Here is a 56797-nt window from a genome sequence, read left to right as displayed (position 1 = left end):
ACTGGACGACCGCTTTGGACCCTGGCCGTCTACGGCAATCCAATCGACCCCAAGCTGGAAGCCGACGTGCAGTGGGTGTTTTTCGAATCGATGGCGTTCGATCCCGACGGGCGTCTGCGCATCACCAATGAAGCGGGCCGGACTTACCTAGTCGATGTCGAAGCTCGTACCTCGATCCCCGCCCCCTAACGCGGCCCCGTGGCCTTCTCCACGGCCAAGCACCCGGCCGCGCCGGCCAGCGCCTGCTCCAGGTCGGCGATGAGCTCGGCCGGGTCTTCGAGGCCGATGGAGAGTCGGATCATCGCATCGCTGATGCCGCGCCGCTGCCGCTCTGCCGGCGAGAGACCATGGTGGGTCGTGGTGCAGGGCTGGGTCACCAGGCTCTCGACGCCGCCCAGGCTCGGCGCGAGCGTGAATAGCCGCAGCCGGTCCACCACCGCGGCCGCCGCCGCCGCGGGCTCGGCGTCGCCGGCGGTGATCTCCAGGGTCAGCATGCCGCCGAAGCCCGTCATCTGCCGCGCCGCGAGCGCATGACCGGGACAGGACGGCAGCCCCGGATGCAGCACCCGCGCGACCCTTGGGTGCGTCGCCATGGCCCGGGCGATGGCCAGCGCCGAGGCGTTTTGTGCCTGCACCCGCACCGGCAGCGTGCGCAGGCTGCGCGCGAGCAGCGCGGCGGTCTCGGGCGCGAGCACTGATCCCAAGTTCTTGCGCCAGTTCGCCACGACCGCGATCAGCTCCGCCGGCCCCATCAGCGCGCCGGCGGTGAGGTCGCTGTGGCCGCCCAGGTACTTGGTGGCGCTGTGCACGACCAGGTCGGCGCCGAGCGCGAGCGGCTGCTGATTCACCGGCGAGGCAAAGGTGTTGTCCACCGCCAGCAGGGCGCCGTGCGCGTGGGCGCGTGTGGCGATGGCGGCGATGTCGAAGACCTCCAGCGCCGGGTTGGTCGGCGTCTCCAGGAACACGAGCCCGAAGCCGTCCGCGAGCAGGCCGTCGAGCTGCTCCAGCTCGCTGCCGAGCAAGAGCCGGGTGCGGATGCCGAGCAGCGGCAGTTGGTCCGCGAGCAGCTCCAGCGTGCCGCCGTAGGCGTCGCCGATGCAGACGATGCCGCTGCGCCCGTGCGCGAGGAACAGCGCCGCCTCGGCGGCCATGCCGGAGGCGAAGGCGAGCGCTGCCTCGGCGCCCTCGATGGCGGCGAGCTTGGCCTCTAGCGCCTGGATGCTCGGGTTCAGGCCATAGCGAGTGTAGAGGCTGCCGGCGGCGCGCCCCTCCACCACGTCCAGGATCGCGGCGGTGGACGGGAAGGCGAAGGTGCTGGTGGCGTAGACCGGCGTGTGCGGGCTGCCGTGGGCGTCGGCGGCCTCGCCGGCGTGGACGCAGCGGGTGGCGAGGCTGCGCTCGGGGGTGTCGGGCATGGCGGGGCTCCTCGGTGGTGCTCGTTGCTTGCTTGGTCGGTGGCTGGCGCGGAAGTCGCCAGACGGTTTGACGGCGCCGAATGCTTTTCGCGATGGGCCAAGGGAGCCCTCCTCGTCTCGGGTCGTCGCGGGCGGGTCCACTCGCGACACCGCTGCTGCGGTGTCGCGCCTCGAAGGGCGCTCTGGGCCGCGGGGCCGAGCCTGAGCCAGAGCCGGGCCGGGCCGGGCCGGGCCGGAGAGCCGACCTCCCGGTCGGCTTCGAACACGCGACATCAGTGCATCCCGCTCTGTCGTCGTGTTGACCTGGAGGTCAACACTCCAGTCAACGCCCGTCAACACCGCCCACGTTCGATAACGACCACGTTCGATAACGACCACGTTCGATAACGATCACGACGACGACAACGATGCAACCACGGTCTCGGGATCTCGGCAGCGAAGCACCAGCCTGGCACCGTGGGCGGGTCGCGCCAGCCGGCGCTCCCTGCCTGGAATTGACCGCCCTACGGCTCCAGCATCATCCTGTCGGAGCAGATCCTGCCGACGATCGGCCCGGCATCCCGGCCATCGACGCGTGACATCATCCGCCACGTGACAACACAACCATCAGAGGAGATCAACCATGCGCAATCCCCAAGTCCGAGCCCGGCCGTCGTTCCTGCCGCTGCTGCTACTGCTGCTGCTCCTTCCCGGCCTCGTCAGCGCCGAGAAGCCCGCGGACACCTCGGCCCTGGCCGGCGTGGACTCCGGCAAGATCGCGTGGGACATCAACATGGCCGATGCCAAGAAGATGCTGCTCTACCTCAAGGTCATGGACGAGACCTACGAGGACCTCAAGCGCCAGGGCGTGGAGCCGGACATGGTGCTGACGTTCCGCGGCCCGTCCGTGACGCTCATCACCAGTGACCGCACCGACGTACCGCTCGACGAGGAGCCGCACCTCGACGGCGTCGCCGAGCAGCTCCAGGCGATGCTGAAAAAGCCCAACGTCCGCGCCGAGGCCTGCTCAGTGGCCACGCGCCTAACCGGCGTGGACGCCGAGACCCTGCTGCCGGGTGTCGAGCACGTGGGCAACACCTTCGTCTCGCAGATCGGCTATCAGGCCAAGGGCTACGCGATCATCCCGATCATGTGACGGCCCGCCCGCGCCGCCGCGGCCCGCGGGCTCAGCGGCGCCGCGGCGCCAGCGCCAAGCGCGCGAGCTTGGCCAGCAGCAGCAGCCAAGGCACGCCGTGCAGGAGCAAATCGAAGATGTCGATGGGCCGCACCAGCTCACCCGCGGCCAGCATCTTCAGCTTCTCCCAGACGTGGGGCTCCGGCACGAACGGGGCGAGCCCCAGCGTGAGCGCGATGATCAGCAGCAGGCCAAAGGGCAGACGGTCGAGCCAGGCAAACATGGCGAGGGTTCCTGTCGATGGGTTGTTCGGGATGGTTCCGCCGGCGCCCGCAGCAGCGCGCGGCGCGTGCACTGTACGCGCCGACCAGGGCAATGGGACAATCGGCGCGGCCCGCGGCGCGGCCCCAAACCCACGTCGTTGCGCGCGCCTACGGCGAAGGGCGGGTGTTGTATGGCGACGCCTGAGTCTGCTATCAGCGCCAGCGGCGGGAAGCCGCCCACCTGCGCGAAGGCTTCGCGGGTCACGACAACGCCCTGATCGCCGGTGGCGATGCCAGTCCGCCGCGAGCGGAAGGTTGGCCGCTCTACGCGCCCGACCTGGTCTGCCCGAGATCCTCCGATGCGGTGTCGATTCCGGCCAGCCCGGCCTCGTCGAGCCGACGAATGAGCGCGGGCTTGCGACTATGCGCTGCTCGTAGCTGGCGGATGCGAGCCGAAAAGTCATCGAGCGCACCGTCGGCCACCGCGAGATCGCACAGGTCGCGCAGCCGGTCCACCGCTTCTTTGTAGGTTGACGCCTGGCGATTGCCGATCAGGTCATCGACCTTGCGCCACAGCGCCTCCTCGCGACCGCGCAGCCCGGCAAGATAGCGGCGACGCGCCGCAGCGGCCTCCGCTTGCGCGCGAGCCTGCTCGGCAGCGCGCGCCGCAGCCTCGCGGGCCTGACGCTCGCGGGTCATGCTGTTGGCGCGCGCAATCAGCTCGCCCAGGGTCCTGCGCGCGTGCGAGCCGCCTGCGGGGTCGACCGGATTCAGCTCGCGCTCGATCTCTCGTTGCAGCACCGCAAGGCGGTGCGGCTGGCCGCCGAGGATGAGCTCGGTCAGGAGGGCGTCTTTCTCGGCACTGGAACGAGCGGCCACCCAGCGCGCAATGTCCGCCATGCCGACCCCGGACGCTTGCAGCGGGGCACTCGATTCCGCCGCGACGGCGACCAGATCGTCTGGGATGCGCAGGAATTGCGCAAAGGCGCGATGCGTGGCATCCAGCTCGCCGAGGCCGGGCGGCACGGGCGGCTCTGCGGCGGTTTCGTCCGCGTCTCCGGCCCAGTACCCGACCCAGGCCCCCGCCAGCCAGCCGAGATAGAGGCTGCGGCGGTCGCAACGCAGCAGGCTGGGCCGCACGCCGAGCAGCGATGAGAGCCAGCCACCGCCCTCCTCCCAATCCGGCTCTTCTGTGTCGGAACGGAACGAGAGCAGCAGGTGCTCGTCGGTCTGCCACGCCTGCAGTCCGTCTCCGAGCAAATAGTCGTCGACATCGCGCAGACTCATCAGCTCCACCGGCAGCCGCAGCATCAGCCAGTGCGTGCCCCAATTGGCGACGTGCAGGAAGGCATCGAAGTAGCGCTCCATCCAACGCTGCGGATTGCCTTTGAAATCGCCCCACCGGTACTCGTTGCAAAACCGCGTGGGGGTGATGTCGGCACGCGACGACCAGCGTCGCAGCTCGGCCATCTCGTCGGTAGTCAACGGGCGATCGATGGCCTGGAATTCGAAGTATTGATACTCGCTCATGGGGCTCCTGTCGGAAGGGAAGCGCGATCGTCGCAGGGTATCGGCCAGGCTCCAGCAGCAAGCTGCGCTCCCGCGCGCCCATCCAGGCGCCGCGCGGGCTCTGGTACCAGGCATGGTAGCGGGCGGGATCGCCGCTCATGGGTCGGCGCTTGGGTCTTCGCTGTCGGACCCGTCTGCATCCGCGGCCTGCTCCGCGCCGCCGCCGAGTTGCCGGGGCAGGCTTGGCGCGCCGTAGCCGAGCACCTGGCCCAGCGCGGCCTGCGCCCGCTCGGCGATGAAGGCCTTGGACAGGCGCCGGTCGGCGAACAACAGGGTCCGGTGCGCCGCGCGGTCCAGGTACAGCAGGTCATCCGCGGCAGGCTGGAAGGGGCGGCGGCTGATGCGCGCGATGCGCCCGAGATTCACCCCGCGCCCGTCATCGAGCAGCACCAGGTGCGGGGCCAGCCCGCGGGCCGGGTCGGGGCGCGGGAAGTCGATGACGCCGAGCAGCTCATAGGGCCGGTCGGTAATCTGCGCGCCGAGCTGGGTCTCGGTGTCGCGCAGCTCGGCGATGTATATGCGCTCGCCGACGGCGGCGCGCAGCCGCGCCACTTGGGCGTGGTAGTCGGCGGACGGCCAGAGGCCCGCATGCAGGCCGGCGGGGTGTTCTTCGTCCGACTTTGGGCCTGCCGTCATCGCTTGACCTCGTGCCGCAGCAAAGCACTTGTCGGCGCGCCGTCAGAACACGACCACGCGCTCGGCCGCCAGCGTGCGCTCGGCGAGCTCGTCCATGGTGCTGCGCCGGGCGCCCTCCACTAGCTCGTCGTCACCGATGCCGCGGGCGTCCATGCAGGTGCCGCACAGCAGCATCTCGCCCTTGCGCGCGACGCCCTTCACCATCAGCTCCAGATTGTAGTAGCCCTGCGGTACCTTCTGCCCGGCCTTGGCGCAGGCAACGGCATCCGCCATCAGAAAAACGACTACGCGCTCGCCCTTGTTTTGCAGGGCCTTGGCCAAGCGCAGGCCGTTGAAGCTGCGCTCGGTGCCGTAGGGGGGATCGTTGAGGATGAACAAGGTCGTCATGCGGTCACTCCGGTGTGCAGCGCGGGATTGTCGGTGCCCGGATGCTGGCAGATACGCCGCTTACATTCAACCCAATCGTTGAACGATGATGCGCGTCCGTTGCTGCACGAACCAAACAGGAGACCCCATGCTCGACCCGAAGCTTCTTTCCCGACTGATGATGCCGGCGCTCATGCTGTTCACCGGGCTGGCGTCGGCAGCGGACCAAGACGCCGGCCTGCGCCTGCAGCAGATCAGCGAGCGCATCTACGCCATCGTCGGGCCGTTCGGCAACCGGAGCCCCGAGAACCTGGGCAACAACGCGACCTTCGGCGTCGTCGTCACCGACGCGGGCGTCGTGCTGATTGACTCCGGCGGCAGCGAACGAGGGGCGGCGGCGATCGACGCGCTCATTGATCAGGTGACGGATCAGCCGGTCAAGATCGTCATCAACACCGGCGGTCAGGACCACCGCTGGCTGGGCAACGGCTACTTCAAGGCGCGCGGCGCACGCATCATCGCCAGCCAAGCGGCGGTCGAAGACCAGCGTGCGCGCCTCGACGAGCAACTGCTCAGGCTGCGAAACCTGGTCGGCGCCGAGGGACTCGCCGGCACCGAGCCGGTGCATGCGGACGAGACCTTCGAGGCAGGCATGGCCCTCAACCTGGGCGAGACCCGCTTCGAGCTGCGCCTGGTCGGGCCCGCGCACACCCCGGGCGACAGCCTGGTCTGGCTGCCGGCGGAGCGCGTCGTCTTCAGCGGCGATGTGGTCTACGTCGGGCGCATGCTCAGCGTGCGGCCCTATTCCAACAGCGCGCACTGGATCGACGCCTTCGAGACCATGGCCTCACTCGAACCGGCGACCGTCGTGCCGGGGCATGGCCCGGCCACGGACCTTGCCCGGGCGCGCGCCGATACGCTCGACTATCTGGTCTTCCTGCGCGAGACAGTCGGCGCCTTCATGGAGGCCGGCGGCGATATGACGCAGATCGGCGCCCTGGATCAGTCCCGGTTCGCCTCCCTCGAAGACTACGCGTCCCTCAAGGGCCGCAACGCCCAGCAGGTGTTCCAGGAGCTGGAGTGGGAATGACCGATGCCAGGCCCGACGCCATCGACACAGCAGGCCTCGCCAACGGCTTCGATTCGACAGGGTCGGGGCCATTGCCGGTATTGAGCCTATGCCCAATGACCAGAACGATCAGCCACCGTCGGCTGGTGGCCCCGGGGAGGTCTTTCGCGCCTTCCTGAAGCTCGGGCTGACCTCCTTCGGCGGCCCGATTGCCCATCTCGGTTACTTTCGCGACGAGCTGGTGCTGCGCCGGCGCTGGCTGAGCGAGGCGGCCTATGCGGACCTGATCGCGCTGTGTCAGTTCCTGCCCGGGCCGGCGAGCAGTCAGGTCGGCTTCGCGCTGGGCTACTTGCGCGCCGGCCTGGCTGGCGCCTTGCTCGCCTGGGCGGCGTTCACGCTGCCGTCGGCCGCGCTACTGCTGGCGTTCGCGTTCGGCGCCGACGCCTTCGGCGGGCCGATCGGGCAGGGCCTCATCCATGGTCTGAAGCTGGTGGCGGTGGCGATCGTCGCCCAAGCGGTTTGGGGGATGGCGCGCGCCCTGGCACCCGATCGGGAGCGGGCGACGATCGCGCTCGCCGCCGTGCTGACCCTGGTCTTCGTGCCCAGCGCGTTCGGACAGATCGCCGCGATCGGCGCCGGCGCCGTCGCCGGTCTCCTCTGGTGTCGTCAGGTCCATCAGCCTGCCGCCGGCCTTCTGCCCGTTGCGATCTCACGGCGCGCCGGGCTGCTGCCGCTCGGCCTGTTCTTGGTGCTGCTGCTCGGACTGCCGCTGATCTCCGCGTGGTGGCCCCTGCCGAAGCTCGCGCTGTTTGAGGTCTTCTACCGCGCCGGCGCCCTGGTATTCGGCGGCGGGCACGTGGTGCTGCCGCTGCTGGAGACACGCCTGGTCGAGCCGGGCTGGGTGAGCGCCGATGCCTTTCTTGCCGGCTATGGCGCCGCGCAGGCGGTGCCCGGTCCGCTGTTCACCTTTGCCGCCTACCTCGGTGCGATCGTGGAACCGGGGCCCGGCGGGCTCCTTGGTGCGGCCATCGCACTGCTTGGCATCTTTCTGCCGGGCATGCTGTTGCTGCTGGGCGTGCTGCCGTTCTGGGACAGGCTGCGCCGACATGCCGGTGCCCGCGCCGCCATGGCCGGCACCAACGCCGCGGTGGTAGGTATCCTGGGCGCGGCCCTGTATCACCCCGTGTGGACGAGCGCGGTGGCGTCGCCCGCGGATTTTGCCGTCGCGTTGGCCGCCTTCATCCTGCTCACGGCCTGGAAGGCGCCGCCCTGGCTGGTGGTCGCCGGGACGGTGCTCGCCTCGGCAGCGCTCGGCCTCGCAACCTGATACCCGATCGCAACGTGTCGCCTTAGGGGCCCGCGTACAATGGTCGGCCTGTTCCGGGCGCCTTTGACCTTGCAAGGAAGGCGTGAACCTCGTCCGTCCATCGCCATGTCCGACACCGCGGCCCCGAAGCAACAGCTATTCGAGCACCTGGCGCTGATCGCTCGGGCACTGGGGCACGCGGGTCGCCTGGAGCTGCTCGACTACCTGGCCCAGGGCGAGCGCAGCGTCGAGGCGCTGGTGGGCCTGTCCGGGCTGTCGGTGGCTAATACGTCCAAGCACTTGCAGCAGCTCAAGGCCGCGGGCTTGGTGGCTGCCCGCCGCGACGGCAAGTACGTGCGCTATCGCCTGGCCGATGACCGGGTGCTCGACGCCGTTGCCGCGCTGCGCGGCATCGCCGAGGCCAGGAGCGGCGCGGTCGGCGCGCTGCTGGAGCACTACCTGACGCGGCGTGATGCGCTGGAGCCGCTGCCGGCCGCGGAGCTGCTGGCCCGCGCGCGCGACGGCCTCGTCACCGTGCTGGACGTGCGCCCGGCCGAGGAGTTTGCGCAAGGTCATGTGCCGGGCGCCATCAACATGCCGCTGGAGCGGCTCGAGGCCAGGCTTGCCGAGCTGCCCGCCGATCGGCAGGTCGTCGCCTACTGCCGCGGCCCCTGGTGCGTGCTGTCGTTCGAGGCGGTGGCAAGATTGCGGGCGGCGGGCTTCGACGCGCGCCGCCTGGAAGACGGCCTGCCGGAATGGCGGCGGGCGGGTCTGCCGCTGGCGTAGGCGCAGGGTCGACCGGCGGAGTTAGCGTCGGCGCCGCCCGGCAGCCATTGTGCCGTGGCCATGGAGGCCCGATAGGGACTGCGGAAAGGTGTTGGCCGCCTAAAGCGACTGCAACTCGGCAAAATGCGTGCCGATAAGTCAACCCACCGCGCGCCGGGGCCGAGGGCCGAGGGCCGAGGGCCGAGGGCGAAGGGAGCCGCCCTTGGCCCTTGGCTCCAGCGATAAGGCGCTTCCTGGCCTGGTCGGTCTGAGACCTCGCCTCCCTGGTAACTTGTGCCCATGGCGATTCAAGCAACCGACCTCTTTGCCGCGCTCTCTCACGACACCCGGCTGCGTACGCTGATGCTGCTCGCGGAGCAGGGCGAGCTCTGCGTCTGCGAGCTCACCCATGCCATCGGCGTGAGCCAGCCGCACCTGTCGCGTCACCTGGCGCAGTTGCGGGAGCTGGGGCTGGTGGCGGACCGGCGCGCCGGTCTCTGGGTGTATTACCGCATTCACCCCGAGCTGCCGGCCTGGGCGCAGGCCGTGCTCAGGGAGACGCATGCCGGGCTGCGCCACGCCAAGCCGTTTGTATCGGACCTGGCCCTGCTGAGCGCGATGCCGAATCGCCCGGATGCGCCCCGCTGCGCTTGAGGAAGCTCGTGGTGCCGCCGGCGCGAGCGCCGGCAGGCCGACCACAGTTGCAGGGCAGCGAGCCCGCGGGCCGAGGCCTGCACTGTCATGAAGTATTCACTTTCTACATACGCTTTGTCGGATATAGTTCGGGACGCACATTCACTAGGCGGCGTTCCGGAGAACCCTCACTATGCGCGACCTGGCCGACACCACTAGATGGGCAGCAATCGCTTCAATCGCCTGGGCATTGGCCCTTGGCGGCTGCGATGGACCGAGCGAGACGGCAACGGCAACGGCGGGCGCAGAGTCCGCAACCATGGCCGTATCCGGCGCCGGGTCGTCCTTTGCGGCGCCGATGTTCAACCACTGGTTCAAGACCTACGCCGCCGCCCACCCGGACCTGTCGCTCAGTTACGACTCGGTCGGCAGCGGTGCCGGCATCGATCGGTTTCTTGACGGCAGCGTGGACATCGGCGCCACCGATGCCCCGATCGGCGCCGACGAGGCCGAGCAGGTCGGCGGCGACTTTGCGCAACTGCCCATCACCGGCGGCATGATCGCCATCACCTACAACCTGCCGGAGCTCGACGGGCCGCTGAATCTGCCGCGGGATGTTTATCCGGCCATCTTCCTCGGCGACATCTACCGCTGGGACGACCCGCGCATCGCCGCCGCCAACCCGGGCATCAACCTGCCCAGCAAGCTCATCCAGGTCGTCGGTCGGCGCGACTCCAGCGGCACCACCTTCGCCTTCACCAATCATCTGGCCGCCGTCAGCGAGGCCTGGGCGGCGGCGCCCGGGGTCGGCAAGAAGATCGACTGGCCCGGCGGTGCGATGGAAGCGAACGGCAACGAGGGCGTGGCCCAGCGCCTAAAGATCACCCCGAACGCCATCGGCTATGTCGAGGCGGGCTTCGCCCAGCGCCTGGGGCTGCCGCTGGCCTGGCTGGAGAACCGCACCGGCGGGTTCGTGCAGCCGAACGTCGACACCGGCCGGCGCGGGCTCGCCGACGGCGCGGACACGCCGCCGGACGATCTCACGCGCACCATCCCGGACCCGCAGGGGTCGCGCTCCTATCCCATCGTCACCTACGTCTGGGCGCTGGTGCGCGCCGACTACGGCACGCCCGAGAAGACGCAGACCGTGAATGACCTGCTGCGCTGGATCCTCACGGACGGCCAGACGGACGCCGAGTCGCTGTTCTACGTGCCGCTGCCCGCCAACCTGGCGCAGGCGGCGCTGGCAGAGCTCGACGCCCTTAAGCCCTGAGTCGCTGTCGGCCCGGAGCACGCCATGACCCGGTTCGTCATCATCGGCGGCAGCGACGCCGGCATCAGCGCCGCGCTACGCGCCCGGGAGCTTGATGCCGGCTGCGACATCAGCCTCATCGTCGCGGACCGCTTTCCGAACTTCAGCATCTGCGGCATCCCGTACTTTCTGAGCGGCGAGGTGGCGCGGGCCGATGACCTGGCCCACCGCAAGGCCGCGGACATCGAGGCGCAGGGCATTCGGCTGCTGTTGGAGCATCGGGCGACGCGCATCGAACCGGACGCGCGGCTGGTGGAGGTGCAGGGGCCGGACGGGGGCCTGGCGCAGTTGCCCTACGACAAGCTGCTGCTCGGCACCGGCGCGGTGTCCATCCGCCCGAGGCTGCCCGGTGCCGACCTGCCGGGCGTGTTTGCACTGCGCTGGATTGGCGACACACTCAAGCTCGCCGCCTATCTGGAGGAGCGCCGGCCGCGGCAGGCGCTGATCATCGGCGGCGGCTACATCGGCATGGAGATGGCGGAGGCGCTGATCCACCGTGGCCTCGCCGTCACCGTCGTCGAGGCCATGCCGAGCGTCATGACCACGCTGGACCGGGACCTCGGCGAGCGTGTCGGCGCGGAGCTGACCCGCCATGGTGTCGAGGTGCTCGCCGGCACCCGCATCGAGGCCATCGAGCCGGACGGCAATGCGCTAGCGGTGCACGGCAGCGGCGGACTACAGCGGCGGGTGGACCTGGTGCTGACGGTCATCGGCGCGCGCGCGGAGACGGCGCTGGGCGCCGCTGCCGGGGTCCACACGGGCCTCGCCGACGCCTTCAAGGTGAGCCGGCGCATGGAGACCAACCGACCGGACATCTACGCGGCCGGCGACTGCGTGGAGACCTGGCACCGGGTCACCGGCACGCATGCGTACCTGCCGCTCGGCACCACGTCCCATAAGCAGGGTCGCATCGCCGGCGAGAACGCCGTCGGCGGCCATCGCGAATTCCAGGGCAGCGTCGGCACCCAATCGGTGCGGCTGTTCGATCTGGTGGCGGCACGCACCGGCCTGCACGATGCCGATGCCCGCGCCGCCGAGCTCACGCCGCTGTCGGTGGACAGCGAGCACTGGGACCACAAGGTCTATTACCCGGGCGCCAAGCGCATGCTGATCCGCGTCACCGGCGAGGCCGACACGGGGCGCCTGCTCGGCGCACAGATCATCGGCGCCTACGGCACGGAGGTGTCGAAGCGCGTGGATATCTTCGCCGCCGCGCTGCATCAGGGCATGCAGGTCGAGGACCTGAACGACCTCGACCTCAGCTACACGCCGCCGCTCAGCAGCCCCTGGGACCCGGTGCAGATGGCCGCACAGGCCTGGGTGCAGCGCTGGCGGTGCCAACGAAGCGCCCCTTCGGCCTTCGGCCCTTGACCCTCGGCCTTCGGCCCTGGACCCCTTCCCCCTCGGCCCTGGGCCATTCGTTCAACGCGCCATCGAGCGGACTGCGCGAAACGTCGGTCTCAGGCTCCGCTCGCCAGCTATAGAAGATCCAAACATGACATCCCACCCCTACGACGCACTCCCCCTGACGGACGGCGGCAAGCTGCTCCTGACGCCCTGCCCCGGCACGCAAGGGGTGGACCTCGCCGACGCGCTCGAGCAATTGCGCGAGGCCGGCGCCGATGCCGTGGTCACGATGACGCCGAGCGACGAGCTGGAGAAGCTCGGCGCAGCCGCCCTGCCGGAAGCCGTGGCCAATGGCGGGATGCGCTGGTTCCAGTTTCCCATCGAGGACGACGCGGCCCCCGGCCCGGCATTCGAACAGGCCTGGGCCGCTGAGCGCGATGCGTTGCTTGCCATGGTCTCGCGGCACAGCGGCATCGCCATCCACTGCCGCGGGGGCTCCGGGCGCACCGGCTTCATGGCGGCGCTGCTCCTGCGCGAGCTCGGCCTGGACGCCGAGCAAGCCGACGCCCTGGTGCGGCGGCTGCGCCCGAATGCCTTGAAGCTGCCCGTCCATATCGACTACCTGGCCGCTCGCGACGGCCGGCGCACACAACAGGAGCACCCACAATGACAGTCCGCATCGGCATCAACGGCTTCGGCCGCATGGGTAGGCTCGCGCTGCGGGCGGCACGCGATCGCGACGACGGGCAGGATCTGGCCTTCGTGCACGTCAACGAGATCGCCTGCGACGCGGCGGGCTCGGCGCACCTGTTGGAGTTCGACTCCGTGCATGGGCGCTTCGGGCACGCCTGCACCGCCGACGGCGACGCGCTCGTTGTCGGCGGCCAGCGCATCGGCTACAGCAGCGACAAGGCCATCGCCGACACGGACTGGTCCGGCTGCGACATCGTCATCGAGGCCACCGGCAAACACCACAAGCAGCCGGAGCTGCTGCAGGGCTACTTCGACCAGGGCGTCAAGAAGGTGCTCGTCGCCGCACCCACCAAGGGCGCGCTCGATATCGTCTACGGCGTCAACCATAGCCGCTACGACCCGGCCCTGCATCACCTGGTCACGGCCGCGTCCTGCACCACCAACTGCCTGGCACCGGTGGTGAAGGTCATGCACGAGCAGATTGGCATCGTGCATGGCTGCATGACGACCATCCACGACATCACGAATACCCAGCGGATCGTCGACCTGGGCCACAAGGACCTGCGCCGGGCGCGCGCTTGCGGGCGATCGCTGATCCCGACCACCACGGGCTCCGCGAAGGCCATCACCAAGATCTTCCCGGAGCTGACCGGCAAGCTGAACGGCCACGCGGTGCGGGTGCCGCTGCTCAATGCCTCGCTCACGGACTTCGTCTTCGAGGCGAAGCGTCCGGTAACGGCCGAGGAGATCAATGCGTTGTTTAAGGCCGCCGCCGAGGGCGAGCTGGCCGGCATCTTGGGCTATGAGGAGCGTCCGCTGGTATCGGTGGACTATCTGAATGATCCGCGCTCCTCCATCGTCGACGCGCTTTCCACCATGGTCATCGATGATACTCAGGTGAAGATCTATGCCTGGTATGACAACGAGTGGGGGTATGTGAATCGCATGGTTGACATTGCCCGCCTTCTTGAAGAAAGTTTGAAGTTTGAAGTTTGAAGTTTGAAGTTTGAAAAGAAGAGGACGGTCGCTTGGAAAGTTTGAAGTTTGAAGTTTGAAGTTTGAAGTTTGAAGTTTGAAGTTTGAAAAGAAAAGGACGGTCGCTTGGAAAGTTTGAAGGGTGAAGGGTGAAGGGTGAAGGGTGAAGGGTGAAGGGTGAAGTTTGAAGAAGGGAGAATCTAGGCGATGAAGTCGGATATTCCGGACCGCACATTTGAATTTGCTCGGCGGGTTGTGATGTTGTGTCGCGCGTTGGACGCCGAGCCCGGCGTACCCAGGATCTTGGCCAACCAATTGATCCGCTCCGGTACGTCGATCGGTGCGAATGTAGAAGAGGCACAAGCGTCGCAGAGCGTGGCTGACTTTGTCAGCAAGTACAGCATCGCTTGCAAGGAGGCCCGGGAAACCCGCTATTGGCTTCGACTCTTGGCGGCATCTGCGATCGTGCCGGAAGGACGACTGACCGATATGCAGCAAGAATGCAATGAGCTGATCGCGATCTTGACGTCAATCATAAAGAAGCTCAAGAGCCGAAAGCAGTAGTCCATTCTTCTTCGAACTTTCGAACTTCACGCTTCAAACTTCAAACTTCTCTCTCTTTTTCCCTTTCAAACTTCACCCTTCACCCTTCAAACTTCTCTCTCTTTCCCTTTCAAACTTCACCCTTCACCCTTCAAACTTCTCTCTCTTTTCCCTTTCAAACTTCACCCTTCACCCTTCAAACTTCTCTCTCTTTCCCTTTCAAACTTCACCCTTCAAACTTCAAACTTCTCTCTCTTTTTCCCTTTCAAACTTCACCCTTCAAACTTCAAACTTCTCTCTCTCACCCTTCAAACTTCAAACTTAAAAATGGCTTTCCTTTCAAACTTCAAACTTCAAACTTCAAACTTCCGTTACCTAACAGTAACGGCAGGCTATTGGGCGTTTACGATCACGGACGGCGCCATCCGCATGTTGGTGGTGCTGTACTTCCACCAGCTCGGCTATTCGCCGTTCGAGGTGGCGATGCTGTTCCTCTTCTACGAGGTCTTCGGCATCATTACCAATCTGGTGGGCGGCTGGCTCGGGGCGCGCATCGGGTTGAATCTCACCATGCACATCGGCATGGCGTTGCAGGTGGTGGCGCTGTCGATGCTGACGGTGCCGGACCCCTGGCTATCGGTGGTCTACGTGATGGCGGCGCAGGCGCTGTCCGGTATCGCGAAGGATCTGAACAAGATGTCCGCGAAGGCCACGGTCAAGACCCTGACGGGGGAGGGCGCAGGGGCCGAGTCGCGGCTGTTCAAGTACGTCGCGGTGCTGACGGGCTCGAAGAACGCGCTGAAGGGCGCGGGCTTTTTCGCCGGTGCCGCGCTGCTGCAAGCGTTCGGCTTTCGCAACGCGCTCTTCATCCTCGCCGGCAGCCTGTTTCTGGTGATGGTCATCACGGTCATTCTGCTGCCGTCCGGCGTCGGCAAGATGAAAGAGAAGGCACCCTTTAGCCAGGTCTTTTCCAATACCCCCGCGATCAATTGGCTGTCCGCCGCCCGCTTCTTTCTGTTCGGCGCCCGCGATGTCTGGTTCGTGGTGGCGCTGCCCGTGTACCTCTACTCGGTGCTGAACTGGGAATACACCGCGGTGGGCGCCTTCCTCGCGCTCTGGGTCATCGGCTACGGCATCGTGCAGGCCGGCGCGCCGGCGCTGATCCGCCCGAATCGGCATGGCCAAGGTCCTAGCGGGCGGACGGCTTTCCTCGGCGCGCTGGTGCTGGCGCTGGTGCCGGCGGGCATTGCCTGGGCCTTGATGCAAGGACCGTCGCTCGACTGGGAACCGGCGCCGATCCTGATCATCGGGCTCATCGCCTTCGGCATCGTCTTCGCCATCAATTCGGCGGTGCATTCCTACCTGATCCTTGCCTACGCGGATGCGGACAAGGTCGCGCTCAACGTCGGCTTCTATTACATGGCCAACGCCGGCGGCCGGCTCGCCGGCACCGTGCTGTCCGGCCTGATCTTTCAGCTCCAGGGCCTGGAAGGCTGCCTGTGGTGGTCCACCGGCTTCGTGCTTGCCGCCGCGCTGCTCTCGCTCTGGCTCCCGCGTACGCCGCGGGTGGTCGCCGCCGATGCGACGGCGCAACCCAGGCTCATCGACGCCGACGGCGTGGTGGAGGCGACACGGCTGGCTGAGCTGTATGCGCCCTTTGCCGGTCGGATCGAGGGCTGTGCGGTGCGCGAGGGCGATGCGGTGACCGCCGGGCAGGTCCTGCTGCGCATCGTGCCGAGCGTCGGCGACGGCGCCGAGCTGTCCATCGCGGCGCCCTGGGATGGCCAGGTGTTGCGCTCCCACGTGCGCGTGGAAGGGCGCGAGGTGCCGGCACAGGCGCTGCTGCTGGAGCTGTTCGACCCGGACAGCGTCGTGCTGCGCTTCTCGGTGGACGGGATGCAGGCGCTCGGCCTGGCGCCGGGTCAGTCGGTGCAGGCGCAGTTCGCGGGTGCCCCGAGCAGCCCCGTCGAGCTGACCATCACGCGCGCTTGGCCGGCGCTTGAGCCGGACACCGGCCGGCGCGTGCTCGAGGCGCGGATTCCCGCGCAGGCCGGCGTCGCCATCGGGCTGCCGGCACAGGTCCGCGTCGAGCCCCCTGTCGCCGTGCAACTGCCCGCGACGCTGCGGCGGGCCCTCCCGACCGGGGCCTGACGCCAACAGCCGCGGGCTTGTCCGGCGGGCGGAACCGGACGATGCCAGTGCCGTTGCGCTGGATCTTTCTTTTCATGCGCGAAGTCATATATACGGATATCCGTATGCGTGACAATCCTCGCCGTGACGCTGCGCCGGCAGGGCCCTCGGGGCACTGTGCGCAGGCGTACTGAACGCCCCCGCTCGACCCGCGTGGCCTGTCCCCCTTGCGGCAAGGACGCCACGGACCGAGAAGACGGAGCAAACAGGCCGCCCTCCGGCGTCGTCGGTCGGAGGCAGGCCTTAACCGCAGACCACAGCGGCCGCGCCGACCTCTCGGGCGGTCGCGCCATTGCCGAGGTACCCGGATGCCCGATCCCTTCGCCTGGCTTGGCGATGTCGTCGCCTTTTCGCTGCTCGGACTGAGCCCGGAGTCCGCCGCCGGCGCGGCGCTGCAGTTCTTCGTCATGGACGTGGCGAAGATCTTTGCGCTCTTGGTGATCGTCATCTATCTCATGGGCCTGCTGCGCGCGCTGGTGTCGCCGGAGCGGGTGCGGGAATTCGTGCGCGGCCGGCCGGACTGGCAGGCGCGGGGCCTGGCCGTCGGTCTTGGTGCCATGACGCCCTTCTGCTCCTGCTCCTCGGTGCCGCTCTTCATCGGCTTCGTCGAGGCCGGCATCCCGCTCGGGGTGACCTTTTCCTTCCTGATCGCCTCGCCGATGATCAACGAGGTCGCGGCGGTGCTCTTGGTCGGCATCCTCGGCTGGAAGCTCGCGCTGCTCTATATCGGCGCCGGGCTGCTGGTGGCCTGGTTCGGCGGCATCATCATGCAGCGCTTCAAGCCCGAGCGCTGGGTCGAGGACTACGTCTGGAAGATCCGCATGGGCGAGGCGGCGGCGTTGCGCCCGGACACCAGCCTGCTCGGACGCCACCGCTTCGCCGTGGCCGAGGTCAAAGAGATCCTGCGCCGGATCTGGGTCTGGGTCTTGATCGGCATCGGGGTCGGGGCGCTGTTCCACGGCTTCGTGCCGACCGAGTGGGTAGTGGAGCACCTGGGCGACGGCCAATGGCTGGCCGTGCCCGGCGCCGTGCTGGTCGGCATTCCGCTCTACTCCAACGCCACCGGCGTTATCCCGGTTGCCGAAGCGATGCTCGGCAAGGGCGTCGCGGTCGGCACGGTATTGGCGTTGATGATGAGCATCGCGGCGCTGTCGGTGCCGGAGATGCTGATCCTGCGCAAGGTCATCCGCTGGCCGGCGCTGGCGCTGTTCGCCGGCGTGTTGGCGGTGGCATTCATTCTGGTCGGCTGGGGCTTCAATCTGGTCACATGAATCAAAAGTTTGAAGTTTGAAGTTTGAAGTTTGAAGTTTGAAACAGGTTTCGCACTTCGCACTCCGCACTTCGCACTCCGCACTTCGCACTTCGCACTCCGCACTCCGCACTCCGCACTCCGCACTCCGCACTCCGTACTCCGTACTCCGTACTCCGTACTCCGTACTCCGTACTTTTTACTATGAAACAAATCAAAGTCCTCGGCTCCGGCTGCCGCAACTGCGAGATCACCGCCAATGCGATCGCCAAAGCGGCCGAACAGGCCGGCGTCGAGATCGAGCTGGAAAAGGTCACCGACATCGCTGCCATCATGGGCTACGGTGTCATGTCGACACCTGGCGTTGTCATCGACGGCACGGTTGTGCACGCCGGCGGCGTGCCCGGGCCGGATCAGATCCGCGGCTGGATGAAGGCGGCGCCGCAGGAGAGCGCGTCCTGATGAGCAGCCAATGCGAAGTGACCGGCAAGCAGGCCGCCGGTGCCGACATGGGCCTGTTCGAGAGGTGGCTGACGCTGTGGGTGTTTCTGTGCATCGTCGCCGGCATCGCGCTGGGGCAGTTCTTTCCAGGCGCGTTCCAGACCATCGGCGAGCTCGAGGTGGCCCAGATCAACCTACCCGTGGCGGTATTGATCTGGCTCATGATTATTCCGATGCTGCTCAAGGTGGACCTCACCGCCTTGTCGGGCGTGACCGAGCATTGGCGGGGCTCGGTGGTGACGCTGGTGGTCAACTGGGCCATCAAACCCTTCACGATGGCGCTGCTGGCCTGGCTGTTCATCGGCTGGTGGTTTGCCCCGTACCTGCCGGCGGGGCAGATCGACAGCTACATCGCCGGCATGATCATCCTCGGGGCCGCGCCCTGCACGGCGATGGTGTTCGTCTGGAGCAATCTCTCGCGCGGCGAGCCGCACTTCACCCTCGCCCAAGTCGCCTTGAATGACCTGATCATGGTCTTCGCGTTCGGCCCCATCGTCGCGCTGCTGCTGGGGCTGACGGCCATCGTCGTGCCCTGGGAAACCCTGCTGCTGTCGGTGCTGATCTACATCGTGGTGCCGCTGATCATCGCGACCCTCTGGCGGCGTCTGTTGCTGCGCGCCGATCCGCAGGGCGGCGCGCTTGCGCGGGTGCTGGACCGGCTGCACCCGGTTTCGCTGCTCGCGCTGCTGGCGACGCTGGTGCTGCTGTTCGGCTTCCAAGGCGAGCAGATCACGCAACAGCCGCTCATCATCGCCCTGCTGGCCGTGCCGTTGCTGATCCAATCGGCGCTCATCTTCGTCATCGCCTATGTCGCGAACCGCTGGGTGCGCTCGCCGCATTGCATCGCCGGCCCCTCATCCATGATCGGCACCAGCAACTTCTTCGAGCTGGCCGTTGCCACCGCCATTGCGCTGTTCGGTTTCGAGTCCGGCGCCGCGCTGGCGACCGTGGTGGGGGTGCTGATCGAGGTGCCGGTGATGCTGCTGTTGGTGCGCGTAGTGCTGCGCACGCGCGCCTGGTATGAGCGCGGGCGGGGTGTGCCGTCGAGTATCGACTTGGTTCCCTTCGCCGCCGCGGGGTCGCGCGGGGCCGGCGATGCCTGACGCTGCGCCCCACATCGAGGTGCTCGGCTTCGACTGCGGCGCCTGCCGCAAAACCCATCGTTTGCTGGTCGCCGCCGCCGAGCGGCTCGGCGTGCCGGCGCGGATCGACAAGGTCTCGGACCCCGCGCGCATCGCGGCCCTGGGCGCGCTCCGAGTCCCGGGTGTTGCCGTCAACGGTCGCCTGGTGTCTCAGGGCGGCGTCCCCGATGCCCGGAGCATCGCCGCCTGGCTCGCCACGTCGCCTAACGCGGGCGCCGGATCGTGACGAGCAGGCAACCCATCTCGGAACGGGTTGCGTATCTCGCGGCCTTACCATCAGCCGCAGGAGCGCAAGTACTTCCGCGCGCAGCCGCGAGACTTCCGTGTCCGGACTAACGGAACTATAAGATTGCGTCGCTGTGCGCAGGCACGACGCGAGCTCACGCGCCCAACCCGCTGTCTGGCAAGCGTTCCGTTGATGAGCCCGGTGACCGGAATTGACTTGAACAGTCGCGCCGGTAGGCTACTGCGGGAGGTGGTAAAGGTTGTCCGGACGGTCGTACGTGCCCTCATCGTTTGCCGATCGCGGTCTGCGGTTCCATACTGCGTCGCTTTCATCCCGGAAGATGCCGGATGGCTCGGGCAACGGGCTTGCGCACACAGTTGTCTAGTCACCCAGTACGATCGCCTCGTCTGCAATCGAAGGCGGTTTTCGCCCGCGCCAAGGCCGTTCGAGCGAACCCCCTTCACCGGGTAACGTCGGAGGCGAGAAATCCGGCTTGCGTGGCACCAGACGGGCCAGCGGTGCGGGACGATATGTGAGAGACCATGAGTGTGCGAGGATCTGACATCGACACGGGAGGGCCGCCTCGCCGACCCGGTCGGCGCCGCGCGACATCTAGCGTGTCGTACTCGTCAAAAATCATCAAGGCCGGAGCCTTGATCGCGGACACGAGGACACTCCTTGCGCACTGGGAGCCGACGGCTTCCGTGGAAGCGAACCTCGACCGCGTGCGGCGGGAGAGCATCTTCGGCAAGGCATCGCGTTCACGCGTGGAAGATATTCTGGCGATATTCCGGCAGCGTTATCTCATGGAAGACTCAGTCACCAAGGCCCTTGTGACGCTGGTTCTCTTGTGTCGTCTGCGCGACATGGCACCATCTGATGGACATTGTGCGGAGGCCGCTCCCCCAGTAGGCCCGGTAGTCCCTGCTGGCGGCCTTGATCATCGTTCCGGCCGCCATGACCCGAGGTCCTGCTCGTGACACCGCTCCTGCGGTGTCACGCGCTCTTCGGCGCTCTGCGCCCCGCGGGGTGTGACGGGGCGACGAGGTGGGCAGCGGCCTTGGGACAGCGAGCGCGGCGGGTGAGCGCTGAGCGCCGGGAGGCGGTGACACCGCAGGAGCGGTGTCACCAGAGAGAAAGAGCGTTGCTCGATGTTCCCAGTGCGATGCTCTTCTCCTTCTCTCCTTCTCTCCTTCTCTCCTTCTCTCCTGCTCTCCTTCTTCTCTGCGCCTTTGCGTCTCTGCGCGAGGCCTCGATCATCGCGTCAGCCACCACCGAATCGAACCACTAAAGCGCGTGACACCATGCGGCTGAAAACAGCCCGAGCTTTTTACGATGTCCGCTGGCGAATCGCGGTTCTGCTCACCGCCATCCTGGCGGGATTCGCGCCCATCGGGCTGGCCGATGAGACATGGCCGGCGATCCGGTCCTATCTCGCCGCGGGGCCGATCGAGAACTTTCTGCTGCAGCCGGAGGCTCTGCCCGACGACCCGAGCGACGAGTTCTACTTGGTCTTCGATGTCCGCAGCGCCAGCGAGCTTGTCGCGAGCGGGGAAACGCTGCCAAGCGCCGAGCATACTCCCTATACCGACATCATGCCGCTGTTGGCGGCGCTTGGAGACGACCGCAGCCAGCCGGCGTTGATCTATTGTCAAACCATGCTGCGCAGCACCCAAGTGGTCATGGCGCTGCGCCTGCTTGGCTATGAAAACACTTGGTATCTTGCAGGCGGTATCGACCGTTGGCGATCTGCGGGAAAGCCGCTGAAGCCAGTTGACCACGCGGATGAAAGCGCCATAGCGACTGATTAAGACAGCTTCCTGCAACGGCGGAAGGCTAGCGATGTCGTGCGGCACAAGGGTTTCGCAGTTCGACGCAGCTTGAGGCAAATGCGGGTAGGGTAGACGTTCGATTTCGATTTCGATCCCGATGCTGGCGAACGGCTGGCGGACCCTGAGTGTTGGGGATGAGTGGGTATCGCCCTCGCTGCGTCGACGATCCTGATTTTTGCGACTCTCGACCACGGCAAGGCGGTGTTCCAAGCGCTGATATGCGAGAATTCAGCGCAGGGCGAGCATCAGGCCCCCAAGATCTTTACATTCACTCATGATCGATGCGAGAGGTCAGAATCGATGCGGTCCCAAGACGAGCATAAGCATATCGTAAGCGCCTACGACCTCGAGCTGGCCCACCTCCGCAGCCTGGTCGTTGAGATGGCTGCTTTGGTGGTGCAACAGACGCGTACAGCCGTCGAGGCACTCACGCAGAGCAATCAAGCCGACGCACGTGCAGTGGTCGAGCGCGACCCGAAGATCGATGCCCAAAGCGTCGCCGCCGATGAAGAGGTGTTTCGGGTCATCGCCAAGCGCCAGCCGACGGCAATCGATCTGCGCCTGGTGCTCGCAACCGCGCGCATCGTCGGCGACCTAGAGCGCGCGGGCGACAAGGCCAAGCGCATCGCCAAGCATACCCTGAAGCTGCTGGAGGCAGACTCGGCACCACTGGTGCCCGAGCAGGCGCTCGCGTCCATGCATCGGCTGATGGAGATTGACTGTGAGCTATTGCAGGGCGCCGTTGCGGGCCTCGTCGAGGCCGATCTCGACAAGGCAATCGCCGTCTTCGAGGCCGATTCGCGACTCAACGCGGCCAGTGAAGAGCTGCGCACCGCCCTCTTCGATCCCGCAGCCGGGCTCAGTGGCGACCACTTTGCCGGATTGCTGACGGTGGCCCATGCACTGGAGCGGACCGGCAATCACGCCAACAATATCGCCGAGCAGGTGGTCTACGTGATCACGGCCGAGGATGTTCGCTTCCGCAACCGGGAGCTGCTGATCGACAGCCTAAGCAACTGGCGCCGAAGCTGATTAACCCGGCGCCCGCCGCTCTTGTCCAATGCTGACAGCCTTGGCTCCGGCCGCGCCCCCTCAGCCGAAGCGCCCGGTGATATAGGCCTCGGTCAGCTTGTGCTGGGGCCGGTTGAAGATGTCGTCGGTAGTGCCGACCTCGACCAGGTCGCCTAGGTGGAAATAGGCGGTGCGCTGGGAGACACGCGCCGCTTGCTGCATCGAGTGGGTGACGATGGCGATGGTGTACTGCTCGCGAAGCTCGTCGATCAATTCCTCGATGACCGCCGTGGCAATGGGGTCGAGCGCCGAGGCGGGCTCGTCCATGAGGATCACCTCGGGCGAGACCGAGATCGCCCGCGCGATGCACAGGCGCTGCTGCTGACCGCCGGAGAGCCCGGTGCCGGCAGCATCGAGCCGATCCTTGACCTCGTTCCAAAGACCCGCGCGCTGCAGACTGGTCTCGACCAGCTCGTCGAGCTCGGCGCGGTTGTTGGTCAGCCCGTGGATGCGCGGCCCATAGGCGATGTTCTCGTAGATCGATTTCGGGAACGGGTTCGGCTTCTGGAACACCATGCCGACGCGCGCGCGCAGCGGCACCACGTCGATACCGCGGTCCTGGATCTCCTCCCCCTCGAGCTTGATCGAGCCCGTGACGCGCGCCACCGGGATGGTGTCGTTCATCCGATTCAGGCAGCGCAGAAAGGTCGATTTACCGCAGCCCGACGGGCCGATCATCGAGATGACTTCGTTGCGGCCGATGTCCAGACTGACGTTCTTGATCGCATGATTGTCGGCGTACCAGACGTTGACATCGCGGCACACCATGCAAGGATTCGGTGAGGTGATCTCACCGACGGTGGTGCTGGTGGACTGATCCTGGGACAGGCTGTCGGCGGTTAAATGGCGTCGTTTCTCGGCGATTGCTTCTGCGGTGGTATTCATAGGGGGCTCGGAAGCTGGCTGATGGGGCGCGATCGCCGCCATCGTCGCGACGGCGTTCAGGGCCTCATGCGGGTAATTCGTGCCTTGCTTAGTCTGCACGTGGGCGGTCCTGGGGCGGTTTTACAGCAACTTGGCCACTAGCCGCACTGATGATTACCAAGGCCGCATGACCCCACTCCTTAGGGAGACACCGATTGATTGGGCCTCCTGCCCAACAATCGGACGGAGCCGGAGGGCGCGGTCTCGCGGCTCCTTCATGTTCAGTGCGTTAACGTCACTGACAATGGCTGGGCATCCTACCCGGCGGGAAACGCCGAAGACTGCGGCTTTTCCCTCATCACCAACGCCGCTCGAAGCGTCGGCGCAGGAGCACGGCGGTCAGGTTCATCAGGATCAGGAAGGCCAGGAGCACCATGATCGCCGCCGAGGTTCGCTCGACGAACGCGCGCTCGGGGCTGTCAGCCCAGAGGAAGATCTGCACCGGCAGTACCGTGGCCGCGTCGGTGAAGCCCTGCGGCACGTCGACGATGAAGGCGATCATCCCGATCATCAGCAAGGGCGCGCTCTCGCCAAGCGCCTGGGCCATGCCGATGATGGTGCCGGTCATGATGCCCGGCAGGGCTAGCGGCAGCACATGATGCATGCGCGTCTGCAGCGGCGAGGCACCGACGCCGAGCGCGGCCTCGCGGATCGAGGGCGGCACCGATTTCAGCGCCGCACGGCTGGCGATGATGATGGTCGGCAGCGTCATCAGGGTCAGCACCATCGCCGCCACCAGCGGTGTCGAGCGCGGCACGCCGAAGAAATTGATGAACACCGCCAGACCGAGCAAACCGAACACGATCGAGGGCACCGCCGCGAGGTTGTTGATATTGACCTCGATGAAATCGGTAATGCGATTCTTCGGCGCGAACTCCTCCAGATACAGCGCCGCGCCGACCGCGATCGGGAACGAGAACAGCAGGGTCAACACCAGGGTGTAGAACGAGCCCATCACCGCGCCACCGATACCCGCCAGCTCGGGCTCGCGTGAGGTGCCATAGGTGAAGAACGGCATGTTGAAGCGTTTGCTGATCAGACCCTGGTGCTCCAGCTTCAAAACCCAGGCGATCTGCTGATCCCCCAGTCGCCGCGCGTCCTGCGGGGTGGTCAACTCGATGGTCTGCCAGGTGCCTGGCTCGGCCGGGTCCGCTGAGGCCGGCGGCACCAGCACCTCGCCGCGCGCGCGGTCCGCCTCCAGGGCCACCAACTTGATCAGGCCGTCGTTGACGCGCAGCAGGAAGCTCGGCGCGTCGGCGCTCAGGATCAGCTCGTCACTGCTCGCTGCCTCATCGCGCAGGTCCTGGATCTTCGTCTCCAGCCGGTCGATCTCGCGTCCTTTGCGATCGATCTCACGCTCGATTTCGGCCGCTTGCTCTTTAGGCAGATCCGTTTGCGCGAGCTGTTGATCCTGAAGGTCGCGATCGCTTTGCACCAGCCCTTGCTGGCGCGCAAGCTTGTCGGCGGCGTCGGTGATCCGCTCACGGGCCTGCGCGAGCAGCGGCCCCAGGCCCTCGTCGGAGACGCGCACGACGACCTCCTCGCCGATCGCGTCGAGCTCGCCCTCGAGCGTGGCGACCCCATCGCCATCGGCGCGCACGACCGGGGTCATGCGCCCCTTCATGAACACGTCGATATCGTCATTCGCGAGCAGACGCACGGAGCGCTCGCTGCCGATCACCGTCGGATCTCGCGTCACGCGCTCGCGCAGTTGCAGTGGCGCGCCCGGGCTGAGCAGTTCGTCCAGGTCGCGCAGGGGCGTACGCCCGGTGACCTCTGGAAACTCGGCGCGCAAGGCGTCGCGAGCGAGCTTGAGAAAGTTCACCGAGCGCAGTTGACTGGCGACCTCGGCCTCATCCAGATCGCCATCGCGCAAGGCGCCGGTCGGATCAATCGCCTCGGCCTCGAACGCTACGGGCAGTTCCAGATAGCTCTGAAAGAAGGCGCTATAGCCATTGCTGACGATGTTGATAAACAGGATCGCAACGAAACTGAGCCCAAGCACAACGGCGCTGGCCCCGAGCAGCCGGAACCGACGCTCGGTGGCATAACGCCGTTTCAGGCTGGCCTCGACGATCTCACGCGGACTGCGGCTCGCGCCGCTGGCGGTGGCGGTCTTAGTCATACTGTTCCCGATACTTGCGCACGATGTGCAGCGCGATGACGTTAAGGACCAGGGTCACGACGAAGAGCGTGAGTCCCAGCGCGAAGGCGGCCAGGGTCTTGGCGCTGTCGAACTCCTGGTCACCGGTGAGCAGGGTAACGATCTGCACCGTCACCGTGGTGACGCTCGCGAGGGGGTTCGCGGTCAGATTTGCCGCCAGGCCCGCGGCCATCACCACGATCATGGTCTCGCCGATGGCGCGCGACACCGCGAGCAGCACGCCGCCGACGATGCCCGGCAGCGCTGCGGGGAAGATGATGCGGCGGATGGTTTCGGACTGGGTTGCGCCGAGTGCATAGGAACCGTCGCGCAGCGACTGCGGCACGGCGTTGATCACATCCTCGGAGAGCGAGGAGACGAACGGGACGATCATGATGCCCATCACGAGACCCGCCGCGAGCGCGCTCTCGGAGGCGACATCCAGCCCAACGCTCTGGCCCAGATCACGAAAAAAGGGCGCCACGGTCAACGCGGCGAAGAAGCCATAGACCACGGTCGGGATGCCGGCCAGGATCTCGAGCACCGGCTTGGCCCAGGCACGCACCTTGCGCGGCGCGTACTCCGCCAGATAGACCGCCGAGAGCAGCCCGACCGGCACCGCCAGCAGCATGGCGATGAACGAGATCAGCAAGGTTCCGGTAAACAGCGGAATGGCGCCAAAGGCCCCCGAGGCACCCACCTGCTCGGCACGCAAGGCGATCTGCGGACTCCATCGGGTGCCGAATAGGAACTCGGTCCAGGGCACCATCTGGAAGAAGCGGATCGACTCGAACAGCACCGACAGCACAATGCCGAGCGTGGTCAGGATCGCGATTAAGGAGAACAGGATCATCACCAACATCAGGATCGATTCGACCCGATTGCGGGCGCGAAAGCTGGGCTTGGTATGCTGCCAGGCCCAAGCCATGCCGGCGAGGACAACGGCGCCAGTCAGCGCCCAGAGGCTGAGCGTGGCAATCTGCTGGAGCTGTTGGAAGCGAGCCGCGGCCGCCTCGACCGCGGGGCTCGGGTCACGCCCCATGAGGTTACCGCTGGCCAGGTTGCGGATGTCGCTGGTGAGCAGGCTCAACTGCCCCTCGGAGAGGTCGGCGGTCACCTCTGGCGGTAGCTCTGCGAGCGTCAGCGCGGTGAGAATCTGCCCCTGCAGGCCGACCCAGAGCAGCAGTAGCAACATTGCCGGGAGGCCGACCAAGAGCGCCGCGTAGTAGCCGTAGTATGACGGCAGCGAGTGCAGGCGATTGATCTGAGAGACGCCGCCGACGACGCCGATCGCGCGTTGGCGTCCGATGTAATAGGCCAGCGCCATGGCGGCCAGAACAATGAAAAACAGCAGCGTGGAGCTCATAACAGCGCGCGGTCTTGGCGAAAAGCGACGAAAGACGATCGAGCAATGCAAGACGCCGACGGCCCTTGAGAGCCGCCGGCGTTGATCAGCAGGGATGCGGATGCCGCGTCAAAGCGGCATCACGCATCGAGCCGGGCCTTATTCGGGGCTCGACATCGGCTCCAGGCCTTGTGCCGACTTGGCAACCTTCTTGCGCATGTCCTCGGGCAGCGGAACCAGGCCCTTAGGCGGCAGGTAGCCATCCGGACCCCAAGCATTGTCGCTGGTAAACTCGTTCACGTACTCCTGGATGCCCGGTATGGTGCCGACATGGGCATTCTTGACATAGAAGTACAGCGAGCGCGAGACCGGATAGTCGCCGCTGGCGATGTTATCGAAGGTCGGCTCGACACCATTGACGATGGTGCCCTGCAGCTTGTCGGTATTCTGGTCCAGGAAGCTGAAGCCGAAGACGCCGAGCGCGTCCGCGTTCGAGTCGAGCTTCTGCACGATCAGGTTGTCGTTCTCGCCGGCCTCGACATAGGCTCCATCCTCGCGAATGGTGTGGCAGATCGACTTGTACTTCGACTTGTCCTCGGCTTTGGTTGCCGCGATCCAGTCGAAGGTCTTGCAGCCACCTTCCAGCGCGATCTCGGCGAAGGCGTCACGGGTGCCGGAGGTCGGCGGCGGGCCGAGCACCTCGATGGCGACATCGGGCAGATCCGAGTTCACGTCCTTCCAGGTCTTGTAGGGGTTCGCGACGAGCTCCTCGCCACCCTCTGGGTTCGGCACATCCTTGGCCAGCGCCAGCCACACGTCACGCAGCGAAATCTCGAACTGCTCGGCCTTCTTCGAGTTGGCGATGGCGATGCCGTCGTAACCGATCTTGACCTCGGTGATCTTATCGACGCCATTCTTTTGGCAGTTCTCGAACTCGGAGACCTTCATCCGGCGCGACGCATTGGTGACGTCGGGCTGATCGACACCGACGCCGGCGCAGAACAGCTTCATACCGCCGCCCGAGCCCGTGGACTCGATCTTCGGGGTGTTGAACTCGGTGGTGTTACCGAAGCGCTCGGCGACCGTGGTCGCGAATGGGAACACGGTCGAGGAGCCGACGATGTTGATGGTATCGCGGGCCATGGCCTGCGAGGAGAGAGCGAGCGTGCCAAGTACAGCGACGGCAATCGGAGATTTCTTCATGGGGGCAATTCCATCAGCGGGTTAGTCGAGCCGAGAAGTATGCCCCACGATCTATGCGGAGTTGTGACGAAAGAATGACGATTTTATGACCGCGCCTCAGGTCCCGGGTCACCGGCGGCAGGCAAAAGGGCCGAGGGCCGAGGGCCGAGGGCGGACTCCTCGGCCCTTGGTTCACCCGCGAGCAACGCTCCGGGAGCGGGGCTGCGCTCGGCGGCTACCGGCGCAACGGGTGCAGCGCGGAGTGCGTATTCCCGTAGACACTCCGGGGTCAGAGCGCAAAGTCGCCGCCCAGCGGCTCTTCGCCTTCCACCACGGGCAAGGTTAGCTCGTTGCCCCAGTGGGACCAGCCGCCGTTGTAGAGACGTACATCCTCGTAGCCCAGGTGCTTGAGCTGGAGGTAGGCAAGGCCCATCCGGAAGCCGTCGTGGCAGTAGGCATAGATGCGCTTGTGCTTCGGCAGCTCTGCGTAGAGCGCTGCTAGGGCGGCATCGTCACGCCACTTGCCGCTCTGGCCGTCGGTGCCGTCGAGGCTCACAATGTTGATTGCGCCGGGGATATGGCCGCCCATGATGGAGTGGCGAATGACCTCGCCGGTGTACATGTCCCGCGGGCGGGCATCGAGTAGAACCACGTCGGGATCACGTCGCGAGACGACATCGGCATAGACGTCGTCCCATTCGACAAACAGCTCCGGATTCGCCTCGCCGAGGGTCACGGTACCGGCCGCGCGGGGCGCTGTCGGCTCCTTGGTCAACTCATTGAACGCGGTCCAGTCGATGGTGCCGCCGTTTAAGATCTTCACCTGATCCATGTTGAAGCCGTAGAGATCGAGCAGGTAATACAGGCGCGACACAAGCGCCGTACTGGAGTCGTCGTACAGCACCAGCGTCGAGTCGTCGTCGACCCCCCAGGCCCGCAGCGTCTGCTGAAAGGTCTCGCGCGACGGAAAGCGCATGATCGGGCTCGCCGCATTGTCGCCCAGATCCTTGAACCGCTGGACCTGGGTCGCGCCCGGAATGTGGCCGACGGTGAAGTAGCGGTGCGGGTGATAACGCACCTCCAGCACGATCAGATTCTCCTCGTCCAGGCGCTCGGCAAGCCAGTCGGCATCGACCAGGAAGTCCGGCTCCGCAAAGGCACTGGTTGTCCATAGCAGGCCGGCGAGCAGGACGAGGGCATTCAGCCCGCGGATTGGCTTGAATGAAGACGGCATGGGCCGGTGGGGCATGTTGCGCTCCGTTGGTGATGGACGCCGGTATCGACGCCGATTGAGGCAGAAGGCGATGGATCGGGCATCCTGAACAGAGATCGGATGGCACCCGCCCCGTCCACGCCGGACAGCAAGGTAAGGGTGGTCATTCGAACTCGAAATCTACCCGCAACCGCATTTGGCTCAAGCGGCGTCGAAGTGCGAAACCCTTGCGTGGTGCGATGTCGCCCACCAACGATAGCGATAGCGATAGCGATAGCGATAGCGTTCGCCCGACCTTGGTTCCGCTGCGACGAGTGTACCGCTTATTTGTCAATCCTCGTTTGTTGGGTCGAGACAGGTATGCGACAAGGCGCCCGGGCGGCTGCCGACTGGATCTGCGCGCCGTTGCGCGCGCCCATCCGCGGCACGATGAGCTGCCAGCCGCCCCAGGGGGGGGGCGCTGCGGCTCCGGCGCGACGGCGCTGTCCGCAGCCGGCGCGCGCAGAGCCTCGCCGACTTGCTACGAACCGGGAGAGAATGCGCGCGGCGAGCATCGCTGGCTCCCGCACGGCTTGTGCCTGCGGGGCGAACCTCAGCCGAGCAACGCTAGCTCGCCCTCGGGTGGCCAAACAGGCTGTGGAACGCGCGCCGTGGCTGCTCTTTAATGTCGACTGCCGCGGGGCGCCAGCGGCAGCGCAGACGCCTCGCGGGTTGTTCGGGACTCGCGGCGTCGCGACCTGAGTGCGACGATGCAGCCGCTCGCTGCTGCGGTGGCGCCGCGGCGCGAGGCCGCGGTCGGCCGCGGTCGCTCGTTGACTTCAACCAGATTTGCTCCTTATGGCACTGATCACGCATCGTCGGCTTTGGCTCCTCATCGCCGTCGGCAGCGCGGCGCTCGCGCTGGCGAGCATCCTGTTGACGGAATGGCTGGCCCTCGCGCCCTGCCACCTGTGTATCTTCCAGCGACTGCTATATATGCTGATCGCACCGCTGGCGCTGCTCGCGGCCTTCACGACCGGCCTCGCGCGGCGCATCAGCGGCGCGCTGGTCGCCTTGGCGGCGGCCGGCGGTGCGGCGACCGCGGGCTTTCAGACCTGGCTGCAGGCGCAGCCCGAGGGCAGCGTCTCCTGCCTCGGCCCGGACATGGGTCCCATCGAGCGCTTCGTGGAATGGCTTGGCATGCAGCAGCCGACGCTGTTCATGGCCACGGGGTTTTGCGAAGACAAAGCGCTCGTCATCTTCGGCGTTGCCTTGGCCGGCTGGGCGCTGCTTTGCTTCATCGCGATCCTCGCGCTGGCGCTATGGCTGCTGCTGCGGCGTCCGCCCGACGCCGAGGGAGCCTGAGGGCGATTTCGATCCCGATCCCGATCCCGATTTCGATTTCGATGAAGATGGCAAGGAGCCCTAACCAAGCGATGATTCTTCCGGAGACCCAAACGATGCCGATGACCCGTCGAGAATTTCATGCCGGCCTGGTCGCCTTGCTCACGGCGGCTGTGATTCCGGGTGCCCGTGCCGAGGACGGCCTCGTCGAGGGGCGCGACTGGCGCCCGCTCGCGCCGCCGCAGCCCGGCACCGACAACGCGACGATCGAGGTGCTGGAATTCTTCTCCTACGGCTGCCCGCATTGCGGGTCGCTGAATCCGCTGATCAAGGCCTGGGCCGAGCAACTGCCTGACGATGTGACCTTCCAGCGCGTGCCGGTCACCTTCGGCCGCGCGGCCTGGGCGAATCTGGCGCGCTTGTACTACGCGCTCGAGCTCGGGGGCTCTCTGGCAGAGCTGGATCAGGCCGTGTTCGATGCCGTGATCCAAGACCGGGTGAACCTCTACACGGAAAAGAACATTCTCAAGTGGGTCGAGCAGCAGGGGCGCGACGCGGAGGCATTCGGCAAGACGCTGAACAGCTTCGAGGTGGATCTCGCGCTGCGGCGTGCGCAGGATCTGGAGTCGCGCATGCGGGTCGACGCCGTGCCGCAGATCGTCGTGGACGGGCGGTACGTTGTCGTCGGCGAGGGCGTGCGCGGCTACGAAGGCCTGCTCCGCATTGCCGACGCCCTGGTGGAGCGGGCGCGAGGCGAGCGCGGCTGAGTCCCGCACCGGCCCGCGTTCAAGGTCACGAGAAGGTCACCCTCGGCACCTATACTCCCCCGCACACGCCCACTGTGTCGGGGACGACAATGCAAACGCCTTATCTTCCGCTCGCGGGCCTGCGCGGCCTGATTCTTGGTGTGGCCAACGAGCACAGCATCGCCTGGGGCTGTGCCCGGGAGGCCCATCGGCAGGGCGCCCGCCTGGCCCTCTCTTATCTCAACGACAAGGCCCGGAGCTATGTTGCGCCGCTGGCCGAGCAAATCGACGCGCCGATCTTCCCGTGCGACGTGACCGTGCCGGGCTCGCTGGAGAGCTTCGTCGAGCAGGGTGTCGCGAGCTTAGGCGGGCTCGACTTCGCCGTGCACGCCATCGCCTGGGCGCCCGCCGCCGACCTGCATGGGCGGGTCACGGACAGCAGCCGCGAGGGCTTCGGCCAGGCCATGGCCATCTCCGGCCACACCTTCGCCGAGCTCGGTCGGCTGTGCGAGCCGCACATGGGCCACGGCGGGGCGCTGATCACCATGACCTATCACGGTGCCAATGTGGCGATACCGCACTACGGCTTGATGGGACCGGTGAAGGCCGCGCTTGAGGGCATGGTGCGCTACATGGCGCTGGAGCTCGGCCCCAAGGGCATCCGTGTCCATGCGGTGTCGCCGGGGCCGATCATGACCCGCGCGGCCTCGGGCATCGCCCACTTCGACGAGCTGCTCGCCACGGCCCAGCAACGCGCGCCCCTGCAACGCTTGGTGACGCAGGAAGAGGTCGGCGCCCTGACCGCCTTCCTGGTGGGTCCCGGCGGCTCCGGCATGACCGGGCAGACGCTGTTCGTGGACGGCGGCATGCACGCCGTCGGCTGATCCGACCGATCCCCAGGTGGCGCCGCCACCGGGCGCCCCTGCACGCCCCTTCCCTGATCCGGAGGACGCTTTCATGCGCATGACAGATAAGGTAGCCATCGTCACGGGTGCGGCCAGCGGCATCGGCCGCGGCATCGCGCTGGCCTTTGCCCGCGAGGGCGCCAAGGTCGCCATCGCCGACCTCAACCTGGAAGGGGCCGAGGCGGTGGCCGGGGAGATCCGCGATGCCGGCGGCCAAGCCATCGGCGTCGCCATGAACGTCACCAGCGAGGCGGAGGTGGAGGCCGGTGTGGAGCGCGTCGTGCGCGAGCTCGGCGGCGTCCACGTCCTGGTCAGCAATGCCGGCGTGCAGATGATCGGCGCGGTGCACGAGATGCCGTTCGAGACCTGGAAGAAGATGCTCGCGATCCACCTCGACGGCGCCTTCCTGACCACCCGCGCCTGCCTCAAGCCGATGTACGCGCAGGAGCAGGGCGGCTCGATCATCTACATGGGCTCGGTGCATTCCAAGATCGCGAGCCTGCTCAAGGCCCCCTACGTGACCGCCAAGCACGGCCTGCTCGGGCTCTGCCGGGTGGTGGCGAAGGAGGGCGCCGCCCACGGGGTGCGCGCCAACGTCGTCTGCCCCGGCTTCGTGCGCACGCCGCTGGTGGACAAGCAGATCCCGGAGCAGGCCCGGGAGCTTGGCATCAGCGAAGCCGAGGTGGTCAAGAACGTGATGCTCAAAGACACGGTCGATGGCGAGTTCACCACCGTCGAGGACGTGGCCGAGGCGACCGTCTTCCTCGCCGCCCACCCAAGCAACGCTTATACGGGCCAGTCGCTGGTCGTCAGCCACGGCTGGTGCATGGAGTAAGGAGCAACGCCATGAAAAACAAAATCGTTTCTGCCGACGAGGCCGTGCGCCTGGTGCACGACGGCGACACCCTGGTGTTCTCCGGCTTCGGTGTTGTCGGCGTGCCCGACGAGCTGGGCGTCGCGCTGGAACGGCGCTTTCTCGACACCGGCGCGCCGCGCGACCTGACCCTGTTCTTCGGCGGCGGACCCGGCGACGGCAAGGACCAGGGCGCCAACCGCCTTGCCCACGAGGGACTCATCAAGCGCGCCATCGGCGGTCACTGGGGCCTGGTGCCCAAGATCGGCGAGCTGGCGCTGGCCAACAAGATCGAGGCCTACAACCTGCCGCTCGGCGTCATCTCGCACCTGTATCGCGAGATCGCCGCCGGCAAGCCGGGCAATGTGTCGCCGGTCGGGCTCGGCACCTTCGTCGACCCACGCCTGGAGGGCGGCAAGGTGAACGACTGCTGCACCGAGGATCTGGTGGAGGTCATCACCCTCGGCGGGCGCGAGATGCTGTTCTACAAGGCGCCGACGCCGAACGTGGCCTTCATCCGCGCGACCATGGCGGACGCCGACGGCAACCTGGCGCTGAACCGCGAGGCGCTGACCCAGGACACCCTCGCCATCGCGATGGCCACCAAGAACGCCGGCGGCCTGGTCATCGCCCAGGTCGAGCACGTCACCGAGACCGGCGCCATGCTGCCACGGCAGGTCAAGGTGCCGGGCATCCTGGTGGATTGCGTGGTGGTGGCAGCGCCCGAGCACCACTGGCAGACCTACGGCACCCAGTATCAGCCGGCGCTGTCCGGCGAGATGCGCGTGCCGCTCGACGCCTTGCCGGCGATGCCGCTGGATGAGCGCAAGGTCATCGCGCGCCGCGCCGCCTTCGAGCTGATGCCCAACGCCGTCGTCAACCTCGGCATCGGCATGCCGGAGGGCGTGGCCAACATCGCCGCCGAGGAGCACCTGCTGCCCTACATGACCCTCACCGCCGAGCCCGGGATCATCGGCGGCGTGCCCGGCAGCGGGCTCAACTTCGGCACGTCGATCAACGCCTCGGCGCAGGTCGACATGAACCAGCAGTTCGATTTCTACGACGGCGGCGGGCTTGACCTCGCCGTGCTGGGTCTGGCCGAGTGCGACGCCCGCGGCAACATCAACGTCAGCCGCTTTGGGACCAAGCTGGCCGGTGCAGGCGGATTCATCAACATCACCCAGAACAGCCGCATCGTCATCTTCGTCGGCACCTTCATGGCCGGCGGGCTCAAGGTCGAGATCGCCGACGGCAAGCTGGTGATCGTCAACGAGGGCCGGTTCCGCAAGTTTGTCGAGCGCATCGACCAGGTGACCTTCAGCGGCGAATACGCGGCCACGAACGGCAAGCGCGTGCTCTACGTCACCGAGCGCTGCGTGCTGGCGCTGACCCCGGACGGCCTGGAGCTGACCGAGGTCGCCCCGGGCATCGACATCGAGCGCGACATCCTCGCAAACATGGCGTTCCGCCCGATCATCCACGATCCGCAACCGATGGACGAGCGCATCTTCCGCCCCGATCCGATGGGGCTCAAGGACTCGCTGCTCGCCATCTCGTTGCTCGATCGCATCTCCTACCAGCCGGAGCGCAACCTGCTGTTTCTCAACTTCCAGGGGCTCAAGCTGCGCACGCCCAAGGACGCCCAAGACGTGCAGGACGCCGTGGAGCGCAAGTGCCGGGAGATCGGCAAGCAGGTGGATGTCATCGTCAACTACGACGGTTTCGAGGTCAGCGAGCCGGCCATGGATGCCTACGCCGGCGTGGTCGAGCACATGGTCACGCACCACTACGGCAACATCACCCGCTACAGCACCAGCGCGTTCCTGCGCGACAAGCTCGGCAGCGCGATCCAGGAGCGCGGCCTCGCGCCGCACATCTTCGAGACGCGGGCGGAAGCGGAATCCGCGCTCTAGCGAGGTAGAGCCTCAGACCGGCCAGGGCGCGGAGCGCTCTTTTGAGCAATCCGGTCGTCGCGAACCAAGGGCCGAGGGCCGAGGGCTGAGGGCTGAGGAGAGCTCCCTCGGCCCTCGGCCCTCGGCCCTTTTGCCTGTGCGCATGTCGCGGGCGGAGGGGCCTGTCGGGCCGCCGCTCGCCCGGCTCGCCAGCAACCGACCAGCCGGTGAATGACCAATCTGAGCCCGCGGGGCCGGGTGCGCACCTTGACGACCTTGGGCCTGGGGCGGCAGGATTCAGCGCAGGGCACCAGGGATTCGCACGTTTCGGTCCGTTGCGGCCGCCGGTTGGCGGCTGGCCTCGTCGCCAAGCGCACGGACGCGGTGGTCCCCCACTACCATCCCAACCGGCGTGTCTGGCCGGCAGTCTATTTCCAACGTGGAAGTCATTGTCAACGCGGGCCGGAGCTTCCCAGCCGGGCGTGCCGTCGCCTTCCGTGCGCGACCTTGGGCACCGGTGCGTCGCGCAGCGCCGCCTAGCCCCGGCAAAGCTCTCGTGTTCCTGAGATTGGCGTGTCGCCGTGGCTGACCATCCGCTCCCGCCCGGCGGAACGGCAGCCACCGAAGCTGGCGAGGCTGCCGCGCCCTGCGGCTCTGTACCGGAGCCGACGGCAGCGCATGTGCGTCGGCTCGAAGCCCGGGTCGCGGAGCTCGAGCGCGCCCTCAGCCTGCGGGCGAGCCAGACCACCGCCGGCGACGAGCGCCTGGTTCGCGAACGCGTGGGCATCATGGAGAGCGTTCCGGATGGGCTGGTGATGGCCGCGCCGAGCGGGCAGGTGATCTACCACAACCGCGTCTCGCTCGACCTGCACGGCTACGCCAACCTGCAGGAGGCATCCCAGTCCCGCCAGCAGATCCAGGAGCAATGGGAGCTGCTCGATATGGACGGGCACCCCGTGCCGGTCGCCGACTGGCCCATGCCCCGGGCGCTGCGCGGCGAGGTCTTCGACGGCTACGAGCTGCATGTGCGCCGCCGCGACGGCCGACGCGACTTCATCGCCAGCTACGGCGGGTCGCTGGTGCGCTCGGCGGCCGGTGAGCCCCTGTTCGCGCTGCTGGTCGTGCGCGATATCAGCGCGCGCAAGGCCGCCGAGCGTGCCCTGCGTGCGAGCGAGCTGCGCTACCGCACCCTGGTCGAGGCCACCGGCGCCGTCACTTGGTCCTGCCCGCCGTCGGGATTGGCCCAGGCGGCGCAGCCGGAGTGGCTCGCCTTTACCGGACAGACGGCCAAGGCGATGCTCGGCACGGGTTGGGCCGATGCCGTGCATCCGGACGACGCGGCCCGGGTCGCGCAGCGCTGGCAGGACGCCGTCGCCCGCGGCGAGCCGATGGTGAGCGAGTACCGGGTGCGCCGCCACGACGGCGCGTGGCGCTGGGTGAGCGTGCACGCGGCGCCGATCCGCGATGCCCGTGGCGAGGTGACCGAGTGGATCGGCATGCATCTGGATATCAGCGCGCGCAAGCAGGCCGAAGCAGCCGCGCTGGCCGCCAGGGAACAGGCCCGCCTGCGCCTGGCCGAGCTGGAAGATCTCTACCGCAACGCCCCGGTGGGCCTGTGCCTGCTCGACCGCGACCTGCGCTTTGTGCGCATCAACGAGCGCCTCGCCGAGATCAACGGCATCCCGGCCGCCGAGCACATCGGCAAGACGGTGCGCGAGCTGACGCCGAGGCTCGCCGAGGTGGCCGAAGCGATCTTGCGCGACGTTTTGGACACCGGCCAGCCGCGGCTCGATGTGGAGATCGTCGGCGAAACGCCCTCCCGACCCGGTGTCGAGCGCAGCTTTGTCGAGCACTGGCTGCCGGTCAAGGATGCCGAAGGCCGCATTACGGGCGTCAGCGTCGTGGCCGAGGAGACCACCGCGCGCAAGCAGGCCGAGATGGCGCTGCGCGAGTCCGCGCGGCGCAAGGACGAGTTCCTCGCCATCCTTGCCCATGAGCTGCGCAATCCGCTGGCGGCCTTGCGCACCGGTCTGGACCTGATCGAGGCGCTGCGCGGCGAGGACTCCGCCTGCGAGCGGCCCGTGCAGATGATGGACCGCCAGCTCAACCTGCTGGTGCGTCTAGTGGACGACCTGCTGGACGTCGCGCGCATCAGCCGCGGCACGATCCAACTGCGCATGGAGCGGCTCGACCTCGCCGAGGTCATCCGCGCCGCGCTCGAGATCAGCGGCAGCGGTCTCAGCCGGGGCGCTCGCCGGCTCAGCGTCGATCTGCCCTCTGGCCCCCTGCCGGTGCAGGGCGACCGCATCCGGCTGGTACAGGTCCTCTGCAACCTCCTGAACAACGCGGCCAAGTTTACCAACGACCACGGCTGCATCGCCGTAACGGCGGAGCCCGCGGCAGACAGCGTCCACATCCGGGTGCAGGACGATGGGCGCGGCATTCCGCGCGAGCGGCTGGCAGAGGTCTTCGAGATGTTCTCCCAGGCCGAGCCCGGCCGCGATGGCGGACTCGGCATCGGCCTGACCCTGGTGCGGAGCTTGGTCGCGCTGCACGGCGGCAGTGTCCGGGCCGAGAGCGACGGCCCCGGACGCGGCGCGGTCTTCACCGTCTCCCTGCCGCTCTGCGGCGGCGCCTCGGCGCAAAACCCAACGCAGGCGGCGCCGACACAGCGCACCCCGCAGCGCCGGGTTCTGGTGGTGGACGACAACCCGGACATCGCCGAAAGCCTGGGCCTGCTGCTGACGACGCTGAATGCCGAGGTGCGCATTGCCCACGACGGGGCCGAGGCCATCCGGATCTGCGAGGACTGGCTGCCGAGCCATGTGCTGATGGACCTGGGGATGCCCGGCATGGACGGCTACGAGACCGCGCGCCGCTTGCGCGCCCGCCACGGCAAAGACGCCTTCCGTTTGGTCGCCATCAGCGGTTGGGGCCAGGATGAGCACCGGCAGAAGACGCAGCAAGCGGGTTTTGATCAACACTTCGTCAAGCCCGTAGGCGTCGCCGCAATCAAGGCGTTGCTTGCGGATTAGGCGCCCTGCGGTCGGCGTTGACTGGAGTGTTGACCTCCAGGTCAACACCGACAGAGCGGGATGCACTGCTATCAAGTTTCCCGACGACACGGCGCTTGCAGGCAAAAGGGCCGAGGGCCGAGGGCCAAGGGCCAAGGGAGTCCGCCTCGGCCCTTGGCCCTTGGCCCTTGGTTCAATACGCGGGCGAGCGGGCTGCGCAAGACGAGGCGCCGTGCCCTGGTCGGTCTGAGGCTCTGCCTCGCTGGATTGCTTGACGGCGCCGAATGTTGGCAGATAAGTCAAGTTTCACGACGACACGGCGCTTGCAGGCAAAAGGGCCGAGGGCCAAGGGAGTCCGCCTCGGCCCTTGGCCCTTGGCCCTTGGTTCAATACGCGGGCGAGCGGGCTGCGCAAGACGGTGTCCATGCTCTAGGTGTCCATGCTCTGACCCGGACTTCCTTGAACAGGCTGTCCGTCAGCCGTTGGCGATACGACAGCAGGCGTTTGGCTTGCATGCGGCTAGGGCACTCCGATTGCCAGTCTCCGGCCGCCCGGCTCAGTGCAGCACCGATTCCAGTGTCTCGGCGGTGAGGATGCGCTCGGACCAGTCCAGCAGCCGCTCGGCATCGGCGCTCAGCACGCGCTCGCGGATGTCGGGGGTCGGCGGGCCGAACTTGCGCTCGATCTGGCGCAGCAGGACCGCGGCCTCGCCCTGCTGGAGGCCCTGCTCGCGGCCCTGCTCGATATAGCGGTCGATGAAGGTCTGCATGATCGGGTCTCCGGCGGAGGTCTGTTGCAGCAGCGTGCGGACGGCGGGCTCGTCCACCCGGCCGGTGCCTTGGACATAGTAGCGCAGCAGGGATTCCAGCACGGCCACGGCCGTGTCGCGGTCCTCGATCTGCTCGATCAGCGCCATCAGCTCGCGCAGGCGCTCTATCGGCGCGTCGTCGAAGATCCAGCGCAGCGCGAGTTGGACTAGCCGCGTCAGTACCTTGCCCTTGATCTCGGCGTCGGTGCGGCTGGACAGGTCCGCGATGTCGTAGCGGAAGCTCGGCACGAAGGGCGCGAGCGCCGCCGGCAACGGCTGGACGATGGCATGGAAGTCCGCCGGTGCCTGCCAAGCACGCGCCCCGTGATAGACGACGGATAGACGACGATGGTGTAGACCGGCGGCAGATGGCGCGCCTCGGGATGCTGCTTGCGGAACTGCTCGCCCTCGGCGGTGACGTAGCGCAGCAGTTGCAGCGGGGTCCAGTGCTCGGGCCAGCTCTTGTGCTCGAACAGCAGGTAGACGTGCAGGGGCCCATCGCGGTGGCGAAGGCGGTAGACCAGGTCGGAATAGGCCGAGCGCAGGTCGCTGGACACGTAGGTGTCCTTGGCGATCTCCAGCGTCGCGAGGTCGATGTCCGCCAGCAGCGCCGGCGGCAATCGGCAGCGCAGGAAGTCGCAAGCGATCTCGCGCCGGCCGAAGCTCTCGCGGAAGAAGGTATCGTGTGGGGTGGCGATGTCGTTCATGGCGAGAGCATAGCGCGATCGGGCATGGAAAGGCACATCCCGTGGCCGGCTGGTGGTTGTCGGCGCGGGGGAGGCTGGCTTTGCGTTGGGCGGCGGCGTCATGCCGAGAGGTCGGCGCGGACGACGGCAAGCCGGCTGCCCCGAGCTGGCCAATCAACACCGGCGTGCACGGGCGTATGCTCAGCCATCGTCTGCGACTTCGTCTGCGTCGCCTTCCCTCAGCAGCGCCGACGAGATGTCGAGCCGCCCGGCGTCGTCCACGTAGAAAGATCAGATACGCAGACTGCCGGCCTGTGCCCGTAACCTGGCGAACCAGGCGTCGTCGATGGGTGTGGCCGGTCCGGAGTCACGCCCGGCCAGCAGCTTATCGCGCAGCAACTCAAGGTCACGCTCGCGCCGAATCAGCTCACGGAGGTATTCGCTCGTGCTGGCGAAGCTGTGCGTGGCGACCTGGCGGTCCACGAAGTCGCGGGCGAAAGTATTGCTCGCTTGCCGTCTCCGAGCTGCCGAGAAACAGGTAGCCGTCGTCGCGAAGGGCATAGCGAAACAGCGCCATCACCTGCTCTTCCACCTCCTGATCCAGATAGATCAGCGGCGGGGGCCTGCACCAGCACCAGGCCGCCGGCGGCCTTGATGGCCCGCGCCCCCTGCGCGCCGTCCGAGCCGCCGCCGGAGAGCACGACCGCGTAGATGTCGCCCGGGACCTCCGCGAGCGAGCGAAAGAACAGGTCGATGGCGGAACGCTGCCCCCGCGGCTGCTCGAAGCGCGAGGCGCCGACGGCGGAGTCGGTCACCTGGAGCTTGCGGTCCGGCGCGATCACATAGACGTGGTTCGGCTGCAGCGACTCCCGGTCGTGATCGCCGACCTGCGTCACCGGCATCCGCGTCTCGCGCGCGAGGATGGCCGGCAGCTCGCTGTCGTGGTCGGGCGCGAGATGCACGATGACGACGTAGGCCGCGCCGAGGTCGTCCGGAATGGTCTTGAAGAAGCGCCTGAGTGCCTCGATGCCCCCGGCGGAGGCGCCGATCCCGACGATCGGCGGCTGCTCTTGGCCTTGGTCGGTTGGATGCGGCATGCGTGTCGGAGCGGGCGTTGTCCTGATGCGAGTGGGCCTGCCGGCAGACGCCCGCAACGATACCGAGGGCGCACCTGCCCTTCACGGCAGGGCTCGACCCGAGGCACCAAACGCCCGCGCAGTCGGTCAGTGCAGCCGTGCCAGGGCCTCGTCGACCTCGGAGAACGAGAACGGCTTCAGGATCACCGCATCGACGCCGACCGCCGCCAAGCGCGGCGCCATCTCGTCCACCAGCTCCGGAAAGCCGCTGATGACGATGGCGTGCGGCATCCGCTGCTGCGCATGCAGCTCCTCCAGCACATCCACGCCGTAGACGTCGGGCATCACCAAGTCGATCACGACGGCATCGAACTCTCGCTGCCGACAGAACACCGCAGCGAGCCGCCCATCGTAGGCGGCAACGACCTCGTGACCGCGCCCGATCAGGTAATCGGCCAGGATCGTGGCGAGGATGTGGTTGTCCTCGGCGACGAGAATTCTCATGGAGCACCTCCGAGGCGCGTCAGGCGATCGCTGCAGGCAGGGCAGATGCCATGGCTGAGCGGAGGAAGATCGGCATCCGAGGCCCCGAGCCGCTGCATCGCCGCCTCCACCTCCAGCCAGGCGGTCTGCACCTGCACGGCCTTGCACCAACTGCAGATCTGCAACGGGTCCCCGCGGCGCTGCCGCGCGGCCGGATCGAGCAGCCGCACCGGCGCGCGCGGTTCCAGGCGCAGCACCCGGCTGGAAAACTCGACCTGGCCCCCGGGCAGCGCGCGGATGTGCATCTCCAGCAGGCGCCGCAGCTCCGGCGAGTCGCAGCGGTAGCGGAAACGGACGGGGCGCGCCGCCGCCCGGGCCCGATCGAGCAGGAGCCGATAGATATGGCGCGTCTCGGCGTCCGAGATGTGCGACAGGATCGGCGAGCCGAGCAGGCCCTCGGCCCCGCTGGGGCCGGCGTTGGCGTCGGCGAAGTCCAGCCAGGCGTCGTTGACGAAGCAGATCCGGTCGTCCGCATCGATGCGGTACACGACATCGCGGTGCTCGCTGTCTTGCCGCACTGGCCCTGGGTTCGGCTGGGGGCGTCTGTGCATCATCTTGAGAGTCTAGCTTGTCGGCACGGGGGCGCCGAAACCGCCGTCCCGCGGCGGCTTTGCTGCGACCGTTGGATCTTGCCTCCAGCAGGCGGTGCCCCAAGGGCCAACAGCCAAGGAGCCCTCCTCGGCCCTCGGCCCTTCGCCCTCGCCCCGCCGTCTCCCGTCAGAGCTTCACAGACCGCAACCGCAGCGCGTTGCCGATGACCGAGACCGAGCTGAAGCTCATCGCCGCGGCGGCGATCATCGGCGACAGCAGCAGCCCGAAAACGGGGTAGAGCGCGCCCGCCGCCACCGGCACGCCGAGGGCGTTGTAGATGAAGGCAAAGAACAGGTTCTGGCGGATGTTGCGCATCACCGCGCGGCTCAGGCGGCGGGCGCGCAGGATGCCGCGCAGGTCGCCCTTCACCAGGGTCACGCCGGCGCTCTCCATGGCGACGTCGGTGCCGGTGCCCATGGCGATGCCGACGTCGGCGCGGGCGAGTGCGGGGGCGTCGTTGATGCCGTCGCCGGCCATGGCGACGCGGTGTCCCTCGGCCTGGAGCCGGGCGACGACCTCGGCCTTGCGCGCCGGCAGCAGCTCCGCCTCGACTTGATCGATGCCGAGCTGGGACGCCACCGCGACGGCGGTGGTGCGGCCGTCGCCGGTGAGCATCACAACGGCGAGGCCTTGGTCATGCAGCCCGCGGATGGCCTCCGGCGTGCCGTCCTTGATGGGGTCGGCGACGCCGATGAGCCCGGCGCAGGCGTCGTCGACGGCAACGAAGACGATGCTCTCGCCCTGCGCGCGGCGGGCCTCGGCGCCGGCCTCGATCCCCGCGGTGTCGATGCCGTGGCTGTGCAGCAAGCCACCGGTGCCGAGCAGCACGCGGCGCCCCTCGACGCGGCCGCAGACGCCGCCGCCGGTGACCGATGCGAAGCCCTCGGCGTCGGCGAGTCGGAGCCCGCGGGCCTCGGCGCCGGCGACGACGGCCGCCGCCAGGGGGTGCTCGCTGGCGCGCTCCAGGCTGGCGGCGAGGCGCAGCAGCGCGTCCTCATCGACACCCGGCACCGCCTGCACGGTGGTCAGCGCCGGTCGGCCCCGGGTCAGGGTGCCGGTCTTGTCCACCACCAGCGTGTCCACCTGCTCCAGCACCTCCAGGGCCTCGGCGTGCTTGATCAGCACGCCCATGCTCGCGCCCTTGCCGGTGCCGACCATGATGGACATGGGTGTCGCCAGGCCGAGCGCGCAGGGGCAGGCGATGATGAGCACCGCCACCGCGTTGACCACGGCATGGGCCAGGCGCGGCTCCGGTCCCCAGACCCACCAGACCACGAAGGCCACGGCCGCCACCAGCACCACCGCGGGCACGAACCAGGCCGCGACCACATCGGCCAGGCGCTGGATGGGCGCGCGCGAGCGCTGCGCCTCGCTCACCATGCGCACGATCTGCGCGAGCAGGGTGTCGGCGCCGACGCGCTCGGCGCGCATCAAGAGGCCGCCGGTGCCGTTCAGGGTCGCGCCGATGAGCCGGTCGCCCTCGGCCTTGGCCACGGGGATGGGCTCGCCGGTGACCATGGACTCGTCGACGTTGCTGCTGCCGCCGACGACGACGCCGTCCACCGGCACCTTCTCGCCGGGGCGCACGCGCAGCCGGTCGCCGGGCTGCACCTGGTCCAGCGCGACGTCCACCTCGGTGCCGTCGTCCCGCACCAGGCGTGCGTTGTTGGGCGCGAGCCCCAACAGCAGGCGGATGGCGGCGTTGGTGCTGCCGCGGGCGCGCAGCTCCAGCACCTGGCCCAGCAGCACCAGCGTGGTGATGACGGCGGCGGCCTCGAAGTAGACGGGCACGGTGTCGTGGGCCATGCGCATGCTGGCCGGGAACAACCCCGGCAACAGCAGCGCCACGACGCTGTAGCCCCAGGCGACGGTCACGCCGAGGCCGATCAGCGTGAACATGTTCAGGTTCCAGGTGCGCACGGATCGCCAGCCGCGCACCAGGAGCGGCCAGCCGCCCCAGAACACCACCGGCGTGGCGAGCACCAGCTCGATCCACTGCACCGCGCGCATGGAGAGCCCGGCCGGCAGCCAGCCCGGCGCCAGGTCGGCGGTCATCGCCAGCACCAGCACCGGCAAGGCCAGCGCGGCGCTGAGCCAGAAGCGCCGCGTCATGTCGAGGAGCTCGGGCTCCGGCGCGGCCTCGGCCGTCACGGTGCGCGGCTCCAGCGCCATGCCGCACTTGGGACAGGTGCCGGGGCCTTGCTGCACGACCTCCGGATGCATCGGGCAGGTGTATTCGGTGCGGGTGGTCGGCGCGGTCGGGGTCTCCGGCTCCAGGGCCATGCCGCAGGACGGGCAGGCGCCGGGGGCCGGCTCGCGCACGTCCGGGCACATGGGGCAGACGTACGTGGTCCCTGCGGGGTCGCCGACCGGATCGGTCACGCGCCCGGGCGTCCGGCCGGCGGTGGTTTGATGAGCGTGCATGATGTCTACCTCCTAGCGAGGCTTCGCCTCAGCGCGAGCCGTGCTCATCGCTATCGCTATCGTCAGGCAATCTAGCCCAGAGCGTCCCGCGGCCACGAGCGACGCGCCGGCGCTCCCGTTCCGCCAACGCCAGGCGAGCCCGCTATCGCCCCGGCGCTTCCCGCAGCAGCGAAGCACCGGGCCGCGGCCCCGCCCGGTCGTTCGGGTCGGTCTCGCCCGCGCAGTCGTAGAAGCCGCGGTAGCCGACCCTGAGCCCCGCATCGAGCGCGAAGATCAGCTCGGCATCCGCGCGCCAGTCCGCCGCCTCGCCGAGGGGATTGAGCGTCAGCCTGACGCCCGGCGCACGAAACACGGCGTCGCCGGCCGCGTCGGTGCCGGTGTCGGTGCCGGTGCCGGACAGGGTAACCAGCACGCCGTTCAGCTTCACCGCCGCCGCAGCGCCGTCCGCGGTGGCCCAGAGCACCGGATGGCTGCCGGCGGCCCGGCGGAAGGTGCAGGGGGCCTCGGCATCGAGCACCCGCGCGGCCTCGGCGTCCGGCATCGGCGACAGGTCGAGCCGGCTCAGCAGGGTGTTGGACAGCGCCTGCTCGATGCTGCCGGGCGCGGCGGGCGGGTCGCGGTAGACGGCGTCGACAGTCCTGCCGGCCGCGACCTCGGCAATCAGCCAGCGCATCTCGGCGATCTCGCGCCGCTGCGCCTCGATGATCTCGTCGGCGAGCTTGCGCACGCGCGGGTCGCGGATCTGGGCACGCTCCGAGGTCATGATCGCAATGGAATGGTGCGGGATCATGGCCCGCAGGTAGCTTGGCCCCGACACCGTTGCCTGGCTGCGCACGAGCCACAGCGCCAGCGCAAAGGCGATGGCCGCTCCGGCGAAGATGCCGAGGTTCATGCGCGCATCGGCGTACATGCCGAGCATGTACGTCAGCATGATCACCGCCATCGTGGCGCCCATCAGCAGCGCCATGTAGACGCGCGTCTCCGAAAAGAAGACGTGCTCCCAGGCGTAGGTGTTGAGGTACATCAGCACGAACATCACCACCGTCGAGGTGGCGATCATGAGGCCGAAGCGGGCGTAGGACATGTCAGCGTCGTCGCGGCTGTTGCGGCGCTGATCGCGCCGGGGCAATCACCGCCGCGGGCGGGATGAGCCCGACCACGCCGACGCCGCCGAGGGATGTCGCAGGAGGCAATGGCGCACGCTCTTGGGCGCCTATGGACCTCAGGGTTCGGACGATCTCCTGGGCGAGGGTCGCGGTTGGCGGCGGCGATCGATCAAACGTCGCCGATCAAACTTTGCCGATCAAACTTTGCCGATCAAGATTGCCGATCAAGATTGCCGATCAAGGTTGCCGATCAAGATTGCCGATCAAGGTTGCCGATCAAGATTGCGATTGCATGCAGAGTTGCCGTTGCATGACGGATGCCACCGGGAGGCGCCGCGCTTTGCGGGCAGCGATCTTCGCGCGGGGAAGGCCAGCACGGGTGGCGCCGGACTTGGCTCCGCCGACGGCGCGGCCGTCGGCAGCGAGCGCCGACCCGTGGCGGTCAGCGAGCTCGCGGCGGCTCCAATGCCCCGGCCGGCGGTGGAAATCACGCGAGCTTGGGCAATCGAGTCGGGCGTCGTCGGGGGTTCCAGACCTGCTTCGGACGGGCCATCGGGGTCTGGCTAGTGCAGCGGCGCGTGAATCGCGAGACCGTTCGGAGCGGGGCCGGAGCGGGGCCGGAGCGGAGGGGCCGGGGCCGGAGAGCCGACCGCCAGGTCGGCTCGGCACTCGCGGTATCAGTGCAGCCCGCTCAGTTCGTGTTGACCTGGAGGTCAACACTCCGGCCGACACTCCGGTCAACACTCCGGTCAACACTCCGGTCAACACTCCAGTCAACACTAACGAGGCAGAGCCTCAGGCCGACGAGTCGTGCGCATCGCTATCGAAATCGCTATCGGAAGCGGTTGACACTCGGTTCGATTTCGATAGCGATCCCGATGTGCCTCGCCAGAGCGTCGTCTTGCGCCGGGCCGAGGGCCAAGGAGGTCTTCCTTGGCCCTTGGCCCTCGGCCCTTTCATCAATAAGACGCAAGGTCGAGTTGCGTGCCGGTTTTCGGCCGCTTCTTGGCGTACTTGCGGCCTGCAGGCGTTTGATGCAGAGGGTCCAGAATCACCTGGACCTCCGCGCCCTCGCCGACGCGGCTGTAGAGATCGATCACATCCTCCATCCCCATGCGGATGCAGCCGTAGGAGGCGGGACGCCCCAAACGCGACTCCTCCGGGGTGCCGTGGATATAGATGAAGCGATGGAAGGTGTTGCTGTTCTGGCCTTCTTTGCCGTTGAGCCACAGAATGCGGCTGACGATCGGGTCGCGGCCCGGCGCGTTTGCCCGGAGGATCTCGCCGGTGGGGCTGCGGCCCTTGAAGACCATGCCGTTGGGCTGGCCGTCGCCGATCTTTCTTGCGATCTCCATCCGGCCGAGGGGCGTTCTGTAGCTGTCCGGCTCGGAACCGACGCCGAACTTCGAGGTGGAGATGGCATAGCTCTTCACCGGCTTGCCGTCGCGGACCAGCAGCATGCGCTGGTCGCGAACGCTGACCAGCATCGCGTTGCGGGTGTCCTTGCTGCCCAAGTCGCTGCGCGGGTCCTTGGCAGCGCCGCAGGCGGTGAGCGAGAGCGCACCGGCGATGAGCAACAGGCCGAAAACCGGTCGTCTGAGGAGGTACGGATTCATGGGCGCGGGATTAGCAAGCTGAGCCCGCGTTGACCCGGGCACTGGTGGGCGATGAGATTAGTCAGGCTTGATACACGGGTCAAGCGACAAATCAAGGGCCCGCGAACTTCCCGTGCATGCCGGCGCCGCCGCCGCCGACCGTCTACGGGACGTTGGACTGGCGCGGCACATCGGGATCGGGATCGAAATCGAAATCGAACCGAGCGCCAACCGATCCCGACCCCGGCGTTTGCAGTTAAAAGGGCCGAGGGCTAAGGGAGGTCTCCGCAGCCCTCAGCCCTCGGCCCTCGGCCCTCGGCCCTCGGCGCCGCCCATTCATCCAACGCGCCGCCGGCGCCGGGGTTTCCATGCTGCGCAGTGCCGTTGCGGTCTTTGCCTTGGGCCTGCTCGTAGCGTCGGCCGGGGTCGGCCGTGCCGACGCGCAAGCGCCGAAAGCCACCCCTGAGTCCGCCGCAATCCGGGCGCCGTCGGGCGGCACCATCGTCAGCCCGTCCATCCGCCGGCTACGCGATGCCCTGGCGCCGCAGATCGAGTCCGTCCGCGCGCGGCTGCAAGTCCCGGCCGTGAGCCTGGTGCTGGTGCGCTCCGACCAGGTGCTCTGGGCCGAGGGCTTCGGCGCCGCGGACCCGCGGCAGGGGCGGGCGGCGAGCGCCGACACCGTCTATCGCGCGGGCTCCCTGGCGAAGCCCTTCACGGCGCTCGCGACGCTGGCGCTGGCCGAGGCCGGGCGCATCGATCTTGACGCACCGCTGGTGACGGCGCTGCCTAAGTTGACGATGAAGAGCCGCTTCGACAGCGCGGCGCAGATCACGCCGCGCATGCTCCTGAGCCATCATGCCGGCGTGCCGTCGGACCTGCACAAGGGCCTGTGGTCGGACACGCCCTTCGCTGCCGTCACCACGCAGCTCCGCGACGAGCTCGCCGCGTTTCCGCCGAACCTGGTGTTCAGCTACTCGAACGTCGGCTACACGCTGCTCGGCGATCTGGTCCAGACGACCGCGGCGGAGCCCTTCGCGGCGTACCTGGAGCGGACGCTGTTCGCCCCGCTCGGCATGCGCGCGACCCGCATCGCAGCGCTGCCCGCGGCGGCCGACCGCCTGGCCGTCGGCCATCGTGGCGGTGCGCCGTTGGCGCCGCTGCCGATTCGCGACCTGCCGGCGCAGGGACTGGAGACCTCGGTCACCGATCTCGGGCGCTTCCTGATTGCACTGCTCTGCGGCGGCGAGCTGCACGGCCGCCAAGTGCTGGCACCGGGGCCCATTGAGGCCATGATGATGCCGCAGAACGCTGCCGTGGCCCTGGACCTGGATGTGGCGACCGGGCTCGGCTGGTTCCTGGAGGACGGCACCGTGGGCGACGCCGGGCCGGTCGTGCGGCACGGCGGGACCACGCTGGGCTTTGCGGCCGAGCTGGTGCTGCTGCCGGAGGCGGGACTCGGCGTGGCGGTGCTGGCGAGCAGCGGCGATGCGCGCCGCGTGGTCGTGCAGTTGGCCGAGACCATCCTGACCCACGCGGCCGCGCTGGTGCCGGAGCCGCTGCCGCCGGAGTTGTTCGTGTCTGCATCGCCGGCCGCGAGCGACCGGCCGGCCGCCGGCGGCACCGTAATCGGCGCCGACGGCCACTTCGCCACCGATCTGGGGCTGATCGCCATCGCCGCGAACGGCGAGGACGATCGCCACACGCTGTGCGCGTGCATGGAAGGCGCGCGCATGGATTTGGTGCGCGGCGCCGACGGCTGGCTGCGGGTCGACGCCCAAACGCGGGCGCTGCCGGCCGCGGCGCAAGCGCTGGCCTCCATGCGCTACCAGGCGCGGCGCATCGGTGAGCGCGAGGTGGTCGTGGCCGACACCGGCACCGGCCCTGCGGTGCTCGGCGAGAAGCTGCCAGCAGAGCCGCTGCCGGCGGCCTGGCGCGCACGGCTCGGCCGCTACGAGGTCATCAATGCCGACGCGGGCTTTCCGGTCATGGACCTGCGCCTGTCGCTCACCGACGGCAAGGTCTGTTTCGGCTACCGGATGCCGGTGTTGTCGTCCAAGCGCATCCAGATGCCGGTGCGGCCGCTCGATGACGACAGCGGCGTCATTGTCGGCCTCGGCCGCAATCGTGGTGACACGCTGCGCTTCGTCGCGGGCGCCGGCGACGACGCGCCCCTGCTGCGCTGGTCCGGCTATCTGGCGCGGCGCGTCGACGACGGCGGGCCGTCGGCGGCTCCAGCGGCAACGGCCATGGACGACGGCACGCCGATGCAATAATCAGGTACATTTCGCCACCATGATCGGACGCCTCCATGGCCAAATCCTCGCCAAGCACCCGCCGCAGGTGCTGATCGACGTCGGCGGCGTCGGTTACGAGGTCGAGGCGCCCATGAGCACCTTCTATGACCTCCCCGCCGTCGGCGAGCCGGTGACGCTGATCACGCACTTGGCGGTGCGCGAGGACGCGCACGTGCTCTATGGCTTTTTGCAGGAGCGCGACCGCGCGCTGTTCCGCGACCTGCTCAAGGTAACCGGCGTCGGCGCCAAGCTCGCGCTGGCCATCCTGTCCGGCATGGACGCGCAGCGCTTCGCCCTCGCGGTGGAGCAGGAGGACCTGACCGCCCTGAGCCGGCTCCCCGGCATCGGCCGCAAGACCGCGCAGCGGCTGGTGATGGAGATGAAGGACCGGGTCGCCACGCTTGGCGGCACGGGCGTGCTGCCGGCACACACCCCGGGGGCCGCGGCGGCAGCGGCCGACGCGCCCCTCGCCGACGCCGTGAGCGCGCTGATCGCGCTCGGCTACAAGCCCGCGGACGCGAACCGCATGGCGCGTGCCGTAGACGACGGCGCCAAGACCTCGGAGGAGATCATCCGCACGGCGCTGCGGTCGGTCTCGGCGGGGTGAGCGCCTTGGGCGTTCGGCGCCGGCGTCCTCCGACAGACTGACCTCGGCCCGTGCCGCGCCGGGCTCCAAGAGAGACAGACCGACGGCGCCCCGGGATGCCGCTTCACCGGCGGCAGCCGGTTACAATCCCGCCCTTGCCCCGCCCAGCCCGCGAGCGAGCCGCCTTGAGAGACAACGCCGACCCCATGTATGCCGCCCCCGACTGGCAGGCCCCCGAGGATGTGCTCTACGAGGACATCCTATACCACCACGCGGAGGGCATCGCGCGCATCACCATCAACCGCCCGGAGGTGCGCAACGCCTTCCGCCCCGAGACGGTGATCGAGCTGTTGGACGCCTTCCACCGCGCGCACCTCGACCCCACCGTCGGCGTCGTGATCCTGACGGGCAAGGGCGATCTCGCCTTCTGCTCCGGCGGCGATCAGCGCGTGCGCGGCGACGGCGGCTACCGCGACGCCGCCGGCACCGAGCACCTGAACGTGCTGGAGCTGCAACGGCGCATCCGCACGCTGCCGAAGCCGGTGGTGGCCATGATCGCCGGCTACGCCATCGGCGGCGGCCATGTGCTGCACCTGGTGTGCGATCTCAGCATCGCGGCCGACAACGCCCGCTTCGGCCAGACCGGCCCCAAGGTCGGCAGCTTCGACGCCGGCTATGGCGCCGGCCTTATGGCCCGCACCGTCGGGCTCAAGAAGGCGAAGGAGATCTGGTTCCTGTGCCGGCAGTACGACGCCGAGGACGCGCTGGCCATGGGCCTCGTCAACGCCGTGGTACCGATCGCGGAGCTGGAGCCGACCACCATCGACTGGTGCCGGCGCATGCTCGCGCTCTCGCCGACGGCGCTGCGGTGCCTGAAGGCAGCCTTCAATGCCGATGCCGATGGGCTGGCCGGCATCCAGGAGCTCGCCGGCAACGCCACCGGGCTCTTCTACCAGACCGAAGAGGCGCAGGAGGGCCGCAACGCCTTCCTGGAGAAGCGCGCGCCGGACTTCTCGCGCTATCGGCGGCGGCCATGACCCTGCGCGGCCCTGCACAATCGGCGATGCGCTGCCCGGCCCGTGGCGCCGCCCCCGCGTGAGCACGCCCGGCGAGCTCACCCCGGACGCCGTTCGCCAGCACGCCGGACGCTGGGTCAGTGCCGCCCGGCCGAAGACCCTGCCGCTGGCGGTCACACCCGTCGTCGGCGCCCTGCTGCTGGCCCTGGCAGACACCGGCGGCATCGCGCCGCTGACGGCGCTCGCGACGCTGCTCGCCGCCGCCGGCATCCAGATCGGCACCAACCTGCACAACGACGCCGCGGACTTCGAGCGCGGCACCGACACCGGCGAGCGCCTGGGGCCGCCCCGCGCCGCCGCCCAGGGCTGGTTCACCAGCGCGCAGGTGAAGCGCGCCGCGCACATCGCCTTTCTCACCAGCTTCGTGCTCGGCCTGCTGCTGGTGGTGCGCGGCGGCTGGCCCATCCTGCTGCTCGGGCTCGCCGCCATCGCCGCCGGCTATGCCTACACGGGCGGTCCCAAGCCCATCGCCTATGGCCCCTACGGCGAGCTGTACGTGCTGTGCTTCTTCGGCATCGCCGCGGTGGCTGGGAGCTATTATCTGCAAACGCTCAGCCTGTCCGCCGGTGCCATCAGCCTCGGCATCGCCCTGGGTCTGCCGGCGGCGGCGGTGCTGCTGCTCAACAACTATCGGGACTTCGACACCGACCGCGCCGCCGGCCGCCGCACGCTGTGCCACGTGCTCGGCCGCCCCGCGGCGCGCCGGGTCTACGCCGGGCTGCTGCTGGCGCCGGTGCCGCTGATGCTGTTCGGCGGCCTGCCGGGCTGGACCTGGCCCGTGCTGGTCGCGCTGCCGGCGGCGCTGTGGCTCGTGCGGCAGCTCAACGTCAGCGAGGGCCGCGCGCTGAACGCGCTGCTCGCGCGCACGGCGCAGTACCAGATGCTGCTGGTGGCGCTGTATGCGCTCGGGCTCCTGCTGTACGGGCTGGTGCACTGGTTGCTCGGTTAGGGAAACGCCGGGGATCGGGATCGAAATCGCGCGCCGCCCCCGCGCGGCCGAATCTCATCTATCGCTGTCGTAATCGACCCGCAGCCGGTCCATGGCGCTACGGCTCAGCACCATCCCCTATCGACTGCCGCTGCGCCGCCCCTGGCGCACGGCCCGTGGGCTCTGCGAGGTCCGCGCCGGCTGGCTGGTGCAGGCCGAGGCCGACGGCTTCACCGGCTTCGGCGACTGCGCCCCGCTGCCCGAGGTCGGCACCGAGACCGCCGAGCAGGCCGAGCGCCGGCTGCGTCACTGGTGCGAGCGCGCCGGCGCCGGCGCCGAGGCGCTGCTGGCAGCGCTCGCTGCCGGGGCAGTCGCGACCCCCGCCGCGGACTGCGCGGTGGAGACGGCGCTGCTGGACCTCACCGCCCGGCGCGACGTTGTCCCGCTGCGCCGGCTCCTGGCGGCGGACGCGCTGGAGCGGGTCGCGGTCAACGCCATGCTCGGCGCCGCCGCGACGCTGGAGCCGGTCCAGGTCGAGCGCGCCGTCGCCGCCGGCTTTCGGGTGCTGAAGCTCAAGGTCGGCACCGCGGGCATCGACATCGAGGTCCCGCGCATCCGCGCCGCCGCCGCGCTGCTGCCGCCCGGCGCGAGCCTGCGGCTCGACGCCAACGGCGCCTGGGATGCGGCGCTCGCCGCGCGCTGGATCGACGCGTTGTCGGGGCTGCCCATCGACTGCATCGAGGAGCCGCTCGCCGAGCCGGACGCCGCCGAGCTCGCACGCCTGCAAGCCGCCGCCCTGTTCAGCCTGGCCCTGGATGAGTCCCTGGGCCGCCTGGGGTCGGCGTTCGTCGGGTCGGATCAGCGCGCGTCTCCCGGCATGGCGGTGGCCCGCGGCGCGGGGGATGCCGGGTTTCGTTCCTCAACCCAGCCGACGGGGCTTGCCGTTGGCGCCATGGACCCGCGGCACCTGCCCGTGCGTCGGCTGGTGCTCAAGCCGGCGGTGCTGGGCGGCCTGCGCCGCACGCTCGGGCTCGCGGCACGGGCTCAAGCCGCCGGGCACGAGGTCGTCGTGACGACCGTCGTCGAATCCGCTGCGGGGCTCTGGGCGACGGCGCAACTGGCGGCGGCCACCGGCAGCCCGCTTGCGCACGGGCTGGCGACGGCGGCTTGGCTGGCGTCGGACCTGGGCACGCCGCCGGCCATCGAGGACGGCGCGATCCGGCTGCCGGATGTCGGCGGCAGCGGCTTTGCAGCCGGCTGCGGCGAGCATTACGGGTAGGGACAGACGTTGAGCGCTCCACCATGACGCAAGCAACCGAAACCAATCCGCTGCCAGGTTACGCCTGTCGCCGCGTCGGCGACCCCTTGCGGCCCCCAGCGACGCTGCTGCTGCACGGCTTCACCGGCACGGGCGCGGACTGGGCCTGGTGGCCGGCGGACGGCCCGGGCGCGCTGGCGCCGGATCTGCCGGGCCATGGCGGGAGCCCGGACCCGACGGGTGACTTCGCGGCGGAGATCGAGCGCCTGCTCGCCGCGCTGCCGGCGGGCATTGAGGCACTGGTCGGCTACTCCCTGGGCGGGCGCATCGCGCTGGCCCTGCTCGCGGCGGCGCCGGAACGCTTCCGTGCGGCGACCATCGTCTCCGCGCATCCGGGGCTCTTCAATGCCGGCCAGCGCGCAGGCCGTCGCGCGCAGGACGCCCGCTGGATCGCGCTGCTGCGCGAGCAGGGCATCGCCGCCTTCGTCGCTGCCTGGGAGCGGCAGCCGCTGTTCGCGAGCCAGGCGGGGCTGCTGACGGCGGTGCTGGCGGAGCAGCGCCGACGCCGGCTGGCGCAGCGCGCGGACGGGCTCGCCGCGAGCCTGGCCTGCTTCGGCCTCGCCGAGATGCCGGACACCTGGGACGCGCTCGCCCGCTGGCCGGGGCGGCTCGGCTGGCTGGCCGGCGCGCGGGACGACAAGTTCGTCGCCATCGCCAAGCGCATCGCCCGCGAGCGGCCGGCCACCGCCGTCCACATCGTCCCCGACGTCGGCCACAACCTGCTGCTGGAGGCGCCGGACGCGGTGCTCGCGGCGGCCATTGGCGGAGCGCGCTGAATCATCGTGGATGGGTGGATCGCGGGGGAGACAGCGCAGGCGTGTCCGAGGCCTCGGCCGCTGATGCTTTAGCGACCCAATGCGGCGCTATCGCCCGCTCTGCCGCGGGCACCAGAGCAGTCGCGTCGACCTGTGATCCGGCCATCGCCATCGCCATCGCAGCAACCCCGTGCGCAGCTTGCTGAAAGACCGCTCGCAATGACTTGAGCTTCGGCGGCGCGCCGCAGTGCCATCGTCGAATTGCGCACGCTTGACCCTCGCGGCAGCGTGGCTGCCGAGCTGCTCGGGTTGGGGTACAGCGGGCCACGGCAGGCGGCGGCCATCGGCACGCTGATCGCACCTATGGCGGCAGCGGGCAGCGAGTTGGCCACGCATCAATGGCCGGCTTACGCATAGCGTTGTCCCCAGGGGCATTGATACGTCGTCTGTCCCTGTATCCCCTGATTGATTTTGGTTTGTCCCTGTATCCCCGCATCACCACGGCGCTCGGAGAACCGTGCTCCGTTGTAGAATCGTCTACCGTCCAGGAGCCGGGAGACCCCGTCGTCCGGCTCCGTCCGATTTTTGGGCAGGATGCGCAGTCAATCGGTGTCTCCTTAGACGTGAACCTGGCGTGGAGCCGAAGCCATGGACAGACCGCAACCACCGCTGCTCGGCGCATCGCGCATCCGTCTCGTCGATGGCCTGCTCGCCCTGGTGGACGAGGTGCAGCAGACCGGCACGACCCGCTGGGTGTCGCTGGAGGCCCCGTCCGGCTGGGGCAAGACCCGCGTCGCCCAGGCCCTGTTCGAGCGCCTCGCCGCCCGCCAGGCGCAAGCCTATTGGCCGGCCACCATCCTGGAGGCCACCGCCGCCGCGCAGTCCGACGACATCGCCGACCGGCGCAAGCGGGTCTATCCCGAGTGGGACAAGCTGAACCGCGCCTCCGGCAGCCTGCCGGACTTTTTCTGGTGGGGCCTGTCCGGTGCCGACTACAAGAACGGCGCCGCCTCCAGCATCCTGCGCAAGGACATCGAGCAGCAGATCGAGCGCCACGCCGTCTACCTGGAGCTGGCCCGGGCCGCGCTGGTCAAGTTCCATGATCGCGCCTTCCCAAGCCTCGCGGACGCCCGCGCTGCCCTGTCGGCGCTGGTCGACGAGGTCACCGGATACGGCGTCGGGGAGGCGCTGGCGCTGCTGATGAACTCGGGCAGTGTGCCTTTCAGCGGGCTGCTGGTCTGGCTGGCGCGGCGTGGCGACGAGAGGATCAAGGCCGGCGCCGAGCGCAAGGCGGCCCTCGCCCTGTCCGGCCCCTTGCCGGAGGCGCAACCGAACCTGCTGGACGACACCATCAACAACCTCGGCAGCCTGGCCCGGCCCGGCCTGCCGGTGATCGTCTTCATCGAGGATCTGCATTGGGCGCCGCCCCTGATCGCCGAGCTGCTGGAGCGCCTGGTGCGTACCAACGCCGCCATCCTCGTCATCAGCAGCACCTGGCCCGGCGAGCTGGAGCATCAACCCCGGCTGATCGCCCTGACGCAAGATCCCGACCTCGGCCAGCGCTGCCTGCGGGTGCGGCACGACGCCCCGGCGCCCGCCTCCCTGCCGGCGGAGGCCGGCCTCGGCGAGTTGCCGGCGGCGGACATGGAGCGGCTGGTGCTCGCCTACTACCCCAAGGCCGAGCCCGACACCCTGCGCCGCCTGGGCGCGCGCTACAACAACCCCATGATGCTGGAGCTGGTCTGTCGTCAGAAGGCCTGGCGCCTGGATTTTCCGGACGGGGACCTGGCCCTGGAGCCCGAGGAGATCGCAGACCTGGCCGACGACGTCGCCGCCTACTACAAGCGCATCTGGGACGACCTGCCGCCCCAGGTCCAGCAGGCACTGGTGCTCGCCACCCTGGCCATCCCGGACGACGAGACCGCCTGGGACCGCGACCTGGTGGGCCGGGCCACCGCCGGTTGCGAGGCCATTGCGGACCACGCCGCCATTCGCGACACCCTGGCCCAAGACCGCATCCCCCACGGCTGGGTGCGCGGCCTCACCGAGTGGCTGCGCCGCTTCAACGAGCCCGACCAACTGGAGATCGCCCGCCAGGCCTTCGGCAGCCAGTTCCGCAAGTCCAAGAAGGCCGCCTTCCTCACCCAGCTCGGCGCCTGCATCAAGGCCGCCGGATTCGACGACGCCAGCGCCGAGACCCAGCATCGCGCGCGCCTCACGCTGACGCTGCACCGCGGCGGGCAGGGTGGCATCGCCGACGCTGACGCCCTGGTCGCCATCCGGGCGCTGCTGGGGGCGCTGGAGGATCAGCCGCTGGAGCTGCCGCTGCGAATCCGGCTGGGCGAGCGGGCGCGGGGGCTCGCCGTGGATCACGCGAGTACGCAAGCGCTGGATGTCCGCGCAGGGTTTGCCTATGCCCTTGGCGAGTCAGGCAAGATCGAGCCCGCCATTGCCGCCTCCGAGGACCTGCTCGCCGACCAGACCCGCGTGCTCGGCCCGGACCATCCCGACACGCTCACGACGCGCAACAACATCGCCTACTGCCGCGCCCAAGCCGGCGAGATCCAACCCGCGATCGCCGCCTTCGAGGACCTGCTCGCCGACCGGACCCGCGTGCTCGGCCCGGACCATCCCGACACGCTCAGTACGCGCAGCAACATCGCCTACTGGCGCGCCGAAGCCGGCGAGATCGAGCCTGCCCTCGCCGCCTTCGAGGACCTGCTGGCCGACGAGACCCGCGTGCTCGGCCCGGATCATCCCGACACGCTCGCGACGCGCAGCGACATTGCCGTCTGCCGCGCCGAAGCGGGCGAGATCCAGCCCGCCATCGCCGCCTTAGAGGACCTGCTCGCCGACCGGACCCGCGTGCTCGGCCCGGACCATCCCGACACGCTCAGGACGCGCAATAACATCGCCTCCCTGCGCGCCGAAGCCGGCGAGATCCAGCCCGCCATCGCCGCATCCGAGGCACTGCTCGTCGCCCAGACCCGCGTGCTCGGCCCGGACCATCCCCACACGCTCAGGACGCGCAACAACATCGCCTTCTGGCGTGCCCAAGCCGGCGAGATCCAACCCGCCATCGCCGCCTTCGAGGCCCTGCTCGCCGACTCGACCCGCGTGCTCGGCCCGGACCATCCCGACACGCTCAGGACGCGCTACAACATCGCCTACTGCCGCGCCCAAGCCGGCGAGATCCAGCCCGCTATCGCCGCCTTGGAGGCGCTGCTCGCCGACCGGACCCGCGTGCTCGGCCC

The 56797-nt window shown here is 68.3% G+C and carries 50 protein-coding genes and 4 pseudogenes (1 of these 54 cut by a window edge); 33 read left to right on the top strand and 21 right to left on the bottom strand.

Annotation, left to right across the window (positions count from 1 at the left end):
* On the top strand, nt 1-189 hold the 3' portion of the coding sequence (locus ML01_RS17970) for a hypothetical protein (protein WP_058556779.1). Its footprint begins 147 nt before the window's first position; 189 of the gene's 336 nt are visible here — the last part of the coding sequence; the start codon falls outside the window, past its left edge; it ends in the stop codon at nt 187-189.
* Here ML01_RS17970 and ML01_RS17965 read toward each other — a convergent pair.
* On the bottom strand, nt 186-1415 hold the full coding sequence (locus ML01_RS17965; protein ID WP_058556778.1) for a PLP-dependent aspartate aminotransferase family protein: 1230 nt from the start codon (nt 1413-1415) through the stop codon (nt 186-188). The genes ML01_RS17970 and ML01_RS17965 overlap by 4 nt on opposite strands.
* 622 nt (nt 1416-2037) lie before the next feature.
* On the opposite strand from ML01_RS17965, the gene ML01_RS17960 reads away from it, so the two are divergent.
* Nucleotides 2038-2550: a DsrE family protein gene (locus ML01_RS17960; RefSeq protein ID WP_058556777.1), complete on the top strand. Its 513-nt coding sequence runs from the start codon at nt 2038-2040 to the stop codon at nt 2548-2550.
* A gap of 31 nt (nt 2551-2581) precedes the next feature.
* Here the strand turns inward: ML01_RS17960 and ML01_RS17955 are convergent, their stop codons facing one another.
* From ML01_RS17955 to ML01_RS17940, 4 genes are all read right to left on the bottom strand, one after another.
* Nucleotides 2582-2812 carry a hypothetical protein gene (locus ML01_RS17955; RefSeq protein WP_058556776.1) on the bottom strand — a complete coding sequence of 77 codons (231 nt, stop codon included), beginning with the start codon at nt 2810-2812 and terminating at the stop codon, nt 2582-2584.
* 304 nt (nt 2813-3116) lie between these two features.
* Entirely contained in the window at nt 3117-4322 is a 1206-nt protein-coding gene (locus tag ML01_RS17950; protein ID WP_058556775.1) for a hypothetical protein, read from the bottom strand.
* A gap of 135 nt (nt 4323-4457) precedes the next feature.
* A complete protein-coding gene (locus ML01_RS17945; RefSeq protein ID WP_082674405.1) occupies nt 4458-4997 on the bottom strand; it encodes a hypothetical protein in 540 nt (179 codons plus the stop codon).
* 42 nt (nt 4998-5039) lie between these two features.
* Nucleotides 5040-5384: a DsrE/DsrF/TusD sulfur relay family protein gene (locus tag ML01_RS17940; protein WP_058556774.1), complete on the bottom strand. Its 345-nt coding sequence runs from the start codon at nt 5382-5384 to the stop codon at nt 5040-5042.
* Between the two features lie 127 nt (nt 5385-5511).
* Here ML01_RS17940 and ML01_RS17935 point away from each other — a divergent pair, with 127 nt between their 5' ends.
* The 18 genes and pseudogenes from ML01_RS17935 (at nt 5512) to phoU (ending at nt 22178) form a co-directional block, all read left to right on the top strand.
* Nucleotides 5512-6453: an MBL fold metallo-hydrolase gene (locus tag ML01_RS17935; protein WP_058556773.1), complete on the top strand. Its 942-nt coding sequence runs from the start codon at nt 5512-5514 to the stop codon at nt 6451-6453.
* 88 nt (nt 6454-6541) lie between these two features.
* Entirely contained in the window at nt 6542-7759 is a 1218-nt protein-coding gene (gene chrA / locus ML01_RS17930) for a chromate efflux transporter (RefSeq protein ID WP_058556772.1), read from the top strand.
* Nucleotides 7760-7864: 105 nt separating this feature from the next.
* Nucleotides 7865-8524 (top strand): metalloregulator ArsR/SmtB family transcription factor, encoded by a 660-nt coding sequence (locus ML01_RS17925; RefSeq protein WP_058556771.1) that lies wholly within the window; start codon nt 7865-7867, stop codon nt 8522-8524.
* A 279-nt stretch (nt 8525-8803) separates the two neighbouring features.
* Nucleotides 8804-9157, top strand: coding sequence for a metalloregulator ArsR/SmtB family transcription factor (locus ML01_RS17920; RefSeq protein ID WP_058556770.1), 354 nt, complete (start codon nt 8804-8806; stop codon nt 9155-9157).
* Nucleotides 9158-9329: 172 nt separating this feature from the next.
* Nucleotides 9330-10409, top strand: coding sequence for a phosphate ABC transporter substrate-binding protein PstS (gene pstS, locus ML01_RS17915; protein ID WP_082674403.1), 1080 nt, complete (start codon nt 9330-9332; stop codon nt 10407-10409).
* Between the two features lie 24 nt (nt 10410-10433).
* Nucleotides 10434-11819: an FAD-dependent oxidoreductase gene (locus ML01_RS17910; RefSeq protein ID WP_058556768.1), complete on the top strand. Its 1386-nt coding sequence runs from the start codon at nt 10434-10436 to the stop codon at nt 11817-11819.
* Between the two features lie 124 nt (nt 11820-11943).
* Nucleotides 11944-12465, top strand: coding sequence for a tyrosine-protein phosphatase (locus ML01_RS17905; RefSeq protein ID WP_058556767.1), 522 nt, complete (start codon nt 11944-11946; stop codon nt 12463-12465).
* Nucleotides 12462-13484 (top strand): ArsJ-associated glyceraldehyde-3-phosphate dehydrogenase, encoded by a 1023-nt coding sequence (locus ML01_RS17900; protein ID WP_058556766.1) that lies wholly within the window; start codon nt 12462-12464, stop codon nt 13482-13484. Before ML01_RS17905 ends, ML01_RS17900 begins: the two co-directional genes overlap by 4 nt.
* Before the next feature lie 186 nt (nt 13485-13670).
* Nucleotides 13671-14027, top strand: a complete 357-nt coding sequence (locus tag ML01_RS17895) for a four helix bundle protein (RefSeq protein ID WP_058556765.1) — start codon at nt 13671-13673, stop codon at nt 14025-14027.
* A gap of 306 nt (nt 14028-14333) precedes the next feature.
* A pseudogene (gene arsJ / locus ML01_RS17890) lies at nt 14334-15569 on the top strand (organoarsenical effux MFS transporter ArsJ); the annotation flags it as partial.
* Between the two features lie 3 nt (nt 15570-15572).
* Complete coding sequence (locus tag ML01_RS30710) at nt 15573-16157, top strand: HlyD family efflux transporter periplasmic adaptor subunit (protein WP_254045303.1); 585 nt, start codon at nt 15573-15575, stop codon at nt 16155-16157.
* A gap of 347 nt (nt 16158-16504) precedes the next feature.
* Nucleotides 16505-17467: a permease gene (locus ML01_RS17885; RefSeq protein ID WP_058556764.1), complete on the top strand. Its 963-nt coding sequence runs from the start codon at nt 16505-16507 to the stop codon at nt 17465-17467.
* A gap of 182 nt (nt 17468-17649) precedes the next feature.
* On the top strand, nt 17650-17907 hold the full coding sequence (locus ML01_RS17880; protein WP_058556763.1) for a thioredoxin family protein: 258 nt from the start codon (nt 17650-17652) through the stop codon (nt 17905-17907).
* Nucleotides 17907-19049 (top strand): ACR3 family arsenite efflux transporter, encoded by a 1143-nt coding sequence (gene arsB, locus ML01_RS17875; protein ID WP_173865199.1) that lies wholly within the window; start codon nt 17907-17909, stop codon nt 19047-19049. The genes ML01_RS17880 and arsB overlap by 1 nt, the downstream gene beginning before the upstream one ends.
* Nucleotides 19042-19314 carry a thioredoxin family protein gene (locus ML01_RS17870; protein ID WP_058556762.1) on the top strand — a complete coding sequence of 91 codons (273 nt, stop codon included), beginning with the start codon at nt 19042-19044 and terminating at the stop codon, nt 19312-19314. Before arsB ends, ML01_RS17870 begins: the two co-directional genes overlap by 8 nt.
* Before the next feature lie 542 nt (nt 19315-19856).
* The gene (locus tag ML01_RS31430; RefSeq protein ID WP_082674400.1) at nt 19857-20294 is read left to right on the top strand and encodes a BrxA family protein; all 438 of its coding nucleotides are present in this window, start codon (nt 19857-19859) and stop codon (nt 20292-20294) included.
* 324 nt (nt 20295-20618) lie between these two features.
* A complete protein-coding gene (locus ML01_RS17865) occupies nt 20619-21125 on the top strand; it encodes a rhodanese-like domain-containing protein (RefSeq protein ID WP_058556761.1) in 507 nt (168 codons plus the stop codon).
* A 159-nt stretch (nt 21126-21284) separates the two neighbouring features.
* Nucleotides 21285-22178, top strand: coding sequence for a phosphate signaling complex protein PhoU (gene phoU, locus ML01_RS17860; RefSeq protein WP_156427812.1), 894 nt, complete (start codon nt 21285-21287; stop codon nt 22176-22178).
* A 60-nt stretch (nt 22179-22238) separates the two neighbouring features.
* Here phoU and pstB read toward each other — a convergent pair whose 3' ends face one another.
* From pstB to ML01_RS17835, 6 genes and pseudogenes are all read right to left on the bottom strand, one after another.
* Nucleotides 22239-22985 carry a phosphate ABC transporter ATP-binding protein PstB gene (gene pstB / locus ML01_RS17855; RefSeq protein ID WP_371258223.1) on the bottom strand — a complete coding sequence of 249 codons (747 nt, stop codon included), beginning with the start codon at nt 22983-22985 and terminating at the stop codon, nt 22239-22241.
* A 454-nt stretch (nt 22986-23439) separates the two neighbouring features.
* Nucleotides 23440-24234, bottom strand: a pseudogene (gene pstA, locus ML01_RS30705) (phosphate ABC transporter permease PstA); the annotation flags it as partial.
* A 522-nt stretch (nt 24235-24756) separates the two neighbouring features.
* Nucleotides 24757-25266, bottom strand: a pseudogene (locus ML01_RS30700) (DUF3333 domain-containing protein); the annotation flags it as partial.
* Complete coding sequence (gene pstC, locus ML01_RS17845; protein ID WP_058556757.1) at nt 25259-26650, bottom strand: phosphate ABC transporter permease subunit PstC; 1392 nt, start codon at nt 26648-26650, stop codon at nt 25259-25261. The pseudogene ML01_RS30700 and the gene pstC, both read right to left, overlap by 8 nt.
* A gap of 138 nt (nt 26651-26788) precedes the next feature.
* Nucleotides 26789-27832, bottom strand: coding sequence for a substrate-binding domain-containing protein (locus ML01_RS17840; protein ID WP_058556756.1), 1044 nt, complete (start codon nt 27830-27832; stop codon nt 26789-26791).
* A 268-nt stretch (nt 27833-28100) separates the two neighbouring features.
* Nucleotides 28101-29060, bottom strand: a complete 960-nt coding sequence (locus ML01_RS17835; RefSeq protein WP_082674398.1) for a sulfurtransferase — start codon at nt 29058-29060, stop codon at nt 28101-28103.
* 801 nt (nt 29061-29861) lie between these two features.
* Between ML01_RS17835 and ML01_RS17830 the strand changes: the two genes are divergently transcribed.
* The 6 genes from ML01_RS17830 (at nt 29862) to ML01_RS17805 (ending at nt 37778) form a co-directional block, all read left to right on the top strand.
* Nucleotides 29862-30368: a disulfide bond formation protein B gene (locus ML01_RS17830; protein ID WP_058556754.1), complete on the top strand. Its 507-nt coding sequence runs from the start codon at nt 29862-29864 to the stop codon at nt 30366-30368.
* 95 nt (nt 30369-30463) lie between these two features.
* The gene (locus tag ML01_RS17825; RefSeq protein ID WP_058556753.1) at nt 30464-31114 is read left to right on the top strand and encodes a thiol:disulfide interchange protein DsbA/DsbL; all 651 of its coding nucleotides are present in this window, start codon (nt 30464-30466) and stop codon (nt 31112-31114) included.
* A gap of 89 nt (nt 31115-31203) precedes the next feature.
* Nucleotides 31204-31977: an enoyl-ACP reductase FabI gene (gene fabI, locus ML01_RS17820; protein WP_058556752.1), complete on the top strand. Its 774-nt coding sequence runs from the start codon at nt 31204-31206 to the stop codon at nt 31975-31977.
* A 73-nt stretch (nt 31978-32050) separates the two neighbouring features.
* Nucleotides 32051-32833 carry a 3-hydroxybutyrate dehydrogenase gene (locus ML01_RS17815; protein WP_058556751.1) on the top strand — a complete coding sequence of 261 codons (783 nt, stop codon included), beginning with the start codon at nt 32051-32053 and terminating at the stop codon, nt 32831-32833.
* An 11-nt stretch (nt 32834-32844) separates the two neighbouring features.
* Complete coding sequence (locus ML01_RS17810; RefSeq protein ID WP_058556750.1) at nt 32845-34764, top strand: acyl CoA:acetate/3-ketoacid CoA transferase; 1920 nt, start codon at nt 32845-32847, stop codon at nt 34762-34764.
* Nucleotides 34765-35423: 659 nt separating this feature from the next.
* A complete protein-coding gene (locus ML01_RS17805) occupies nt 35424-37778 on the top strand; it encodes a PAS domain S-box protein (protein WP_058556749.1) in 2355 nt (784 codons plus the stop codon).
* Nucleotides 37779-38313: 535 nt separating this feature from the next.
* Here the strand turns inward: ML01_RS17805 and ML01_RS30275 are convergent.
* The 10 genes and pseudogenes from ML01_RS30275 to ML01_RS17765 all read right to left on the bottom strand — a co-directional run bounded on the left by ML01_RS30275 (nt 38314) and on the right by ML01_RS17765 (nt 46607).
* Nucleotides 38314-38850 (bottom strand): Rpn family recombination-promoting nuclease/putative transposase, encoded by a 537-nt coding sequence (locus ML01_RS30275; protein ID WP_254045302.1) that lies wholly within the window; start codon nt 38848-38850, stop codon nt 38314-38316.
* The gene (locus tag ML01_RS30270) at nt 38742-39272 is read right to left on the bottom strand and encodes an Rpn family recombination-promoting nuclease/putative transposase (protein ID WP_058556748.1); all 531 of its coding nucleotides are present in this window, start codon (nt 39270-39272) and stop codon (nt 38742-38744) included. Before ML01_RS30270 ends, ML01_RS30275 begins: the two co-directional genes overlap by 109 nt.
* Nucleotides 39273-39542: 270 nt before the next feature.
* Nucleotides 39543-39734 (bottom strand): type II toxin-antitoxin system ParD family antitoxin, encoded by a 192-nt coding sequence (locus ML01_RS27540; protein WP_082674396.1) that lies wholly within the window; start codon nt 39732-39734, stop codon nt 39543-39545.
* Nucleotides 39679-39828: a hypothetical protein gene (locus tag ML01_RS31425; RefSeq protein ID WP_371258222.1), complete on the bottom strand. Its 150-nt coding sequence runs from the start codon at nt 39826-39828 to the stop codon at nt 39679-39681. Before ML01_RS31425 ends, ML01_RS27540 begins: the two co-directional genes overlap by 56 nt.
* Before the next feature lie 49 nt (nt 39829-39877).
* Nucleotides 39878-40348 (bottom strand): annotated as a pseudogene (locus ML01_RS17790) (chemotaxis protein CheB); the annotation flags it as partial.
* A gap of 126 nt (nt 40349-40474) precedes the next feature.
* On the bottom strand, nt 40475-40831 hold the full coding sequence (locus ML01_RS17785; RefSeq protein WP_058556746.1) for a response regulator: 357 nt from the start codon (nt 40829-40831) through the stop codon (nt 40475-40477).
* Nucleotides 40828-41421, bottom strand: coding sequence for a hypothetical protein (locus ML01_RS17780; protein WP_216819217.1), 594 nt, complete (start codon nt 41419-41421; stop codon nt 40828-40830). Before ML01_RS17780 ends, ML01_RS17785 begins: the two co-directional genes overlap by 4 nt.
* Before the next feature lie 166 nt (nt 41422-41587).
* Nucleotides 41588-43885, bottom strand: coding sequence for a copper-translocating P-type ATPase (locus tag ML01_RS17775; RefSeq protein ID WP_082674394.1), 2298 nt, complete (start codon nt 43883-43885; stop codon nt 41588-41590).
* 142 nt (nt 43886-44027) lie between these two features.
* Nucleotides 44028-44969, bottom strand: coding sequence for a DUF305 domain-containing protein (locus tag ML01_RS17770; protein ID WP_082674393.1), 942 nt, complete (start codon nt 44967-44969; stop codon nt 44028-44030).
* A gap of 981 nt (nt 44970-45950) precedes the next feature.
* Entirely contained in the window at nt 45951-46607 is a 657-nt protein-coding gene (locus ML01_RS17765; RefSeq protein ID WP_058556743.1) for a L,D-transpeptidase, read from the bottom strand.
* Nucleotides 46608-46954: 347 nt separating this feature from the next.
* Here ML01_RS17765 and ML01_RS17760 point away from each other — a divergent pair, with 347 nt between their 5' ends.
* The 7 genes from ML01_RS17760 to ML01_RS17730 all read left to right on the top strand — a co-directional run.
* On the top strand, nt 46955-48859 hold the full coding sequence (locus ML01_RS17760) for a serine hydrolase (protein WP_058556742.1): 1905 nt from the start codon (nt 46955-46957) through the stop codon (nt 48857-48859).
* A gap of 19 nt (nt 48860-48878) precedes the next feature.
* Nucleotides 48879-49487, top strand: a complete 609-nt coding sequence (ruvA, locus tag ML01_RS17755; RefSeq protein WP_058556741.1) for a Holliday junction branch migration protein RuvA — start codon at nt 48879-48881, stop codon at nt 49485-49487.
* Nucleotides 49488-49672: 185 nt separating this feature from the next.
* A complete protein-coding gene (gene menB, locus ML01_RS17750; protein ID WP_058556740.1) occupies nt 49673-50503 on the top strand; it encodes a 1,4-dihydroxy-2-naphthoyl-CoA synthase in 831 nt (276 codons plus the stop codon).
* Nucleotides 50504-50561: 58 nt separating this feature from the next.
* Entirely contained in the window at nt 50562-51491 is a 930-nt protein-coding gene (menA, locus tag ML01_RS17745; protein ID WP_058556739.1) for a 1,4-dihydroxy-2-naphthoate octaprenyltransferase, read from the top strand.
* Between the two features lie 91 nt (nt 51492-51582).
* Nucleotides 51583-52749 (top strand): mandelate racemase/muconate lactonizing enzyme family protein, encoded by a 1167-nt coding sequence (locus tag ML01_RS17740; protein ID WP_058556738.1) that lies wholly within the window; start codon nt 51583-51585, stop codon nt 52747-52749.
* A 23-nt stretch (nt 52750-52772) separates the two neighbouring features.
* Nucleotides 52773-53564, top strand: coding sequence for an alpha/beta fold hydrolase (locus tag ML01_RS17735; protein ID WP_082674392.1), 792 nt, complete (start codon nt 52773-52775; stop codon nt 53562-53564).
* A gap of 627 nt (nt 53565-54191) precedes the next feature.
* Nucleotides 54192-56797 (top strand): tetratricopeptide repeat protein (locus ML01_RS17730; protein WP_156427808.1); only part of this gene is annotated, 2606 nt, incomplete at its 3' end.

This window comes from Thiohalocapsa sp. ML1, assembly GCF_001469165.1.
Taxonomy (GTDB): domain Bacteria; phylum Pseudomonadota; class Gammaproteobacteria; order Chromatiales; family Chromatiaceae; genus Thiohalocapsa.
Note: the sequence above shows the minus strand (reverse complement) of the source record. Positions and strands in the feature narration are given on the sequence as shown.

Excerpts from the sequence above, each read along its gene's own strand:
- ML01_RS17835 (WP_082674398.1), bottom strand. The coding sequence starts at position 29,060 with ATGCCCCACCGGCCCATGCCGTCTTCATTCAAGCCAATCCGCGGGCTG.
- pstS (WP_082674403.1), top strand. The coding sequence starts at position 9,330 with ATGCGCGACCTGGCCGACACCACTAGATGGGCAGCAATCGCTTCAATC.
- ML01_RS17920 (WP_058556770.1), top strand. The coding sequence starts at position 8,804 with ATGGCGATTCAAGCAACCGACCTCTTTGCCGCGCTCTCTCACGACACC.
- ML01_RS17760 (WP_058556742.1), top strand. The coding sequence starts at position 46,955 with ATGCTGCGCAGTGCCGTTGCGGTCTTTGCCTTGGGCCTGCTCGTAGCG.
- ML01_RS17950 (WP_058556775.1), bottom strand. The coding sequence starts at position 4,322 with ATGAGCGAGTATCAATACTTCGAATTCCAGGCCATCGATCGCCCGTTG.
- ML01_RS17740 (WP_058556738.1), top strand. The coding sequence starts at position 51,583 with ATGGCGCTACGGCTCAGCACCATCCCCTATCGACTGCCGCTGCGCCGC.
- ML01_RS17735 (WP_082674392.1), top strand. The coding sequence starts at position 52,773 with ATGACGCAAGCAACCGAAACCAATCCGCTGCCAGGTTACGCCTGTCGC.
- ML01_RS17780 (WP_216819217.1), bottom strand. The coding sequence starts at position 41,421 with ATGCACAGACGCCCCCAGCCGAACCCAGGGCCAGTGCGGCAAGACAGC.
- ML01_RS17880 (WP_058556763.1), top strand. The coding sequence starts at position 17,650 with ATGAAACAAATCAAAGTCCTCGGCTCCGGCTGCCGCAACTGCGAGATC.
- ML01_RS17965 (WP_058556778.1), bottom strand. The coding sequence starts at position 1,415 with ATGCCCGACACCCCCGAGCGCAGCCTCGCCACCCGCTGCGTCCACGCC.
- ML01_RS31425 (WP_371258222.1), bottom strand. The coding sequence starts at position 39,828 with ATGGCGCTGTTTCGCTATGCCCTTCGCGACGACGGCTACCTGTTTCTC.
- ruvA (WP_058556741.1), top strand. The coding sequence starts at position 48,879 with ATGATCGGACGCCTCCATGGCCAAATCCTCGCCAAGCACCCGCCGCAG.
- ML01_RS31430 (WP_082674400.1), top strand. The coding sequence starts at position 19,857 with ATGAGTGTGCGAGGATCTGACATCGACACGGGAGGGCCGCCTCGCCGA.
- pstB (WP_371258223.1), bottom strand. The coding sequence starts at position 22,985 with ATGGTGTGCCGCGATGTCAACGTCTGGTACGCCGACAATCATGCGATC.
- ML01_RS17765 (WP_058556743.1), bottom strand. The coding sequence starts at position 46,607 with ATGAATCCGTACCTCCTCAGACGACCGGTTTTCGGCCTGTTGCTCATC.
- ML01_RS17960 (WP_058556777.1), top strand. The coding sequence starts at position 2,038 with ATGCGCAATCCCCAAGTCCGAGCCCGGCCGTCGTTCCTGCCGCTGCTG.
- fabI (WP_058556752.1), top strand. The coding sequence starts at position 31,204 with ATGCAAACGCCTTATCTTCCGCTCGCGGGCCTGCGCGGCCTGATTCTT.
- ML01_RS17900 (WP_058556766.1), top strand. The coding sequence starts at position 12,462 with ATGACAGTCCGCATCGGCATCAACGGCTTCGGCCGCATGGGTAGGCTC.
- ML01_RS17815 (WP_058556751.1), top strand. The coding sequence starts at position 32,051 with ATGCGCATGACAGATAAGGTAGCCATCGTCACGGGTGCGGCCAGCGGC.
- menB (WP_058556740.1), top strand. The coding sequence starts at position 49,673 with ATGTATGCCGCCCCCGACTGGCAGGCCCCCGAGGATGTGCTCTACGAG.
- ML01_RS17925 (WP_058556771.1), top strand. The coding sequence starts at position 7,865 with ATGTCCGACACCGCGGCCCCGAAGCAACAGCTATTCGAGCACCTGGCG.
- ML01_RS17955 (WP_058556776.1), bottom strand. The coding sequence starts at position 2,812 with ATGTTTGCCTGGCTCGACCGTCTGCCCTTTGGCCTGCTGCTGATCATC.
- ML01_RS17910 (WP_058556768.1), top strand. The coding sequence starts at position 10,434 with ATGACCCGGTTCGTCATCATCGGCGGCAGCGACGCCGGCATCAGCGCC.
- ML01_RS17840 (WP_058556756.1), bottom strand. The coding sequence starts at position 27,832 with ATGAAGAAATCTCCGATTGCCGTCGCTGTACTTGGCACGCTCGCTCTC.
- chrA (WP_058556772.1), top strand. The coding sequence starts at position 6,542 with ATGCCCAATGACCAGAACGATCAGCCACCGTCGGCTGGTGGCCCCGGG.
- ML01_RS17885 (WP_058556764.1), top strand. The coding sequence starts at position 16,505 with ATGCCCGATCCCTTCGCCTGGCTTGGCGATGTCGTCGCCTTTTCGCTG.
- ML01_RS30270 (WP_058556748.1), bottom strand. The coding sequence starts at position 39,272 with ATGAACGACATCGCCACCCCACACGATACCTTCTTCCGCGAGAGCTTC.
- ML01_RS17905 (WP_058556767.1), top strand. The coding sequence starts at position 11,944 with ATGACATCCCACCCCTACGACGCACTCCCCCTGACGGACGGCGGCAAG.
- arsB (WP_173865199.1), top strand. The coding sequence starts at position 17,907 with ATGAGCAGCCAATGCGAAGTGACCGGCAAGCAGGCCGCCGGTGCCGAC.
- ML01_RS17810 (WP_058556750.1), top strand. The coding sequence starts at position 32,845 with ATGAAAAACAAAATCGTTTCTGCCGACGAGGCCGTGCGCCTGGTGCAC.
- ML01_RS17785 (WP_058556746.1), bottom strand. The coding sequence starts at position 40,831 with ATGAGAATTCTCGTCGCCGAGGACAACCACATCCTCGCCACGATCCTG.
- ML01_RS17935 (WP_058556773.1), top strand. The coding sequence starts at position 5,512 with ATGCTCGACCCGAAGCTTCTTTCCCGACTGATGATGCCGGCGCTCATG.
- ML01_RS17825 (WP_058556753.1), top strand. The coding sequence starts at position 30,464 with ATGCCGATGACCCGTCGAGAATTTCATGCCGGCCTGGTCGCCTTGCTC.
- ML01_RS17895 (WP_058556765.1), top strand. The coding sequence starts at position 13,671 with ATGAAGTCGGATATTCCGGACCGCACATTTGAATTTGCTCGGCGGGTT.
- ML01_RS17775 (WP_082674394.1), bottom strand. The coding sequence starts at position 43,885 with ATGCACGCTCATCAAACCACCGCCGGCCGGACGCCCGGGCGCGTGACC.
- ML01_RS17870 (WP_058556762.1), top strand. The coding sequence starts at position 19,042 with ATGCCTGACGCTGCGCCCCACATCGAGGTGCTCGGCTTCGACTGCGGC.
- ML01_RS17865 (WP_058556761.1), top strand. The coding sequence starts at position 20,619 with ATGCGGCTGAAAACAGCCCGAGCTTTTTACGATGTCCGCTGGCGAATC.
- ML01_RS17940 (WP_058556774.1), bottom strand. The coding sequence starts at position 5,384 with ATGACGACCTTGTTCATCCTCAACGATCCCCCCTACGGCACCGAGCGC.
- ML01_RS17830 (WP_058556754.1), top strand. The coding sequence starts at position 29,862 with ATGGCACTGATCACGCATCGTCGGCTTTGGCTCCTCATCGCCGTCGGC.
- ML01_RS17770 (WP_082674393.1), bottom strand. The coding sequence starts at position 44,969 with ATGTCCTACGCCCGCTTCGGCCTCATGATCGCCACCTCGACGGTGGTG.
- pstC (WP_058556757.1), bottom strand. The coding sequence starts at position 26,650 with ATGAGCTCCACGCTGCTGTTTTTCATTGTTCTGGCCGCCATGGCGCTG.
- ML01_RS17945 (WP_082674405.1), bottom strand. The coding sequence starts at position 4,997 with ATGACGGCAGGCCCAAAGTCGGACGAAGAACACCCCGCCGGCCTGCAT.